At 55.5% G+C, this 57,671-nt stretch carries 52 protein-coding genes and 1 tRNA gene (1 of these 53 running past the window's edge); 25 read left to right on the top strand and 28 right to left on the bottom strand.

What is annotated here, in order from left to right:
* Positions 1-285, bottom strand: the 5' end (the start) of a protein-coding gene (locus tag A15D_RS07205) for a DMT family transporter (protein WP_102791375.1). 642 nt of this gene lie to the left of the window's left edge; only the first 285 of its 927 coding nucleotides appear in the window; the start codon lies at positions 283-285; the stop codon falls past the left edge of the window.
* Positions 286-599: 314 nt separating this feature from the next.
* On the opposite strand from A15D_RS07205, the gene A15D_RS07200 reads away from it, so the two are divergent.
* The 4 genes from A15D_RS07200 (at position 600) to A15D_RS07185 (ending at position 3,979) form a co-directional block, all read left to right on the top strand.
* On the top strand, positions 600-1,835 hold the full coding sequence (locus A15D_RS07200; protein ID WP_102791374.1) for a multifunctional CCA addition/repair protein: 1,236 nt from the start codon (positions 600-602) through the stop codon (positions 1,833-1,835).
* Positions 1,814-2,551 (top strand): pteridine reductase, encoded by a 738-nt coding sequence (locus A15D_RS07195; RefSeq protein ID WP_199175813.1) that lies wholly within the window; start codon positions 1,814-1,816, stop codon positions 2,549-2,551. The genes A15D_RS07200 and A15D_RS07195 overlap by 22 nt, the downstream gene beginning before the upstream one ends.
* A 70-nt stretch (positions 2,552-2,621) precedes the next feature.
* Positions 2,622-3,059 carry a DUF4124 domain-containing protein gene (locus tag A15D_RS07190; protein WP_035481879.1) on the top strand — a complete coding sequence of 146 codons (438 nt, stop codon included), beginning with the start codon at positions 2,622-2,624 and terminating at the stop codon, positions 3,057-3,059.
* Positions 3,050-3,979, top strand: coding sequence for a DUF4124 domain-containing protein (locus A15D_RS07185; protein WP_102791373.1), 930 nt, complete (start codon positions 3,050-3,052; stop codon positions 3,977-3,979). Before A15D_RS07190 ends, A15D_RS07185 begins: the two co-directional genes overlap by 10 nt.
* Before the next feature lie 251 nt (positions 3,980-4,230).
* Here the strand turns inward: A15D_RS07185 and folK are convergent, their stop codons facing one another.
* Both folK and folB read right to left on the bottom strand, forming a co-directional pair.
* On the bottom strand, positions 4,231-4,737 hold the full coding sequence (gene folK, locus A15D_RS07180) for a 2-amino-4-hydroxy-6-hydroxymethyldihydropteridine diphosphokinase (protein ID WP_022984587.1): 507 nt from the start codon (positions 4,735-4,737) through the stop codon (positions 4,231-4,233).
* A complete protein-coding gene (folB, locus tag A15D_RS07175; protein WP_022984586.1) occupies positions 4,730-5,092 on the bottom strand; it encodes a dihydroneopterin aldolase in 363 nt (120 codons plus the stop codon). The genes folK and folB overlap by 8 nt, the downstream gene beginning before the upstream one ends.
* A 174-nt stretch (positions 5,093-5,266) precedes the next feature.
* Here folB and plsY point away from each other — a divergent pair, with 174 nt between their 5' ends.
* Positions 5,267-5,857, top strand: coding sequence for a glycerol-3-phosphate 1-O-acyltransferase PlsY (plsY, locus tag A15D_RS07170; protein WP_233192138.1), 591 nt, complete (start codon positions 5,267-5,269; stop codon positions 5,855-5,857).
* A 58-nt stretch (positions 5,858-5,915) separates the two neighbouring features.
* Here plsY and tsaD read toward each other — a convergent pair whose 3' ends face one another.
* Positions 5,916-6,941: a tRNA (adenosine(37)-N6)-threonylcarbamoyltransferase complex transferase subunit TsaD gene (tsaD, locus tag A15D_RS07165; protein ID WP_022984584.1), complete on the bottom strand. Its 1,026-nt coding sequence runs from the start codon at positions 6,939-6,941 to the stop codon at positions 5,916-5,918.
* 155 nt (positions 6,942-7,096) lie between these two features.
* Between tsaD and rpsU the strand changes: the two genes are divergently transcribed.
* Together rpsU and A15D_RS07155 are read left to right on the top strand one after the other, a co-directional pair.
* Entirely contained in the window at positions 7,097-7,312 is a 216-nt protein-coding gene (gene rpsU, locus A15D_RS07160) for a 30S ribosomal protein S21 (RefSeq protein WP_007148705.1), read from the top strand.
* 23 nt (positions 7,313-7,335) lie between these two features.
* Positions 7,336-7,785 (top strand): GatB/YqeY domain-containing protein, encoded by a 450-nt coding sequence (locus A15D_RS07155; protein WP_102791372.1) that lies wholly within the window; start codon positions 7,336-7,338, stop codon positions 7,783-7,785.
* Between the two features lie 245 nt (positions 7,786-8,030).
* On the opposite strand, the gene A15D_RS07150 is transcribed toward A15D_RS07155, so the two are convergent.
* Together A15D_RS07150 and A15D_RS17450 are read right to left on the bottom strand one after the other, a co-directional pair.
* Positions 8,031-8,672 (bottom strand): hypothetical protein, encoded by a 642-nt coding sequence (locus A15D_RS07150; protein WP_102791371.1) that lies wholly within the window; start codon positions 8,670-8,672, stop codon positions 8,031-8,033.
* Positions 8,673-8,913: 241 nt separating this feature from the next.
* Positions 8,914-9,036: a hypothetical protein gene (locus tag A15D_RS17450; RefSeq protein ID WP_255407668.1), complete on the bottom strand. Its 123-nt coding sequence runs from the start codon at positions 9,034-9,036 to the stop codon at positions 8,914-8,916.
* Positions 9,037-9,235: 199 nt separating this feature from the next.
* On the opposite strand from A15D_RS17450, the gene dnaG reads away from it, so the two are divergent.
* The 3 genes from dnaG (at position 9,236) to A15D_RS07130 (ending at position 13,490) form a co-directional block, all read left to right on the top strand.
* Positions 9,236-11,152, top strand: a complete 1,917-nt coding sequence (gene dnaG, locus A15D_RS07140; protein ID WP_102791369.1) for a DNA primase — start codon at positions 9,236-9,238, stop codon at positions 11,150-11,152.
* Positions 11,153-11,449: 297 nt separating this feature from the next.
* Positions 11,450-13,345 (top strand): RNA polymerase sigma factor RpoD, encoded by a 1,896-nt coding sequence (gene rpoD / locus A15D_RS07135; RefSeq protein ID WP_102791368.1) that lies wholly within the window; start codon positions 11,450-11,452, stop codon positions 13,343-13,345.
* A 68-nt stretch (positions 13,346-13,413) separates the two neighbouring features.
* Positions 13,414-13,490: transfer RNA gene (locus A15D_RS07130), tRNA-Ile, on the top strand.
* A 102-nt stretch (positions 13,491-13,592) separates the two neighbouring features.
* On the opposite strand, the gene A15D_RS07125 is transcribed toward A15D_RS07130, so the two are convergent.
* Genes A15D_RS07125 through A15D_RS17240 form a run of 4 tightly spaced genes read right to left on the bottom strand, consistent with a single transcriptional unit; the run spans position 13,593 to position 17,719 of the window.
* On the bottom strand, positions 13,593-14,105 hold the full coding sequence (locus A15D_RS07125; RefSeq protein ID WP_102791367.1) for a Mov34/MPN/PAD-1 family protein: 513 nt from the start codon (positions 14,103-14,105) through the stop codon (positions 13,593-13,595).
* Positions 14,087-15,844 carry a ThiF family adenylyltransferase gene (locus tag A15D_RS07120; RefSeq protein WP_102791366.1) on the bottom strand — a complete coding sequence of 586 codons (1,758 nt, stop codon included), beginning with the start codon at positions 15,842-15,844 and terminating at the stop codon, positions 14,087-14,089. Before A15D_RS07120 ends, A15D_RS07125 begins: the two co-directional genes overlap by 19 nt.
* Positions 15,837-17,036, bottom strand: a complete 1,200-nt coding sequence (locus A15D_RS07115) for a metallohydrolase (protein ID WP_102791365.1) — start codon at positions 17,034-17,036, stop codon at positions 15,837-15,839. The genes A15D_RS07120 and A15D_RS07115 overlap by 8 nt, the downstream gene beginning before the upstream one ends.
* Positions 17,033-17,719, bottom strand: a complete 687-nt coding sequence (locus A15D_RS17240; RefSeq protein WP_158245790.1) for a hypothetical protein — start codon at positions 17,717-17,719, stop codon at positions 17,033-17,035. Before A15D_RS17240 ends, A15D_RS07115 begins: the two co-directional genes overlap by 4 nt.
* 119 nt (positions 17,720-17,838) lie before the next feature.
* Here A15D_RS17240 and A15D_RS07105 point away from each other — a divergent pair, with 119 nt between their 5' ends.
* Genes A15D_RS07105 through A15D_RS07085 form a run of 5 tightly spaced genes read left to right on the top strand, consistent with a single transcriptional unit; the run spans position 17,839 to position 25,238 of the window.
* A complete protein-coding gene (locus tag A15D_RS07105) occupies positions 17,839-18,435 on the top strand; it encodes a restriction endonuclease subunit S (RefSeq protein ID WP_158245789.1) in 597 nt (198 codons plus the stop codon).
* A gap of 2 nt (positions 18,436-18,437) precedes the next feature.
* Entirely contained in the window at positions 18,438-19,955 is a 1,518-nt protein-coding gene (locus tag A15D_RS07100; RefSeq protein WP_102791362.1) for a type I restriction-modification system subunit M, read from the top strand.
* Positions 19,945-21,150, top strand: a complete 1,206-nt coding sequence (locus A15D_RS07095; RefSeq protein WP_102791361.1) for a restriction endonuclease subunit S — start codon at positions 19,945-19,947, stop codon at positions 21,148-21,150. The genes A15D_RS07100 and A15D_RS07095 overlap by 11 nt, the downstream gene beginning before the upstream one ends.
* Positions 21,151-21,196: 46 nt before the next feature.
* Positions 21,197-24,487: a type I restriction endonuclease subunit R gene (locus tag A15D_RS07090; RefSeq protein WP_233192137.1), complete on the top strand. Its 3,291-nt coding sequence runs from the start codon at positions 21,197-21,199 to the stop codon at positions 24,485-24,487.
* On the top strand, positions 24,480-25,238 hold the full coding sequence (locus tag A15D_RS07085; protein WP_102791359.1) for a M48 family metallopeptidase: 759 nt from the start codon (positions 24,480-24,482) through the stop codon (positions 25,236-25,238). Before A15D_RS07090 ends, A15D_RS07085 begins: the two co-directional genes overlap by 8 nt.
* A gap of 373 nt (positions 25,239-25,611) precedes the next feature.
* Here A15D_RS07085 and A15D_RS07080 read toward each other — a convergent pair whose 3' ends face one another.
* The 3 genes from A15D_RS07080 to A15D_RS07070 are packed head-to-tail and all read right to left on the bottom strand — an operon-like array spanning position 25,612 to position 30,366.
* Positions 25,612-26,916, bottom strand: coding sequence for a TniQ family protein (locus A15D_RS07080; RefSeq protein ID WP_158245788.1), 1,305 nt, complete (start codon positions 26,914-26,916; stop codon positions 25,612-25,614).
* Positions 26,909-27,982: an AAA family ATPase gene (locus A15D_RS07075; RefSeq protein WP_102791357.1), complete on the bottom strand. Its 1,074-nt coding sequence runs from the start codon at positions 27,980-27,982 to the stop codon at positions 26,909-26,911. Before A15D_RS07075 ends, A15D_RS07080 begins: the two co-directional genes overlap by 8 nt.
* Complete coding sequence (locus A15D_RS07070) at positions 27,964-30,366, bottom strand: TnsA endonuclease N-terminal domain-containing protein (RefSeq protein ID WP_102791356.1); 2,403 nt, start codon at positions 30,364-30,366, stop codon at positions 27,964-27,966. The genes A15D_RS07075 and A15D_RS07070 overlap by 19 nt, the downstream gene beginning before the upstream one ends.
* Positions 30,367-31,065: 699 nt before the next feature.
* On the opposite strand from A15D_RS07070, the gene A15D_RS07060 reads away from it, so the two are divergent.
* Positions 31,066-31,776: a hypothetical protein gene (locus A15D_RS07060; RefSeq protein WP_146026858.1), complete on the top strand. Its 711-nt coding sequence runs from the start codon at positions 31,066-31,068 to the stop codon at positions 31,774-31,776.
* Between the two features lie 38 nt (positions 31,777-31,814).
* On the opposite strand, the gene A15D_RS07055 is transcribed toward A15D_RS07060, so the two are convergent.
* Positions 31,815-32,249, bottom strand: coding sequence for an antitoxin Xre-like helix-turn-helix domain-containing protein (locus tag A15D_RS07055; RefSeq protein ID WP_102791353.1), 435 nt, complete (start codon positions 32,247-32,249; stop codon positions 31,815-31,817).
* Positions 32,250-32,663: 414 nt separating this feature from the next.
* On the opposite strand from A15D_RS07055, the gene A15D_RS07045 reads away from it, so the two are divergent.
* A complete protein-coding gene (locus tag A15D_RS07045; protein ID WP_102791351.1) occupies positions 32,664-34,082 on the top strand; it encodes a reverse transcriptase domain-containing protein in 1,419 nt (472 codons plus the stop codon).
* A 323-nt stretch (positions 34,083-34,405) separates the two neighbouring features.
* On the opposite strand, the gene A15D_RS07040 is transcribed toward A15D_RS07045, so the two are convergent.
* The 10 genes from A15D_RS07040 to A15D_RS06995 all read right to left on the bottom strand — a co-directional run bounded on the left by A15D_RS07040 (position 34,406) and on the right by A15D_RS06995 (position 45,673).
* Entirely contained in the window at positions 34,406-34,756 is a 351-nt protein-coding gene (locus A15D_RS07040) for a DUF3147 family protein (RefSeq protein ID WP_102791350.1), read from the bottom strand.
* 30 nt (positions 34,757-34,786) lie between these two features.
* Entirely contained in the window at positions 34,787-35,134 is a 348-nt protein-coding gene (locus tag A15D_RS07035) for a DUF6488 family protein (protein ID WP_102791349.1), read from the bottom strand.
* A 19-nt stretch (positions 35,135-35,153) separates the two neighbouring features.
* On the bottom strand, positions 35,154-36,059 hold the full coding sequence (locus A15D_RS07030) for a HupE/UreJ family protein (RefSeq protein WP_233192136.1): 906 nt from the start codon (positions 36,057-36,059) through the stop codon (positions 35,154-35,156).
* 13 nt (positions 36,060-36,072) lie between these two features.
* Entirely contained in the window at positions 36,073-39,195 is a 3,123-nt protein-coding gene (locus A15D_RS07025) for an efflux RND transporter permease subunit (RefSeq protein WP_102791348.1), read from the bottom strand.
* Between the two features lie 12 nt (positions 39,196-39,207).
* A complete protein-coding gene (locus A15D_RS07020) occupies positions 39,208-40,440 on the bottom strand; it encodes an efflux RND transporter periplasmic adaptor subunit (RefSeq protein WP_102791347.1) in 1,233 nt (410 codons plus the stop codon).
* On the bottom strand, positions 40,440-41,756 hold the full coding sequence (locus A15D_RS07015; protein ID WP_158245786.1) for a TolC family protein: 1,317 nt from the start codon (positions 41,754-41,756) through the stop codon (positions 40,440-40,442). Before A15D_RS07015 ends, A15D_RS07020 begins: the two co-directional genes overlap by 1 nt.
* A 10-nt stretch (positions 41,757-41,766) precedes the next feature.
* Positions 41,767-42,729 (bottom strand): M56 family metallopeptidase, encoded by a 963-nt coding sequence (locus A15D_RS07010; RefSeq protein ID WP_102791345.1) that lies wholly within the window; start codon positions 42,727-42,729, stop codon positions 41,767-41,769.
* A complete protein-coding gene (locus tag A15D_RS07005) occupies positions 42,726-43,115 on the bottom strand; it encodes a BlaI/MecI/CopY family transcriptional regulator (RefSeq protein WP_102791344.1) in 390 nt (129 codons plus the stop codon). Before A15D_RS07005 ends, A15D_RS07010 begins: the two co-directional genes overlap by 4 nt.
* A 342-nt stretch (positions 43,116-43,457) precedes the next feature.
* The gene (locus A15D_RS07000) at positions 43,458-44,750 is read right to left on the bottom strand and encodes a hypothetical protein (RefSeq protein WP_102791343.1); all 1,293 of its coding nucleotides are present in this window, start codon (positions 44,748-44,750) and stop codon (positions 43,458-43,460) included.
* 296 nt (positions 44,751-45,046) lie between these two features.
* Positions 45,047-45,673, bottom strand: a complete 627-nt coding sequence (locus A15D_RS06995) for a TetR/AcrR family transcriptional regulator (protein WP_233192134.1) — start codon at positions 45,671-45,673, stop codon at positions 45,047-45,049.
* Positions 45,674-45,781: 108 nt separating this feature from the next.
* Here A15D_RS06995 and A15D_RS06990 point away from each other — a divergent pair, with 108 nt between their 5' ends.
* Positions 45,782-48,058 (top strand): molybdopterin-dependent oxidoreductase, encoded by a 2,277-nt coding sequence (locus A15D_RS06990; protein ID WP_102791342.1) that lies wholly within the window; start codon positions 45,782-45,784, stop codon positions 48,056-48,058.
* A gap of 81 nt (positions 48,059-48,139) precedes the next feature.
* On the opposite strand, the gene A15D_RS06985 is transcribed toward A15D_RS06990, so the two are convergent.
* Positions 48,140-48,958, bottom strand: coding sequence for an SDR family oxidoreductase (locus A15D_RS06985; RefSeq protein WP_102791341.1), 819 nt, complete (start codon positions 48,956-48,958; stop codon positions 48,140-48,142).
* Between the two features lie 3 nt (positions 48,959-48,961).
* A complete protein-coding gene (locus A15D_RS06980; RefSeq protein WP_022984578.1) occupies positions 48,962-49,618 on the bottom strand; it encodes a hypothetical protein in 657 nt (218 codons plus the stop codon).
* Positions 49,619-49,770: 152 nt separating this feature from the next.
* Here A15D_RS06980 and A15D_RS06975 point away from each other — a divergent pair, with 152 nt between their 5' ends.
* Positions 49,771-50,448, top strand: coding sequence for a TetR/AcrR family transcriptional regulator (locus A15D_RS06975; RefSeq protein WP_022984577.1), 678 nt, complete (start codon positions 49,771-49,773; stop codon positions 50,446-50,448).
* A 94-nt stretch (positions 50,449-50,542) separates the two neighbouring features.
* On the opposite strand, the gene A15D_RS06970 is transcribed toward A15D_RS06975, so the two are convergent.
* The gene (locus tag A15D_RS06970; RefSeq protein ID WP_022984576.1) at positions 50,543-51,157 is read right to left on the bottom strand and encodes a TetR/AcrR family transcriptional regulator; all 615 of its coding nucleotides are present in this window, start codon (positions 51,155-51,157) and stop codon (positions 50,543-50,545) included.
* A gap of 83 nt (positions 51,158-51,240) precedes the next feature.
* On the opposite strand from A15D_RS06970, the gene A15D_RS06965 reads away from it, so the two are divergent.
* Together A15D_RS06965 and A15D_RS06960 are read left to right on the top strand one after the other, a co-directional pair.
* Positions 51,241-52,527 carry an oxygenase MpaB family protein gene (locus A15D_RS06965; protein WP_022984575.1) on the top strand — a complete coding sequence of 429 codons (1,287 nt, stop codon included), beginning with the start codon at positions 51,241-51,243 and terminating at the stop codon, positions 52,525-52,527.
* A 231-nt stretch (positions 52,528-52,758) separates the two neighbouring features.
* Positions 52,759-52,941 carry a hypothetical protein gene (locus A15D_RS06960; protein ID WP_022984574.1) on the top strand — a complete coding sequence of 61 codons (183 nt, stop codon included), beginning with the start codon at positions 52,759-52,761 and terminating at the stop codon, positions 52,939-52,941.
* Positions 52,942-53,190: 249 nt separating this feature from the next.
* Here A15D_RS06960 and A15D_RS06955 read toward each other — a convergent pair whose 3' ends face one another.
* Positions 53,191-54,201 (bottom strand): AraC family transcriptional regulator, encoded by a 1,011-nt coding sequence (locus tag A15D_RS06955; protein ID WP_022984573.1) that lies wholly within the window; start codon positions 54,199-54,201, stop codon positions 53,191-53,193.
* 107 nt (positions 54,202-54,308) lie between these two features.
* Between A15D_RS06955 and A15D_RS06950 the strand changes: the two genes are divergently transcribed.
* Genes A15D_RS06950 through A15D_RS06935 form a run of 4 tightly spaced genes read left to right on the top strand, consistent with a single transcriptional unit; the run spans position 54,309 to position 57,647 of the window.
* The gene (locus A15D_RS06950; protein ID WP_022984572.1) at positions 54,309-54,761 is read left to right on the top strand and encodes a hypothetical protein; all 453 of its coding nucleotides are present in this window, start codon (positions 54,309-54,311) and stop codon (positions 54,759-54,761) included.
* Between the two features lie 7 nt (positions 54,762-54,768).
* Positions 54,769-55,155: a hypothetical protein gene (locus tag A15D_RS06945; protein WP_022984571.1), complete on the top strand. Its 387-nt coding sequence runs from the start codon at positions 54,769-54,771 to the stop codon at positions 55,153-55,155.
* 16 nt (positions 55,156-55,171) lie between these two features.
* Entirely contained in the window at positions 55,172-56,158 is a 987-nt protein-coding gene (locus tag A15D_RS06940; RefSeq protein WP_022984570.1) for an enoyl-CoA hydratase/isomerase family protein, read from the top strand.
* 22 nt (positions 56,159-56,180) lie between these two features.
* Entirely contained in the window at positions 56,181-57,647 is a 1,467-nt protein-coding gene (locus tag A15D_RS06935; RefSeq protein ID WP_022984569.1) for a coniferyl aldehyde dehydrogenase, read from the top strand.
* Positions 57,648-57,671: the final 24 nt, after the last annotated feature.

Here is a 57,671-nt window from a genome sequence, read left to right as displayed (position 1 = left end):
TATCACCGAGACCAGCCCCGAGGGCAGATAGGTTGCCCCCATATAACTGCAACCCATGGCCCCGAAGATTCCCGGTAACGCAGCGAGATAGCTTGCCCTGGCACGGGGAGTCAGAGGCAACGGCTGACGCTTCCACCACAACCACACCAGCCCCAGCAGCGCAGCAATCCCCATACGCACACCGGCCGCCGCCAGTGGCGCCATGGCGTCACCACTCCATTTAATCCCCAGCGGCGTGGTTGCCCACACCGCTACCACGATCAAATACGCTGCCAGGGTTGGCATTTCGTTCTCCTGGGTTTGAGAGACGCGAGTTTCGAGGAGCGAGTGACGAAAATCTGAAACCTCGAGGGTTTAAAGGTTTTCGCAACTCGAAACTCGTTACCCGCGACTAAAACCGACCTGCAAACCCCCAAAACGAAAGAAGGCCGCAGGTCGGGGACGCTGCGGCCTTCTTGAAGAACTGAAACGAATCAGTCAGACAGCCGCCGTCCCTGCGCACGCCATTTGCGTGCACAGCGGTCGACGACCAGCATGTTGAGTTTCAGTACGATAGAAAGCATGCGAACATTCTGCTCAAGAATGCAAAGGCGCACAAGATGAAAATGTATCTGGTTGGCGGTGCGGTCCGGGATCAATTGCTCGGCCTGCCCGTCACCGAAAAGGACTGGGTGGTGGTCGGCGCTACCCCCGACGAGATGCAGGCACAGGGCTATCAGCCCGTGGGTCAGGATTTCCCTGTCTTTCTGCATCCGAAAACCAAAGAGGAATACGCCCTCGCCCGCACCGAGCGGAAGTCCGGCCATGGCTATGGCGGCTTTACCTTTTATGCCGCCAGCGATGTAACCCTGGAAGAGGATCTGGTACGACGGGATCTCACCATCAATGCCATGGCACGCGCCTCGGGAGGTGAGGTCATCGACCCGTTCAATGGCAAGGCAGACCTGAAAGCCCGCCTGCTGCGCCATGTCTCCCCGGCCTTCGCAGAAGACCCGTTACGGGTACTGCGCGTGGCCCGCTTTGCTGCACGTTACCACTGGCTGGGTTTCCGTGTGGCGGAGGACACCCTGACGCTGATGAAACAGCTGGTCGCCTCCGGCGAGCTGGATTATCTGGTGGCAGAACGGGTCTGGAAAGAAACCAGCCGCGCGCTGATGGAACGCGATCCGCAGGTGTTCTTTCAGGTACTCCATGCCTGCGGCGCGCTTGCCGTACTGTTCCCGGAACTGGCAGCACTGGATGGCGTACCGCAACCGGAACAACATCATCCTGAAATCGACACACTGGTACACCAGTATTTGTGCCTTCAACAGGGCGCCCGGCTGGGGCTCAGCCTTCACGCCCGCTACGCACTGCTGTGTCATGATCTCGGCAAGGGGAAAACCCCCGAGGAAGAATGGCCACGGCACATTGCCCATGAAATTCGCAGTGCCCGGTTGAGTAACAAGGTCTCCAAGCGCTTGAAAGTGCCGCGGGAAACCGCTCAATTGGCCGCGCTGGTGGCGGAGTTCCACACCCATTGTCACCGGGCACTGGAACTCAAACCCACCACCGTATGGAAACTGTTCAAGGCACTGGATGTCTTGCGACGTCCAGAACGGCTGGACGACTTTCTGGGAGCTTGTGAGGCAGACGCCCGGGGCCGAACGGGGTTTGAAGACAGAGATTACCCACAAGCGGATTATCTGCGTGGCGCAGCAAACGCCGCCCGCGATATCCACATTGACTCACTGCGCCAGCAGGGACTGCAAGGCCCGGCCCTGGGGGAGGCCATCACCCAGGCGCGCATCCACGCCATCATGGAGTACAAGCAATCATGGACCCCGTCGCCCTGATTACCGGCAGCGCACGACGTATCGGCGCTGAAATCACCCGAACCCTTCACCAGCAAGGAATGCGGGTGATCATTCATTACCGTAACAGTGATACCCAAGCCAACACGCTGGCCAACCAGCTTAATAGTATTCGCCCTGACAGCGCCCGAGTTCTGCAGGCGGACCTGGATAAACCTGACGAGGTTCGTCGGTTAGGTGGTGATGCCCTGGCTGCGTTTGGGCAAGTGAACTTGCTGGTCAACAATGCCTCCAGCTTTTATCCCACCCCCCTTGAGGAGGCCACCGATGCAGACTGGGATGCGTTGATGCACAGCAACCTGCGTGCCCCCTACTTGCTGTGCCAGGCCTTGTCGCCCTCACTGCGTAAACACCGGGGTGCCATCATTAATATTGTCGACGTGTATGCAGAAAAACCGCTCGAAAAGCATACCCTGTATTGCATGGCCAAGGCGGGACTGGCAATGATGACTCGCTCTCTGGCAAGAGAACTGGGCCCGGATATTCGGGTTAACGGGGTGTCACCGGGTCCGATTCTGTGGCCGGAAGCCGGACAAATGAATCAAGAGGCGATCACCGCCTCTACCGCCCTTAAACGCTGCGGAGAACCGGCTGATATCGCAGGCGCCGTGGCATGGCTTGCCCGTGATGCCGGGTTTGTCACTGGCCAAATCCTGGCCGTGGACGGCGGGCGATCACTGGCATTCCAGGGTGGATAACAAAAGCGCCTGCAGATAGCGCATTGCGTACTTCAAGGCCATAAAAACGTTTTATTTTATTGGGGCAACCATGACACGAATTATCCTGCTAATGGGAATCGTACTGCTTTGGCCACCGATGGTCAGTGCAGAGATTTACCGCTGGAAAGACGAGAATGGCAACTGGCAGTTTGGCGACCGGGCTCCGCAGGCCGGAGAAAATCATGAAGAGGTTCAGATTACTCCTCCTGCGCTACTGGGCCAGGGCGACAGCGTTAATGAAATTCATCAACGCACCCTTCGCCTTCGCGACGTAGAACAAACCGAACGCAACGCCCAAAAGGAAGCGGAAGACAAGGAGCGGGCAGCCATGGCGGGAGCGTGCAAGGAAGCCAATGATCGCCTCAAACGTTTGAATAGCCGCTTTGTATATGTAAATGATGACGGCACGGAAAGAAGCGCATCGGCACAGGAAGTCAGCGAAGACATCGACAACACGAAAAAGTGGATTAAAGAACATTGCGGATAATACCGGTCCTGCTCGCTCTGGCATCGTTATTGCCGATCCTGCCCGCACAGGCAGAAATTTATCAGTGGCGCGACGCAGACGGGAAACTTCACTTCGGAGACAGGCCACCCGAGCAACAACCGGTCGACGTGATCACCCCGCGCGTCACCCGCGCCAGGACACCACTGCAAATTCACGTTCACCACCAGGATTTCACCCTCCCGGAGGGCCTTCACGACCAGACTTTGCGTGCCATTGAGACGATTTATCAACGCTACCGTCAAGACTTCGGTCTGGATCTGAACGGGACTGCCGAGGTAAACCTGTATTTATTCACTGCGCAGGCAGACTTCCGGAAATGGATGGAGGCCCGCATCGGCCAGAGTAACCCGCACTATGCTGGCGTCTTTCTGCCCCGCACCAATGAAGTTGCGGTGTGGCGCTGGGATGCCGATGACGACAAGGTTGCCCAGACCATCCTCCATGAATCCAGCCACGTGCTGCTGTATCAATTATCTCCGGCATCCCCGGTGTGGATGCATGAAGGTCTGGCACAGTATTTTCAGATGCTGAAAGTGCAAGACAACGGGCAAGCCGTCGTCACCGCCCTGCCCTCTGCCCAGGCACGGATTCGACAATGGCTGGACGACGGCAACCTGATCACCATGCGCCAGTATCTATCCATGGATGACCAGCAATGGCGACGTCTAGCTCACCAGCTCAATGCCATTCCCTACACTGTCGCGTGGGGAACCACCGCTTTCCTGATGTCGAAACCGGTAGGCCGCAGCACCCTGCGGCGCCTGCTTCAGGATCTGGAGAAGAGTGATCAGCGCCCCGACCTGCAGCGTATTGCCCACCTGTATCCCGGGGGCTTGTCACGACTGGAATATGATTTTTATCGTTGGGCCCAGCAAGGCATGAAACCCGAGGTATTTTGATCGAACGCGGCATCTATCAGGTCTGATATTCAGGCTGGGGTTGCAGAGGCCGCGGATTCTGCCAGGTGCCATGCAAGCCGCGTCCTGTATAGGCCCTGGAGCCTATACCTCGCATGGGTTCGGTTCGCCATCCAGGCATGGCCCGTACTCGATCTGAGATCGCCAAGCTTGGCGAGGCTGAAGGCTTTTCCGTTTTTCTGAAAACCCGGGAACTGGCTGGATTTTTCTATCCAATCGAGCGTAGCCCGTAGCTAATATCGCTCGAATGGCACCACCCACAGCTTCTGAGCAGCAAAGTGGCTCCCCTCAAGAATATCCCGGTAGGCCTGCCCGGTTTCCGGGTGCCGTCCGTCAGGCACCAGATCGACCAACGGCTTCAATACGAAGGCATGCTTGAGAATTTCATCGCGGGGCAGCTGTACGCCATCTACCGAACCGATCACATCACCGTAAGTGAGGATATCGATGTCCAGAGTCCGGCTGGAAAATTTTTTCTCGCCGCGCACCCGGCCATGGTCCTTTTCGATAGCCTTCAACCGCGTTTCCAACGCCCCCACCGGCAAGGCCGTGGTCATTCCCACCACCAGGTTGTAGAACGCATCACCATCAAACCCGACCGCTTCACTTTCATAGACAGGGCTGATGGTCAGCTCACCAAAGGCGGCTTCCAGCGTATCCAGACCGGAGCGGATATGATGCTCACGATCAATATTGGACCCCAGGCTCAGGTACACCCGGGTGTCAGCGGAATTACCCATGGGGACGTTCACCCCGCTCAATGATGACACCGACATCCCGCGATCCCCGCAAAGCGCCGGGCTTGCTAAGCCGCAATTTCAGCCAAGGCACCTGAAATTCACTCAGCACCAGTTGCGCCACCTTTTCCGCCAGTGTTTCCACCAACTGGAATTCACTGCCCTCGATAAAGGCAATCACCCGCTTGCCGATTGCCTTGTAATCCAGGGCATCGTCAATGTGATCGCTGGCGGCACCTTTGCGGATGTCCGCTGCCATTTCCAGATCCAGGCTAACTGTCTGACGGATGCGGCGCTCCCAATCGAAAATGCCGATAACCGTATCCACTTTCAAATCATTGATATAAACGATGTCCATACTCGCCCTCTCGGCGCTGACAACAGCATGACGTCCGAATTGGCATCATCCCATTGCTGGTAATCAGATGTTACGCTTGCAACGCAGGCGACCGGGTTGCCATGTGTACAATATGGCCGCATGCCGCGATACGAATGGAGATTATAGCCGGTGGAAGCAGGGACATTACAGGACGTGTGGTTTTGGCTGCTGGCATTATGTGTGGCTGGCTACCTGATGGGCTCCATTTCCAGCGCCATTCTGGTCTGCCGCCTGTTCGGCTATCCGGACCCACGGACTGAGGGCTCCAACAACCCCGGCGCCACCAATGTGCTGCGTATCGGTGGCAAGCCGGCCGCGGCCCTGACACTGCTGGGCGATGTATTCAAAGGGGTCATTCCCGTACTGATCGCCCGCTGGCTGGAACTTGGTCCTCTGGTCGCCGCACTGGCCGGCACCAGCGCCTTTATCGGCCATCTCTACCCGATCTTCTTCCGTTTTGAAGGCGGCAAGGGCGTCGCCACTGCCTTCGGCCTGCTGTTTGCCCTGCACTGGCCCAGCGGTCTGGTGGCCGGCGCCACCTGGCTCGCTGTGTTCGCCCTGAACCGGATTTCCTCCATCGCCTCTCTCAGCGCTTTCGTGGTCGCCCCTGCCTGCATCTTCGCCTGGCTATACCCGGCGTTCTGGCCGATTCTGCTGATGTCCGTTGTGATGATCGTTCGCCACCGCAGTAACCTGGAAAAAATCCTGCGCGGGGAAGAGTTGGGATTCAAGAAGAAGGATTAGCCCTCAATAGCAGGAGCGTCGCTGGCGGCGCTCCGGCGGCAGGGCCAAGGGTGGTCGGTCAGAGCGCCGCCAGCTCCGTCAGCGGCCACCGGGCGCGCACCTTGATGGGAAGCTCCGCAGACTCTCCTGCCTGCAATCGAAGCGCCCCGGCAAAGGCGATCATGGCGCCGTTATCCGTGCAGTATTGCGGGGCCGGGTAGAACAGCTCTACCCCCCGCTTTTTCATCTGCTCACCCAGCTTTGCCCGCAGGGAACGGTTGGCACTGACACCGCCCGCCATAACCAACTGGGTGTAGCCGGTTTGCTCCATGGCCCGGCGGCACTTGATGATCAGGGTATCGACAGAGGCCTCTTCAAACGCCAGCGCAACGTCCGCACGATCCTGCTCGCTCAGGGCATCCTTCCCGCCCAGGTCGTGAATGGTATTAAGGGTAAAGGTCTTCAGCCCGGAGAAACTCATGTCCAGCCCCGGGCGATCGGTCATCGGGCGAGGGAAACGGAAGCGCCCCGGAGTGCCCTTTTCCGCCAACGCGGCAATGCGCGGCCCACCGGGATAGCCCAGCCCCATCATTTTCGCCGCCTTGTCGAACGCCTCCCCGGCGGCATCATCCACCGATTCCCCAAGAATCGCGTAATCGCCCAGTCCTTTGGCATCCAGCAACAGGGTGTGACCACCGCTGACCAGCAAGGCGACAAACGGGAACTGTGGCGCCCGCGCTTCCAGCAGGGGCGCCAGGAGATGGCCTTCCATATGGTGCACTTCCACCGCGGGAATCCCCCAGCCAAACGCCAGGGAACGGGCCACACCGGCGCCCACCAACAGCGCCCCGGCCAAGCCGGGGCCAGCGGTATAGGCCACGCCATCAAGCTGATCGGCACGGGTATCGGCCTCGGCCAGCACCTGCTTGACCAGCGGCAGCACCCGCTGCACGTGGTCACGACTGGCCAGTTCGGGCACCACGCCGCCGTAGCGCGCATGCATGTCCACCTGGCTGAACAGCGCCTGGCCCAGCAACCCCTCACGGGTGTCGTAAACCGCCACCCCGGTCTCGTCACAGCTTGATTCGATACCCAATACGCGCATGATGCCTGTCCGTTGAAATCCGCCGCCATGATAGCGCCACCACACCAGATTTGCATTTCCCGCCCACTCAGGTAAAATCGCGCCCTCGCTGCATATGGGACCACCTGAGCCCGCAGCAAATCCATAAACTCTAATTTCTAGGAAGGTGATTCTTCATGCCTCAGGTGAAGGTGAAAGAAGGCGAACCGTTTGACGTGGCCCTGCGCCGTTTCAAGCGTGGCTGTGAAAAAGCGGGCATCCTGTCTGAAGTGCGTCGTCGCGAGCAGTACGAGAAGCCCACTCAAGAGCGTAAGCGTAAGCGTGCCGCAGCCGTCAAGCGTCACCTGAAAAAACTGCAGCGTGAGCAGCTCGCACGCAAGCGCCTTTACTAAGCACCGCTGAGTAGAGACGTCTGATGAGTGCGCTCAAAGAGCAGCTCACTGCAGCCATGAAAGACGCCATGCGTGCCAAAGATAAGGCACGTCTTGGCGTTTTTCGTATGGCGCTGGCAGCCATCAAGCAGATCGAAGTGGACGAGCGCATCGAGCCCGATGACGAGCGTGTGCTGGCCCTGCTCGATAAGCTGATCAAACAGCGCAAGGACTCTGCCACCCAATACCGTGACGCCAACCGTGCCGACCTGGCCGAAGTGGAAGAAGCGGAAATCGCCGTGCTCCAGGAATTCCTCCCCGAACCGCTGACCGATGCGGAAATCGAAACCCTGATCGATGAAACCATTGCCAGCACCGGTGCCACCGGCATGCAGGACATGGGCAAAGTCATGGGCATTCTCAAGCCGCAACTGCAAGGCCGTGCCGACATGGGCGCCGCTAGTGGCAAAGTACGCACCAAGCTGAACAGCTAAATCGCCGCCCCTGCAGCCAACCACATTCCACATAGATACCTGATCTTCCGCGTCATTAAGGACGCAGGTGTTGCCTTCGAACACCCCCGCATCTTCAAAGCGTGCGTTGATCGTGGCTTGTGTGTTCTTATCGAAAGTAAAGGTCTGGGTAGCTTCATTACCGGCAATGTCGGTACCGGTAAGCGTCAGGGTCAACTCCCCATCCGCCAGCGTCGACAGATCTACCCCATCGAGGGCCCAGTCGTTCACCCCGTCCAGACTCTGATCACCACTACGGTGACCTCCTGACCCTCCTCCACCTCCGATACCGTTCCAGTGAAGCCCGCGTTCAGGCCTTCATTGGCATTAAGGTAGTTGGCAACCCCGCCTGGCAATTCTGCATCCACAAATTCCGCGGTGATGGCCGCAAGAGTGTCCATCTCTACGGTATCGGTAATCGCGGCCGGGTTGCCGGCCTGATCCACCGTCTCGGCCGTCAGAGTGAAGGTCAAATCCGGATGGCTTCCGCCACTGAACGTGACTGCAACCTGCGCCCCTTCCTGCACGTTGATAAAGGTGCCGGAAAGCGTGCTCTCTACCGCCTCAATGGCATTGATCACCGCATCCGGGGTATCGGCGTCAGTGTCAGCTTGCACTGTAATGCCTTCGGCAAGGGTATCGATAATGCTGTTATCGGCACCACTGACGCGGTTGCCGTAGGGGTCGGCATAGGTGGCAATGGCGACAATGGGCCCTTCCGCCAGGGAAGACAGATCCGCACTCGGGATCTCAAAACGGTCATCCATCACCGTGGCCTGGAACGTCAGGCTATTCCCCTGAGAATCGACCACCACGACATCGACAACGATCTCGTCCATGATGTTGAACGTGGTGCCAACCAGATCCACCTCTGTGTGCTCAAAGCGGTTGATGTAGCCATCTCCGCCATCAAGGATATCGATACTGATCTAAGCGTTGTTGGGCAACAGATCCGCTGGCGGCCCTTGTTTGACAGTGCGGTCGCTACCGGCGTCATTGGCAATGCCGCGGGTATCATGCCCCGAATCCGGTGTTATCTCGGGGGCATCGCGCAGCACATTGGTGAAAAAACTGGCAAGTGAGGATTGGCTGCCAGAGGAAGCCAGATCGTTAAGCGAACCATCGCTTGGGAGGGTTCAGTACCGGCACATCGGGGTCCAGGATTTCATCCGGGCCCAACGGCACCAGCGTACCGTCGTCCAGCAGTTTCCAGACCACCCCATTCAGCTGCAAATAGCCTGTACAGCCTGAGAACTTCCCTCTGCCATGGAGTCCTGCCTTGAATCACTGATTTTACGGTATTATTCACGTCTGAATCCGGTTTCTCTACCCCCTTTGGGGAAAGCAGGGAGACGGTCTCGCCTCCCTGTCAGACTACCCCCCTGTAACACTTTCTGGTTGAATACACAGTCTTTTGGCGCAAACTCTTCCCATGGCCCGCATCCCGGAAAATTTCGTTCAGGATCTTCTCGCTCGCACCGATCTGGTAGAACTGATCGATGCCCGTGTGCCATTGAAAAAAACCGGACGCAATTACAGCGCCTGCTGCCCGTTCCATCAGGAAAAAACCCCCTCGTTCACCGTCGCCCCGGACAAGCAGTTCTACTACTGTTTTGGCTGCGGAGCGTCCGGCAATGCGGTGGGCTTTCTGATGGAATACGAGCACATGAACTTCCCGGAGGCCGTCAAGCAGCTGGCCAGCCGGGCCGGTATGGAAGTGCCGGAAAGCCGGCCAGAAACCGCGGCCGACAAACAACGCAAGGACCGCCTACAGTCCCTTTACGACCTGCTGAGCCGCGCCGAGCGTTTTTACAGCCAGCAGCTCCGCCAGGCCCCGGAAAAACAAAAGGCCGTCAGCTATCTGAAAAATCGTGGCCTGAGTGGCGAAATCGCAAAGAAATTCGCGATCGGCTTCGCCCCACCCGGCTACGACAACCTGATCAATGGCCTGTCGCTCACCGAGTCCGCGCTGGAGCAGGCCCTGACCGCCGGGCTACTGGTGCGCCGTGAAGACACCGGCCGGGTGTACGACAAATTTCGCGACCGCATCATTTTCCCTATCCGTGACAGCCGTGGCCGCACCATCGGCTTCGGTGGTCGGGTGCTGGGCGATGGCAAGCCCAAATATTTGAATAGCCCGGAAACCCCGGTCTTTCACAAGGGCCAGGAGCTTTACGGCCTGTGGGAATGGCGCCAGAGCCGCGACCGCAGCGATCGCCTCTATGTGGTGGAAGGCTACATGGATGTGATCGCCCTGACCCAGCACGGCGTGCCCAATGTGGTGGCCACCCTGGGCACCGCCACCACCGAAGATCATGCCCGCAAACTGTTCCGACAGGTCAACGAGGTCATCCTCTGTTTCGACGGCGACAAGGCCGGGGTACGCGCCGCCTGGCGGGCGCTGGAATCCCTGCTCCCGGCCCTGGACGACGGCAAGCAGGTCCGCTTCCTGTTCCTGCCCGACGGCGAAGATCCTGACACCCTGGTCAGAACCCAGGGCCCCGAAGCCTTGCGCGCACTCACCGACCAGGCCGATACACTGTCCACCTACCTGTTCCGCCACCTCTCCGAAGGGCTGGACCTGAATACCGTGGATGGCCGGGCACGACTGGCGCGGCTCGCCCTGCCCTATCTCGACAAGCCGGCCGGCCCGGTTTATCGCGCCCTGCTGACAGAAGAACTGGCCCGCCTCACCCGGCTGGACAAGGAATCGCTCAGTCAGCTCAAACCGGCCAAGCCGGAACCGACCCCGGCAGCCCCCACGCCACGCCCGCAAGCCACCCAGCAGAGCTGGGGCGAGGAACCCCCTCCCGCCGAGTGGGGCGATGCCATGCCGCCACCAGAGCAAGACGCGTTCTACCCTGCAGATGACCTGCCTCCCATGGAGGATCTGGGGCACTCACCTCGTCACACCAGCAGCCGCCGCAAGGGACCGCTGACCATGGTGGAACGCCTGGTGCTGGTACTGCTGGACTACCCGCAACTCATCGAAGCACAGCCGCTGCCCGACGGGGTTGAGCAACTCCCCATCCCGCACATTGATTTGCTGATCCAGGTCGCGGGTCTGTGCCGCCAGAACCATCGCCCTGCGGCCTTGCTGGGCGCACTCATGGCCCTGGAACAGGGCGAAACCATGGCAAGGCTGCTCAAGGCCAGCCTCAAACCGCCCATGGAAGAAGCCATGGCGACCCGATTGTGGCAGGACGCCCTCTCTCAGCTGGAAGTGGCCCGACTCGAAGCAGCGCTGGCAGAGGTCGAACAAGCCGGCATCCCCGACGCCTCACACTGGCAGGAACTGCACGAAGCCCTGGCCGAAGCCCGCCAGCACGCCCGCAAGCCCTTCCACTAGCGGCCCTGAAAAGGGTGAATCACAAATTTGGAGGAAAGGAGCATGGCCGGCCCTCAGGATCACCGCCTTCCAACCTCTCCCCGGCACCGCGGAGCCCCCTCCCGCAGTACAAGCCTTTGATTTTCAATCAACTGTTAACTATTCACTGTTAACGGTTCACTGTCTCCAGCCCTTGCAATTACTGGCCGTAACCCCCATCTCCCGGTATAATACGCCGTTTTCCCACGCCACCATCACGCTGGGGGCACCCCGCAGGGAGCGGCGGGCCATTCAGCACGACGAGACGGGCTTAATTGCATGACAAGTCAGAAGCAGCAGCAACAATCCCAGCTGAAGCAGTTGATTGCCCTCGGCAAGGAACAGGGTTACCTGACCTACGCCGAAGTGAATGACCATCTGCCGGAGTCCATTACCGACACCGACCAGGTGGAAGACATCATTCAGATGATCAACGACATGGGCATCACCGTGGTCGAAAAGGCCTCCGACGCCGACCAGTTGATGATCGATGAAAGTGCCGACAGCACCGATGAGGTTGCCGCTGAAGAAGCTGCCGCGGTACTCGCTTCCGTAGAAAGCGAACCCGGCCGCACCACCGACCCCGTGCGCATGTACATGCGTGAAATGGGCACCGTGGAGCTGCTGACCCGCGAAGGCGAAATTGAAATCGCCAAGCGCATCGAAGAAGGCACCCGCGAAGTAATGCATGCCCTGGCCTTCTGGCCCGGTGCCGTCGATATGCTGATCGACGAATACGCCCGCGTGGAAAACGAAGAACGCAAACTGACCGACATCATTGCCGGTTACCTGGATCCCAATGACGATGGGGCAGCTGCCACCAACGCCAACAAGGAACCTACCTTCGCGGAAAAAGCCAAGAAGGAACAGGAAAAGAACAAGGAAGAAGACGACGACGATGCTGACGACAACGACAGCAACGACGACGATGATTCCGATGAAGATGAAGGCGGCCTCGATCCGGTACTGGCTGCCGAGCGTTTCGAGCTGCTGAAAAAGCTGCACGAAAAAGCCGAGCGCTCCCTGAAGCGCAACGGCCGCGACCACGCCAGCTCCGCCAAGGCTCTCGAAGCCCTGGCTGAACACTTCACCCTGTTCAAGCTGGTGCCACGCATCTATGACGAAATGCTGGTCGGCGCACGTAACAACCTGGATCTGGTGCGCAAGTTCGAGCGTCAGATCATGAGCAGCGCCATCCGCCGCGGCGGCATGGACCGCAAGGATTTCATCAAGCAGTTCCCGGGCAATGAAACCGACATGGGCTGGGTAGACACCCAGCTCAAGACCAAAAAAGGCAAGGCCATTGCCGACAAGCTGAGCGTCGTCAAAGAAGACATTCAGCGTGCCCAGCGCAAGATCATCACCATTGAAGAAGTAATCGGTCTGCCGGTTGGCGACATCAAGGAAATCAACCGTCGCATCTCCATTGGTGAAGCGAAAGCCCGCCGCGCCAAGAAAGAAATGGTGGAAGCCAACCTGCGTCTGGTAATTTCCATCGCCAAGAAATACACCAACCGCGGCCTGCAGTTCCTCGACCTGATTCAGGAAGGCAACATCGGCTTGATGAAAGCGGTGGACAAGTTCGAATACCGTCGTGGCTACAAGTTCTCTACCTACGCCACCTGGTGGATCCGTCAGGCTATCACCCGCTCCATCGCGGATCAGGCGCGCACCATCCGTATTCCGGTACACATGATCGAGACCATCAACAAGATCAACCGGGTACAGCGTCAGATGCTGCAGGAAATGGGCCGCGAGCCGACCCCGGAAGAACTGGGCGTGCGCCTGGAAATGCCGGAAGACAAAGTCCGCAAGGTACTGAAGATCGCCAAAGAGCCGATCTCCATGGAAACCCCCATCGGTGACGATGAAGATTCCAGCCTCGGCGACTTTATCGAAGACGGCAACATGGAATCCCCGGTGGACTCCGCCACTTCGCTGGGCCTGGAAGAAGCCACCCGCGAAGTGCTGGCCAACCTCACCGCCCGTGAAGCCAAGGTCCTGCGCATGCGCTTCGGTATCGACATGAACACCGACCACACCCTTGAGGAAGTGGGCAAGCAGTTCGACGTGACCCGTGAGCGTATCCGTCAGATCGAAGCCAAGGCCCTGCGCAAGCTTCGCCACCCGAGCCGCAGCGAACACCTGCGCAGCTTCCTGGACGGCGACCTGTAAGCCTTGCAAAAAAATGCCGGCCCCCGAATAATCGGCGGCCGGCATTTTATTGCCCCTCTGTTTTCTCCGGGCCTATAGCTCAGTTGGTTAGAGCAGTCGACTCATAATCGATTGGTCCCAGGTTCAAGTCCTGGTGGGCCCACCAATTTCTTCTCATCGATTTCATCATTGTTCTTGTAACCATAGTTTGGCCGTTTTGGACGAACTATGGTGATAATGTTGGCATAGTTTGTCAGCAGCAAATCCTCTACGCCTTACTTCCGGCAGCCCCCACAAGAGTAATCGGCACAACGCGGTCATTGCACCACGAAAGACTCAAACCCTCCTCGAGCGGCCTCGTTCCCACAATTGCCAAAAGAAAACCTGAGCCAGGGTTTTTAGATGAACGGTAAATCTCCTGAATGGCGACAACATCCGAGGAGGAAGGACTTGCAACCGGTTCCGGGTGAGTGTGCCAATCCCCCAATAAATACAGGCCCTCTCCGTAGAAATGATCAATTTCCAGCTGCTCCTGCTTGTGATCTGCCTTATACCCTGTCCGAGACCGTTTATCTGTCGGCCGTGGCCCCGTTATCGCACCAACCAGAATGTGCCCCTCATCAGCATACCTCCAAAACAACTGCCCACCAGCCTCTTTGTCCTTCTTGGCCGTTTGCTGATAGCGCTCAAAATGCTCCTGAATTACAGGAGGAAACTCAATCAGACCTAGCTCAGGAGCCTCACACCAAATGGAAGACCTCATCACTTTCCATCTTTGCATTTGTAGCACTCCCCGCAGGAAGTGACAGCCAACTCATACTGAAGAGGTCCTTCATAACCCTCTGGCCTCTGCAGCCTATGCGCACGAGTCCACTCCCCACCAAGCTCACTTAGCTCTTCGGTAGAACAGGTGCGGATTCGATGAGCAGATGCACCCACCTTGCCTGACAGAAAATCGATAGCCAGACGAGACACGAGAACCTCGACCTCGCCGGCAGCCAGAGGGCCATAAGGCTGAAATTCGGTTCCACAACCAGGCTCAGCTTGGAGCTGATCTCCGCCGGAAAATTCGGTATCTGGCCTTTTTACATAACCACCCGGATCAATAAAGCAGGACAACCCCGGTCCAGAAGGGGCAATTAGCAAGGCATGACCAGTCGCTCCCTGAGTGCCCAGCCACCCGTACAAACTAGGGATTTGTAGTCTTCCAGATTGGTGATGGGCACTCCATGCAAGATCCTGGGCCGTTTCACCCATGCAACAAACAACTAGATCAGCCCCCTCAAATAGTTCGGAGCTATCTCGAAGCACCGCCTGCCAAGTTGCAGGGACCCCACTGTAGTCACCATGGGGGTATTTCTCGGATAAGACTCGCGCCAGCTCTTCTGCTTTATTTTTACCTAGTGACCCCATACCCAGTTCGTGGCGGCCGACATTACATGCCGCCAGCACCTGAGGATCCACAATGCTGATACGCCCAACACCTGCCTGGGCCAAGCGAGAGGCAACTTGAGACCCGAGAGAACCCGCACCAAGCACAACCAAATGTCTTTGCGACAATTGCGAGTAGTGCACATCCCTATCTCTGCCATGCACCCAGGAGCCATCTACTCTCCAAATAGAAACAGGCTGGTAAGGGCAACCCCTTCTCCAAACACTCTTATCAATTTTTGCGCTAAAGGAAGGCCTAAAGCCATCCGATGACGCAGCTCGCAAGCAACACCCCCAGAGGCCAACTCCACCCTGCACACTTGAAGCCAAGATAATCAGGGTATTCTGAAATGGCGATAGCTTAGCTAGACATCTATTTATTTCAGGAGAAGCCTCAATGAACCGATCAAAAAACTCGCGAGAATTTTGGGGAAATGGGAGGAACGGAGCATCCTCAACAAAAGCAAACACCGCCTGAACCGCAACACCACCTTGAAACTCTTCATTCTTTTCGCACCAGGCATCCAACTGTTCACTAGACTCGCCCACGACAATGCCGCCGCCCGTCTTTAGAGCACAAACAACCCGCGCAGCTCGATTTCCAGCAACATCAATCAGGCTACGAACAGCCGTCCCACTATGTCGGGCCCAGTAGGAAACAAACTCCTTTTGCGACTCTGTCCTGACAAAATCTTCCGACTGACAGTTAGAAATCAGTTGTTCAGCCCGCTGCAGGCTATCCTGTGCGCTTACCCCAAGTTTTTCGCAAGGGAGCCACCCGGGAGCGGGCAGGCACAAGAACCCATCCTCCTCCACATGAGGCCACTGGAGATATCTATCTCCCTCCGACACACAGGCAATCTGTACCTTTGAGAACGGAAAGGCACCGTCAATCAAGACCCAAAAACGCCGCCCGGAATCGGCAGACTGCACCTCCCAGCCAGCCACAACGCCCTTCGAATCCCTGTAAAGCTCCACCTCACGATCCCCCAGAGATCGCACGCCCTCCATATGCGCATGAAGCCATGCACCGAGACGGCGCCTACTCTGGTCAAATTCATGAGATCTCACCAAGCCGGAATCAGGCATAGGGATTCTCAGTGGTGCCCTTCTCAACTTTAGGCGGAATGGCTCCCGCGATGGACTTGTTTTCGGTAGTGCTGGGCCCGTTATCGGTAATGGTAATTTTCAGAGGCTTATCCGGCGAATCGACCATTGTGCAGAGCTTTTTACCCTCATTATCAGCAGCAATCTCTTCATACTTGCGCCATGCGAGATCTTTACCTGTATTGGCTTCAGGCTTTTCGCAGCTTGAAACAATAAAAGCACCGCTTTCCGCCTGAGACAACGCAGAATAAGCCTCATCGTCGATCTCGCACTCCTCTCCCTTTCCTGGCTTGCCGTCCCTGTCACTATACTGGTCATGAGATAGCACCCCTAGAGAGCAGTGATGAGGTGTCTGCAGAACATGGTATGAAAGGTTCTCGGGCTCACTCTCGTTTCGCCCCCAGACTCGTTTCCAGATATCGACTTCAGCATCGCCCCCCGTCAGAAACCTGGCAGCAACATGCTCATCAACCGCCTTCTCGCCCGCAGCCAGGCTGAATTGCATGACGATACTGGAGTTATTCTTTCCAGCCAGCTCTTCCGCCTCTTCTTCACTCACGATTTTGGGCGATAGCAGAAGGGCAGTGAAGGAAGAGTCCGGCTCCCCACAAATCTCGCTGAGAGTATCGCCAACGTTAACCACGACATCTTCGATCCCCTCAGTCTTATCATGCACATCTTCACCCAAAACACGGATCAGATTTCCATAATCCGAAGCCTTTTCCTCACCACCCTTTTTTAGCTTGACCCTTCTCTTCGCCTCATCCCTCCAGGCCTCGGCATCATCAGTCAAACCACCATCAACTTTGTCTTTACGCCGAAACGTCAACGGCGCAGACCACATTTCCCTAATGAGGATCTTTTCAGGCTTACCGTCTTCCGGTGAGCTCCACTGTGAGGGAGCGCCCAAATGGAAGTGCTCGCGCAGCCCCCCGCAATGGTCTTGGTCAGGATGAGAGAGCATAAAGACATCGACATATGGCAGATTCCCATTATCAGGATCACGCTCAAGTCGATCTTTAAGCATTGACCCGACATCCGGATAATCAGACTCATTGTCGTTGTCCGCCTTTTTACGGATATTGATATCAACAAGAATCGTCTTTCCGCTCGCCAGGCGAATAAGAGTCATATCACCATTACCAACGGGAAAAAATTCAATACTGGCAGTCATTCGACACCTCCACTGTGTTCGTAGTTAAGAAAATTAGCGATCGAGCCTGTCACCATCCTTTTCCCTGCCTCATTAGCGGTTACAGCAAGAAGCAGCAAATAGAGCACAAGCGACAAGTACCCAATCCCGGTCATGATTCGGACATCCCAAACAAGCATTGCGATCACGTCAGCGAAGAGCACAGCAACCGTTGTCGTGAAAACCCCAGCAGCAGCGTCTCGATGCAAAAGGTATTTCCTGTGAGTATTCCTTACGGCAGGAACCTCTCTGACAGGAAGGTAAACATTGGAATACCAGCGGGAGTTACGCTCCCTGGGGCCGAGCCCATCTTCCCGGAGCGCAGACACCTCAGGGGGCAACGTTGTCATATCGATTCTATGATCACAGGCGAGCAAAAGGTCACTGCGGCAACCCGGCAACGGGTCACGCCAGCGAAAATGGACGAGCCGCTCCTTCCAAGATGTCCTGACAAACCCGGACATCAGCGAAAGTAGCGCCGTAACGCACAGCAACGGGGTAACCCCTACTGCCGCGAGCTGCCCCCAAGCCTCAAGCGTCCACCCTGATGCCGTCGCAGCAAGCCACTCCCAATGCAGGAAGGCCACAGACAAATAGATGGGTGCCACTGCCACCAGCAGCAACCCCATTAGCGGCTTTCCATTTTCCTTTTTCAGATCACCCATTAAGCACCTCCCTGCACATGTACCTTTTTTGCATCTCCCTGTATGATGCATTTAATCATAGCTTAATGCAAGGATATTTGCATCATGCCGGATACCGCACAAATAAAAGGCGTATCGAGATGCTAAAACTGGAAGAAATGGCCGAGATCCGGCCGGGGTATCCCTTTCGCGGCAAAGTTCCAATTACAGATGATGGCGAAGCCTATGCTGTTCAGTTTCGGCACATGGTTAGAGATGTGATTAGTGATAAGTCAGGAGCTACGCTTGATCGGGTTAACTTAACAGGTAAGAAAAAGGCCAACTTTCTCCTGCCGGGAGATGTAATCTTCATGGCAAAAGGAACACGCAACTTGGCAGCGGTAATTCAGGAAGTGCCCGAGAACACGGTCTGCACCCCGAATTTCTACCATATACGCCTCAAGCAAGGCACAAACCCTCTGGAGCCGCACTTTTTGGCCTGGCAACTGAATCACAGTGAAGCACAACGCTATTTCGCCAGCTGCTCACAAGGGTCAGCCTCTACAAGCATCACAAAAGCGCAGCTGGGCAGCCTTTCCCTTTCAGTCCCAAGCCTGGAGAAGCAGAACCAGATTGTTAGCCTTATCCAGGCTGCTGAACAAGAGAAAGAGATTCTTTTGCAATTAATTGAAAACCGTCAGCGCATGATTGACAGCATAGGCCAGCAACTCCTGCACCCCAAACAAGGAAAAGCATAAGCATGAGCGACACCAATGTAAGCCAGGACAAGATCAACAGGGCCGTATGGAGAGCCTGTGACACCTTTAGAGGCACAGTGGATCCCAGTATCTACAAGGACTATGTGCTCACAATGCTGTTTGTGAAATACCTGTCGGACGTTTGGCAGGACCATTGGGAGGAATATCAACGCGAGCATGGCGATCACCCGGAGCTGATTAGGGAATTAATGCAGAACGAGCGCTTTGTTCTGCCACCAGAAGCCAACTTCTACTCTCTGTACGAGCGTCGGCACGAGCCAGGGAACGGGGAGCGCATCGACAAGGCATTGCATGCCATCGAAGAAACCAACATTCAAAAGCTCAGCGACGTCTTCCAGGACATCAGCTTTAACTCTAACAAGCTAGGCGATGAGAAGCAGAAGAATGAGATCCTGAAAGACCTCCTGGAGGATTTCCACAAACCCGAGCTAAACCTGCGGCCCAGTCGCATCGGGCGGCTGGACATCATCGGGAACGCCTATGAATTCTTGATTGCTGAGTTCGCATCGACCTCCGGAAAGAAAGCCGGGGAGTTTTATACCCCCGCGGAAGTCTCCGAACTGATCGCCGAACTGCTGGCCCCCAAAGAGGGGGACGAAATCTGTGATCCGGCCTGTGGATCAGGCTCTCTGCTGTTGAAATGTGCCAATCAGATAAGAAATGCCCATAACGGCTCCAAACGCTTTGCACTCTATGGCCAGGAGGCTATCGGCAGCACCTGGGCGCTGGCGAAGATGAACATGTTTCTGCATGGTGTAGACAATCACAAGATTGAGTGGGGCGACACCCTCCGCAACCCCAAGCTGCTCGACGACAAAGGTCGCCTGAAGCTGTTCGACGTAGTGGCTGCAAATCCGCCTTTTTCCCTGGACAAGTGGGGGCATGACGGAGCAGGTGACGACCCCTATGGCCGGTTCCGCCGGGGCGTTCCCCCCAAAACCAAAGGTGACTACGCCTTCATTTCGCACATGGTGGAAACTCTCAAACCCAAGACCGGCCGCATGGCGGTGGTGGTGCCCCATGGCGTGCTATTCCGGGCCTCCAGCGAAGGCAAAATCCGCGAACAGCTAATTGGGGAAAACCTGCTCGATGCAGTGATAGGGCTACCGGAGAAGCTGTTCTTCGGCACCGGTATTCCGGCGGCGATTCTATTGTTCCGCCAAGACAAGGGCGACGATAACGTACTGTTTATCGATGCTAGCCGAGAATTCCAGCCGGGCAAAAACCAGAACGCCCTCTCCGGCGAGAATATCAGCAAGATTGTCGAGACCTACAACGCCCGTGCCGATGTGGACAAATACGCCCACTTGGCCACGCAAGAGGAAATCGCAGAAAACGATTTCAACCTGAATATCCCCCGCTATGTCGATACTTTCGAGGAAGAAGAAGAAATCGATTTGATGGCGGTGAGAGCTGAGCGCAAACAGCTGAAGGAGAAGCTGGCGGGACTGGAGCAAGAGATGGAAGCCTATCTCAAGGAGCTAGGCTATGGACAATAAAAATACAGTTCATGAACTAGAGTTAATGCAAGCTCGCATTGACTTTGTCCCAGAGGGATGGTCATTTTCAAAAATCGCTGACGTGTTTCGTGTAAGAAACAACCTCAGAAAACCAATTAGTGAAGAAGAGCGATCTAAAAATCCTGGGCCATACCCTTACTATGGCCCTACAAAAATTCAAGATTATATTGGTTCGTATTGTCAAGATGGAGCTTACGCTCTAATTGGTGAGGATGGCGATCACTTCCTCAAGTTTCGTCATCAGAAAATGACCCAACTAGTCGATGGAAAGTGTACAGTTAACAACCATGCTCACATTATTGAGGGCACAGGAATCGCATGTCGAGAATGGTTCTATTATTATTTTATGAATCGCGACATCTTCAGTTTCCTAACGCGCCAAGGTGCCGGCCGATTCAAACTTAACAAGGCGGCCCTTGAGAAGATCCCCCTTCTTATCCCGCCAATCGACGAACAACGAAAAATCGCAACAATACTCTCCACCTGGGACGAAGCCATCACCTCCACAGAGCTGCTTCTGGCTAAAAGTAAACAGCAGAAAAAAGCCCTGATGCAGCAATTGCTGACGGGGAAGAAGAGGTTGCCTGGGTTTGATCAGGAATGGAGGGAACTGACGCTTGGTCAGCTTTTCAGTGAGCGAAGGGAGGTAGGCTCTACAGGCCTTCCACTCCTTTCCGTCACCTCAGAACATGGAATTATCAATCGTAACGATGTAGGGAGAAAAGACACATCCAGTGCAGACAAGTCAAAATATCTCAAAGTCTGTCCAGGAGACATTGCCTATAACACCATGAGAATGTGGCAAGGTGTGTCATCCCTATCCAGCCTGGAAGGTATAGTTAGCCCAGCTTACACCGTACTGAAACCGGAATACGGAATGGAATCTAGGTATGCTTCCTACCTTTTCAAGCTTCCAAAAATAATCCACCTATTTTATAGGCATTCTCAAGGCCTTGTGTCTGACACCTGGAACCTAAAATTCAAACATTTTTCGAGAATCAAGGTTTTTGTTCCCGATCCAAATGAGCAGAAGGCTATAGCAGCTATTCTAGCTAAACAAGACGAAGCTATTCACTCTCTTAAAAGGCAGATTGAACAACTAAGACAAGAAAAGAGAGCCTTAATGCAGCAACTTTTGACCGGAAAACGTCGCGTCCTAGTTGTTGACGCTTAATGCGAGACAGCTAGAAGCTCTTCACAACAATGAATTGGAGACTATCTTGCCGGATAAGATGACCCCCAACACCAGCGAGCTGTACGCCTCGCACATCCCAGCCTTGGCGATGCTGATGCGCTTGGGGTGGGATTATCGTTCAGCAGAATCTGTGATGGCATTGCGGGACGGGTCTACGCGTGAGGTATTACTCCGCCCAATTCTGATTGATTATCTGCGTCAGTATCGCTTTGAGTACAAGGGTGCCACCCACCCACTCTCCAGTGAAGGCATACAGCAGGTACTAACCACCCTTGCCGCGCCAGGTCTGGCTGAGGGACTAATGACTGCCAACGAAGCAGTCCATGACATGCTCACACTGGGCATTACCGTCAACGAGTTCATGCCTGATGGAAAACGACACGCTACCACTGTTCCACTCGTAAACTGGGACCATCCAGACCAGAACAGCTTTATCATTACCGAGGAGATGGAAGTTCAGAACGCAGCAGCCACAGGTAATCGACGCCCTGATCTGGTTGGTTTCCTGAACGGCATACCGGTTACTGTTATAGAGGCAAAACGCGCCGCTTCCGGCAATCCCAATAAATCAATGATTGATGAAAGTGTCAGTCAGATGATCCGTAATCAGGGTGTTCAGGAAATCCCCTATCTCTTTGCCTTCGCCCAAGTCTTAGTGGCAGTGAGTCAAACGGAGGGGCGCTACGGAACAACCCGAACACCCCGCAAATTCTGGTCAAAATGGGAAGAAGAAGAGTTTAGTGAAGCTGATCGTGAAGCCATTAAGAATCAGCCCCTTTCCCCGGACCAGGTGCAAGCCCTCTTTTCGGATAAGCCCGCAAAGGTTCGCCGTCATTTCGAGAAACTCTGGGATAATCCTGTATTGCCCACAGAACAGGATGAACTATTAATCGGGATTCTCAGCCCAAAACGACTACTTTCCTTGCTGCGTTACTACATCCTCTATTATAAGCACGACAAGATCATCGCCCGTTACCAGCAGTTCTTTGGTATAGAATCCCTGCTGCGCCGCATCACTGGGGTGGATGACGCAGGCTCCCGTCATGGCGGGGTGATCTGGCATACCACTGGCTCCGGAAAATCATTCACAATGGTATTCCTGAGCAAGCTACTAATCCTCCATGAAGCGCTCCGACAATGTCGCGTTATTGTCGTGACAGACCGTGTTGATCTGGAGAAACAGCTTTCTCGCACCTTTGCTGCCTCCGGCGCCTTGGGACTGACCTCAACCAGCTCTGGCGACCCTGGTAAGGCCCGCATGTCCACTGGTAAAGAGCTTGCATACCAGATTGGCAAAGGTGATCAACGTGTAGTTTTCACCTTAGTGCAAAAATTCCTTTCCGCTATCAAACTGAAAGAATGCCATAACCCCAGTGAAAACCTGCTGGTACTCGTCGATGAAGGTCACCGCAGTCACGGCGGAGAGAACCATCAGCGCATGCGCAAGGCTTTACCCAACGCAGCCTATATTGCCTTTACCGGCACACCGCTGATGAAGAAGGATCGCCGGGAAACGGAGGACACTTTCGGCCCTATTGTTCATGCTTATACCATGCGCCGGGCTGTCGAAGACGGCACTGTTACTCCACTGTTGTATGAAGAGCGCCGCCCGGCCCTGGACATCAATCAGAAAGCCATCGACAAATGGTTCGAGACCATCACTCATGGCCTCAGCGATGAGCAAAAGGCTGACCTCAAACGAAAATATGCTAAGCGGGGAGCGGTGTATGGCTCAGAGGGGCGGATCCGTCTGATTGCCTGGGATATCGCCCTTCACTTCAGTGAAAACGTCAAGAAGCTAGACAAGCCGTTAAAAGGTCAGCTGGCCTGTGACAGTAAACTCTCCGCTATCCGCTACAAACGCTTTCTGGATGAAACCGGACTGGTGACCTCTCGTATCGTGATTTCACCACCAGACACCAGAGAAGGCCACAGTGAGGTAGATGAAGCGGAACAACCCGAAGTTCAGCAGTGGTGGAAGGACAATATGTCCGGCGACGCGTATGAGTACGAGCGTGAAACCATTGAGCACTTCGGCATGGACGGTGATCCGGACCTTCTGATTGTGGTGGACAAGCTGCTGACTGGTTTTGATGAACCACGCAATGCGGTTTTGTACATCGACAAGCCGCTCAAAGGCCACAACTTGATCCAGGCGATTGCCCGTGTAAACCGGCTGCACAAGGAGAAGCAATATGGCCTGCTCATCGACTACCGAGGCATCCTAAAAGAACTGGATACCGCCATTGAGACCTACAAAAACCTCGAAGAGCACACTCAGGGTGGCTTCGATATCGATGATATCGAAGGCCTGTACGCCAATGTTGATACAGAGTACAAGCGGTTGCCACAGCTTCATAAGGAAGTATGGTCTTTCTTTTCAGGAGTGAAGAACACCAGCGACGCAGAAGCGTTCCGCCGGGTACTGATTCCGAAGTACGCCACGGATGAAGATGGCTTGGAATACGACATCCGTCAGGAAGTACGTGAGAATTTCTACTCCGCTCTGACCGAATTTGGCATGTGTCTGCAGGTGGCGAGGTCAACGCGCAATTTCTTTGAGGACAAGTCCTTCACAGAGGCAATGATCAACACCTATAAGCGAGACCTGAAGTGGTTCATGGAATTACGCAAAATTGCTCGCCAGGACGCTCAAGAGACGGTGGATTACAGCGCTTACGAGAAACAGATCCGCAAGCTGGTCGACCGAGATGTGGTCGGAGTAGAAGTCCGCGAGGGAAACGGGGCTTACGTCGTGTCCAAGTTGGGCGAAAAGCCGGAAGACTGGGACGACGAAAAGACCCGAAATGAAGCCGACACCATTCGCACCCGGACCCGAAAGACCATCGAACAGGATCTGCAGGATGATCCCTATGCCCAAAAAGTATTCTCCGAGCTACTAAGAAAGGCTATTGAAGAAGCTGAGGCCCTGTTTGATCACCCAACCAAGCAATATGCACTATTTCAGGAATTTGAGGAGAAGGTTACAGCCAGAAAGACACCAGGCATTCCCGATTCACTGGATGACAACCTTCATGCCAAGGCTTACTTTGGCCTGTTCCGGCTTGTAGCCGGGGATGACACTGTGGACACAAGCCTCGACTCAGAGCCTGGATCGCTTGAGCGGTTGGCTCGCCAAATTGATGAAGTGACACATTCCGTGGTGGCCCAAAACACACTAAACCCCACTGGGGTAGAGAAAGGGATTCGCCGGGAGTTGCTTCCGGTCTTGTTCAAGCGATTCGGCTTGGACACAGCCAACGAGCTGCTCGACAAGGTGGTTCATGTCGTCCGCCTAGGCCTTCAGAATGACTGACATAGAAACGGCAAAGCCTAATCATAGCGTTCAGTATGGTGAGCGCCGGCTGGCATTTCTTTGGCGACAGAGAGACAGAAATACCGCCTCAGGCCAAAGAAAAGCCCGGATTCATGTCCACCCGAACGGCTTGATTGAAGTTGAGACCCCAACGGATACCTCTCTTCCTGAAGCAAAGAAAGCCTTGTTGAAGCGTGCACAATGGGTAAGCAAACACCTAATTGAGATAGAAGCCCGCCGCGCAGAAGTGCTGGAACGTGAGTATGTCAGCGGTGAATCAGTTTTCTATTTGGGGCGACGCTACACACTCAAAGTGGTCGCAAGCGATCAGATAGAAAAAACCAAGCTCCTGAACGGCAGGCTTCGCGTAGCCTTGCCATCGCCGCACCCGCATGAGGTTAAGCAGGCAATGGATCACTGGTATCGTTTCAGAGCTGAAGATGTCTTTTCCCGGCGCCTTGCCGAGATAAGCGACCGATTACCCTGGGTTAAAACGCCCCCCCAGTGGGCAATTCGCGAAATGAAAAGCCAATGGGGAAGCTGCTCCCCCTCAGGACGAGTATTGCTCAATCCAAACCTGGTCAAGACCCCAACTCGGTGTATTGACTATGTGATACTTCATGAGCTTTGTCACTTAAAGGAACACAACCATAGCCCTCGCTTCTACAGCTTGCTCAGCCGCGCAATGCCCGACTGGGAATCAATTAAAGAGCGACTAGACAGCATGTCGGAGCTTTACCTTAATCACTGACACTACACTCATAGGCGCAGACATGAGTCTCGCCAGATGAATTGCGCCGATTTTCCACCCTGATGTCGACAGGGCTGCAGCCTGCAGCCCCATTTGGTGACTGTCATATTATTGGGACATCCACTTACGAACAGGAGAAGTCCCATGAACGTCATCGCGTTTGGACACAATCTGGATAGCGCCCCTTATCTCGACATCAAGTTTCTCGACTTTCAATGCTCCCGATGCCTCTACCAATTGAAGAAACTGGACAGATTCCCCAATTCCCTGCATCTCCATTGCCCCAGCTGCAGTGAGAGCGGGATTATCGAACGCTCCACCACCATCGCTGCAGAGTGTCTTCGCAATGGAATTCAGCAAGATGAGAGCCCAATCAGGACGAATAGAGTACCAAATAGACCTCCCCAATCGCCCCTTTAAGCAGGAACTTCGGCAGCCCCGTCTCCTCCCTGAGGTATAGGTAGGCCTGTTTCCGGGATTTTGGATACCCTGAGTAGGATGAATCCGTGAAATACTGCAAGGCGGAATTTAGAGCCTTTTCACGAGTCCTTTGTCGCTGGGCCGCAATCATGGATTGGTGGCGTTTGACCAATGCACTGACTGCAGTGGGGTATCGGTACTCAAGGTACCCAACCGAGACGTTAAGCTCAGCCGCCACTTCCTTCATCGGCTTAGGGCTGACACAGGGATCCAGGTATCGACGGAGTTTGGACTGAATCGCATCGTGGTTTCGCTTCTGCCTGGACTTTCGTTCGCAGAACCCCGCCGGTAGCTCACACAGCCATTTCTGACTCAACACCTGCGTTGAGTGGATGGCATTGCCTGATATCAGGGTATAGAGATCAATCCCCAGCCCATAGCAAAGCCGCCTTGCCGTACTGAAGCTGACGGGCTTCTGTTTATGGTACAGACTGATCCATTCATCTCTTGGAAATGCCTGATACAGCTCCAGCTCCTTACCGTTTCCCCAATAGTGGTCAAACAAGTCCCGTAGTGAACGCCAAATCCCGCCTTCCAATTCAGCAGTAAAAGGCTGCTGCGCCATATCAACGAAGAACTGATGAACATCTGCACCTTTCATTTCCCAGCTACGAGCAATTTCAGGCGCGGGTTTGTCCGGGTTTCGGGTGCCCAGGTGTCTGCCGCATTGCTGACAGAATCCAATCGCCCTTTTCCTTATGTAACCCGTCTGCCTACAACTGCAGAATGCACACGTAGATATCAGCTCTGTTCGATGACTCGGGCAGTGTGTAATAGCTGACAGATGCCAGATCAACTTGAAGAAGGGCTGCTGCCCCAGGGCCTGCCACTCACTCATGCACTCAGGGCACCACCGGAAGCCTGGAGCAACCTCATTGGGGGACCTACCAATATCGCTGGTCATGAATAAGAGCCGTGATTGGGATAATTCCAGCCCAGTCAGCTTCTCCAGAGCGCCCTGAATTGCTGCGCTGGAGCGATTATTTCTCACCATCTCAGCGGGTTTCAGAAATGCGGGAACAGGCTGGGTTTCACTATCAAGATGCGTAAGCGCTGACGTTTGTTTGTTGATGTGTCGCAGCAGTTCGCCAACGAATATCCCATGCTCATACGCAACCCGGTACACATAGGAAGCCAGAGATTCAACATCACAGGTTCCAGCACCCTCCAGATCGATTGGAAATAACATATCAGCCATCTCCCCCTGTCCGATTGCCCGGTGCATATCGCTTGGGCTTACGCTGAAATGGCTTGCCCTTGCTCTTTGGTGGCATCACTTTCATTGCTCGGTCACGGGATGATTGTGAGTGTGCATCTGCTGGCTCGAACAGTTTTTCCCCCTGATAGATCTCCTCAGAGATAGCCGCCAAATCAGCTTTGGAGAACATGACTTCCTTAAGCAAGGCTGGTGACAATTGCTTTCCCGTTGCATGAGAGCGAGCAACTGCACGGCCAAGCCAGTTGCGGAGGAGACCGATGCAGCCAAGAGAACCGTGATATAGCATCTCCGCGGACTGAGTCAGCACCTGTTCTATGGCAATGTCCGCAATAATCTGGTCGTAGGTGGCCAGGATTTTCCCAAACTCCGCCAGATCATGATCCGTTGCATAGTATCGAGGCAGGTGGATCTGGGATTTCCTGCCGATCATGTGCGGTGAATGACCGATTACTTGCAGAATCGGGTAAGCGCCCACCACAACCAGCACCAGCCCGCAGGTTTTCGCCATGCACTTCCAGGAGTCCATCACCGCGTAGCCGCCCTGAGAATCCTTGCTTACATAACGGACATGTTGGGCCTCATCCACAAACAGGAATCTGGTCTTTCTCAGGCGAAAGGCATTCTCCAGTGCAAAACGGAGTGTGGGCTCATTGGTCCTGTCAGCCTTGGTATTCGCAGGCCCATCACTGAATTCCTGCCCTATTACTCCATAAATGGGGTGCCTGACCGCCTGATGCAGCTTTAATGTGAATGCTTTGGTAGAAAACCGCCCATGAGGACCGGTGTTTTCCGCATCGACGATAACAGCGGGAAGAATCCCGTCCCGCTCAAAGTCGATCTCGCCACACAGTAAACCAACCAGTTCAGTAATGAGCTTCGTTTTCCCTGCTCTGGAAGGCCCAGTAATGCAGACCACATCACCGGGAGAAGCGAGGGAGAGCGCCGCGAACGCCTCTCCAAGTGCCAGCTGCCAGTTACGATGCACGATTTTTGTGCTGTTTAGCTTTGAGATAACCTGGGGAGCCTTCATCGCGATACCTCCCATGATTCTGTTCTCAATGGCTCGACAGATGCTGCTCGAATTCTTGTGAAAATATCGCCAGGGACTTCATCCCCTTCGGACTCTGTTTGAATGTTGATTACCGGGGTAGACTGATCATCAATCACATGATCCATGTCCCTGATGATCCGAACCAGATCCTCATCTGCTCTTTCTCGAATCACCCGTTTATCTCTAAGCGCTTCGGTTACCTCCAAGGATTGGACATGCTGCTCAATAGGATCAAGAGTCACATACTCAGCTGCTCGTGATGTGAAGCAGGATATCCAACGATTGTTCGCACCGGCATAGACAAGGTGCGGATTCTCAACATCCGGCCTTACTTCCAGGTCTTTTTTTCTCCCAGTTATCGCACTGAGATCTGGGCTCCAGTAATACATGTCACCAATATGCAAGCCTCTCTGCCGGTCGACACTGTAAGAGGTTGTCTCAACACTGGAAGCGATCAAAAATTTGTGATCCAACGAGACCTTTCTTGCTATATATGGAAATTCTTCTTGACTGGTCTTGAGAAGACAACCTGGTGATTTGCCCCCCGGGCTTACAGGTTTACTATTCCTCCAATCGATAAACGCAAGAAGCTCCCTATAAAAATCATAGGGTCTAAGGATGGCATGTTTATCAGGAGAAAAGCTTCGATCGACGGATCGTACTTCCTTGTAATCAGCGGTGTTGCCTGGGCGGCTTGATAGCCACATTCTTTTGAAGTCTCCAAAGAGTCCTTCAATCTCAGAGCCAAAACGGGGGTGAGCACTTGGCCGTAGAGAAAGGTTGACCTCCTGATCAGCAAGAAGAGACGCAAAATAAACTGATTTGAATTCAGCACCGCGATCTACAATAAGCTCTGAGGGCAAACGCCCATGCTTCCTCACGCAATCACGCATGACCTTGGCCACAGATCTGCGGGACGGGGGAAGAAGAGACATCGACATTGAAATCACGGCACCGGAATAAACATCGATCATCCCGGTGATCGTTGGTCTGGCGGTGTAGACATAGTCACCGCCGCTAAAAATTATCACGTAAATATCAGCTATATAGTGATCAACCGAGGCTGTTTTCCATGCATATGACGGCTTAAGCCCTCGGTACAGAACAGGAGAGGCAGAGGCTCTTGAATTAGCAAGTCGTTTACCGCCTCTCTGTTCACCAAGCGACTCACCAGAAGCTTTCTTTAAATGATCCCAAAAAGTTGCCCAAGAGACTGGGTCGGATCCTAGGTGCTGTTCCTTTGAATGAACCCTATAAGCTATATAGCTTCTATAATCTGATATACCGCTCTTCTGACCATGCTCGTTTTTTAGATACTCATCAAGAACTCTTATCACTTGAACTGGTGCTTTCCTCTTTCGGTTTCCTGAAAGGTGATAATCAGGCAACAATGACTGAAAAGGGGTCAAACCTCGCCCCGCACCTTCTTTTACCTTCGCTAACCAGCGACGTGTACTTCTAGATTTCTCTCCTGCAGCTATTCGATTCAGTCTTTCCAAGGCTTTTTCGGCCCTGACTGATGATGGAGCAAAATCCATACCTACCGTAATCTCTTCGAATTGCGAAAATGGCCTCGATCGATTGATAAATTTTAATCCTTGATCCAAAAAATCTTGTCGCAGGGAAACGAGAAACCCTTTTGGAGAAGAAATGAGGGCACTATCCAGATCACCAAGCATAAGACCATCATCGATCATCTGAACTAGCGGCGAGTAGTCGGAACACCCCAGGCTTTCTTTAAGTTCATAAAGGGACATCCAGACATGATCTGAAAGTGACTTTTGAATACAACCCCACTGACATTGTGTATACTTCGCGCCTTTTCTCGAGAGGAGAAGGCTCTCAAGATTAGCTATTTTGTATCTCAGTTCGGACCGATAGCAGAAAACGGAATGAACTAAGCCCAGTTCAGCGAAGCGCTTTTTAGCTGGCACATACTCAATCCTTCCGGACTCACCTTCCTTCCAGTTATGAGGCGAACCTTCCAGAAGCTCTTCTACTGTTTTCTGGTCTTTAACCTCAACAATAACGATTCCTTCCTGTCCGATCACCAGAAAATCAGGTGTATACCAAATGTTCCTGGGCCGTCCATTTTTGTCTTTAATTGTGACTTTAATCTGCTCTGGCTGGTCCCAAAACTCAAGCACCCGGCTGTCATGCTCGCATAGTGTCACGAAGGCCCTCTCAGGCATCCTGCTTTCTGTCGAAATCGTCATCCCCATCTTCTCGGATGACACAAATGAGACAACATTACTCTTGGCCGTGGTGCCCACCATCCTGGATGGCTCGGAATTACGCACCCTCTCAACGTACTCCCTTGCCAGCCCTTGCAGGCCGACTTGGCGGCAATAATCCTCAAACTCGCGTTCACTAAGCATAAGTGCACCCCTCCCGAGTATTGAGAGCCGCTACCAAACAGGCATAGGGGCTCCTCAAGACCGGGATCTTGATATCAAATGTTGACGTCTCGAAATGGGGAAGGGATACTGGAGGCTACCAGACCGAAGGTATTCCTTCCCTAAAAGCCGAGACCTGTAACGGGTTTCGGTTTTTTTGTGCCTATGCCATTGTCAGCCTCCTAAATATTTAGACTCAGTGGGACTCGCTTAGACATCAATCATGTCATCGACACTCTTGGCAACATCTTCAGCCTTAGCATAGAAACCTGTTTTACGTGGAAAGCGGTGTAACTTCACCGGAAGGGTACCCCGTTGATGGGCTTTTCTGACTGCATGCACAGAGGGGTACCTATAAAAATCCGCTAGCTGCTCTAAATCCAGCAATTCACCATACCTCGCCCGGATCGAAGCAAGCCTCCCAAGTGGAATCTCAGAATCAATCGCATTACTGCTCTCAGCTGACATCACCGGTCTCACGCAGTCGAAAAACACCCTTGAATCTACATGAGTTACGTGCAAACTTCCCGGTAAAGTTAGCACCAAAAAAATGAAGATATTTTACAGACGACGATGGCACTCTCACCCTTCGATCAAATTTCCTCATTCCTAAACATTAGGACCAGGAAGCCCCGCACATCCGTTAGCAAGCTTCAGACTAGAGTCTGGATTGATTGCATTTTGCGCGAACACCAACTAGACAAGACTCAGCTTGAATCCAGGCTATCTAATGGTTCTGATCCAAAAGGACAGGTTTACAAATGGCTAAGAGGCGCCAACTGCGTTACTGAATCAAAAGTACGTCAAATAGACAGGGTGCTTCCAGGATCAAAGGAGGTATTCAATCTTCCTTTGTTTGACTTACTGCAAAACAGACCCATCAAAAAATCAGAGCTAATACGTTTGGTTTCACCTTATAGCGACAACAACGATGATTTGATCTTTTGGCGACTACCAGAAATATACAAAGGCGAAGACGATGGAATCTCTATTCCAATCATTCTCCCTGACAACCTGGATATGCTTTACCAACGAGGAGGGATATTCAGTTTCATTGCGATACTTTACATAGTCAGGCGATCGGAGTCTGAAGGGGACGCCTATCTGCACCTGGAAGCAGTAAAGCATGCCTACAAAAGTTTCCCTTCATTAGCTCGTCACCAGGATTTTATTGGTCACTGGCAAGACATACTGAAAGCATTTCAACTGATTCATCTTCGGGTACCGACCTCGGCGCTATTGGTGCAACCTGACATTGATATCATCAAGAAACAAATCGAGTCAGAACATTTCATCACGCTCAGAGAGCTCAGACCAAGGCACCCACTAACACACCGCTTTGAAGATAACGAAACGCCTTATAAAGAAGCCACAATCCCATTTAATGATTAAATGCATCTGATCAAGCCAATACACACAATCAGATCACGTTAACTGAATACCCCGTTTCGAATTCGACCAATTAAATCCTCTACATCTCTCACGCCTACCTCCGTCGCTGAACGCAACAGTGGAGCCTCGCCATTCAAAACATCCCTTGCCGTCCGCATCCATGTGGCTGCCGACTGTTGATCGCCATCCATCATAGATGTGGCCAGGTCGAGCACCCTGGCCAGCCTGACGACTCTGTCTGACTCATCCGGACGCAAATAGCCACCGGTCTTTCTACGGCTCATGGTGGAGGGAGCGATCAGAAGGGCCTGGCCAAGCTCACTGCGGGAGACCTGAAACGCTGCCTGGAGGTCGAGAAGAGCCCGATAAGGCAGCCCAGCCTTAACCGCATCAATTAGCCTTGATTGCTCAGCTAGCGGCACGCCTGCTATTCGCTCAACGACGGTCTTATCTGAACCAGGCTTCTTTTTCATTACTTACCCTCTAACAGGCCACCTTAAGGCCTTGCACACTATTGACTATGCAACATCAAATTTATAGGCTTGGCGTACTCTGGCAAGTTAAAGCGCTGGAGGCTGATTGGTAACACCGCCGTCAAGCAGAAACTGGACGATCCAAGCTATTACTGCGTTTCGCAGAACCAGCTTGAAGCCTGGCTCGATGCTGACATGGTGTACAGAGTGCTTCATAGCATTCCTCCGATTACATTATACATTAGAGTATTTTTGCGGCGTTGCCTGATCCAACAGATCACGGCATCGAAGGTCGACTTGGGTGATTCTGACATCTCCCTGCTTGGCCAAGCGGTATCGTAAGGTTCCGCTCGACGGTGGCACCATGCAAGCGGCCGCAGCAAGCTTGCCGCCACCGGTTCCAGAAGGCAAAGAATGCAGAACGCTAAGCACGACTGGTATAAAAGACGTACCTACGCTCACTTTGACCGTCCATTATCCAGAGATAAAGCCGAAAGGCTGGTCACTTTCCCGGCCAACGTAGCAAGCCATGCCTTTTGGCCTGTGATCCTAAACCCGCAAGAAACCACCTCGAAGAAGGAGGTTTCTGGCCGAAGAGTCCACAAGACAAAGCGCCGACCAATTGCCTATGCCGCGCACAGTGACTCACATATTTACTCTTATTATGCTCATGACCTAAGCAACCGTCTGGAAGAGCTATACCAGAAAGAGGGCGGAGATCATGTTCTGGCTTACAGGCGCTTCGACGTCCCTAAATGCAACATCCACTTTGCGCACGAAGCCTTCAGCTATATTTCCTCTCACAACCCATGTGATGTAATTGCAATTGATGTTGAGGGGTTCTTTGATGCTCTAGATCACCAAGAGCTCAAAAAGCAGTGGAAAATGATCCTCAACGAGCAAAGTCTTCCTAAAGATCATTATGCCGTTTACAACGCCTGCACAAACGGCTCAGCTGTAACGCTCCCGGAGTTACGAGACCTATTCGGAGGAGAGGTTCGGCGTCGCGCAGGAGCTTCGGGTGCGGCAATTTGCACCACCAAAGCCTTCAGAAAGGAAGTAAAGCCATTATTGCGCCACCGGCATGACATAGTCTGGGATATCAAACGGAAATCCAAGCCAACTCAAATCTCAGGCATCCCACAAGGGTTACCGATTAGTGCCGTCTTAGCCAACCTTTACATGTACAGTGCAGATAAACGCCTGAACAAGCTCATTACTGAGCTGGGAGGCATTTATTGGCGATACAGCGACGACATCCTTCTGGTCGTACCTTCTGGAAAGGGTCAAGAGGCCGAAAATAACGTAATAACTGAGTTAAACGCAGTAAAGCTGACCATCAATAACGACAAGACTGTCAGACGCAGGGTCAGGCCTAGAAATGGCACCATAAGAAGCTACTCTCTAAACGACAGATACTCAGAGGGAGAAGCAGCCCCAGTCACGTACCTGGGCTTCAACTTCGATGGTGAAGAAACAAGGGTCAGAGACTCCACCATCTCTCGATTCATGATTAAAGCCCACAGGGCCATTGAAAGGGCAAAGATTGCAGCATCAAGCCGGAAAAGCCCTCATCTCAAGAAGCGTCAACTATATGCAAAGCTAACGTCCATGGGGTACGGATCGGCTTATGGCAATCACGTCTACACCCGTGAAGCCGGCTTTCTACCAAAAGGGGCACCACGACTAGGATTCTTTAGCTATTTAAAGCTAGCCCAGAATGTGGTCGGAGGAGAGGCTCTTAACAGGCAGCATAGGCAGATTGAATCAAAGATACACAGGGCCATTCATAACGCTGAAGAAAAACTAAAGGCCGAGCTTATCGAAACTTAGATAGGGTCTGAGGCTAAGGAAATTGAAAGCTGACCAGGCCACCAGTTGCAAGCACTCACATACCCGCAATAACTTCCCCCTTAAAGGCCGGACAAACTATGCCATCAAAATCCGGCCAACTTATGGTTACACGAACAATCATTGTTCTTGTAACCATAGTTTGGCCGTTTTGGACAAACTATGGTGATAGTACCGGGATAGTTTAGGACTCCCGTGAGCACCCAAGCACAGCGACAGAATCAAATTACTGAATTTCATCAAGGACAGCCAAGTCCATCGCACCGATGGCCTCTCAGGTTACTCGCACAGATGCGGCAACCGCCCTACCAAAGATCAATTCCCCATCGCTTTACAACAAATGCCAGCAGCACAAAACTGGCAAGAGTGATAGCGGCAGACAGCAACATCGCAACAGCAAAACCCCATCGCTCCAGCATCATCGGGAACAAGGCAAACATGGGCAGGGTCGGCAGGGCATACCAGAAGGTATACCAGGCGTGATTTGCCAGCTTGTAGGAAGGCTGGCCATCCAGATAGAGCCAGAACAGCACCATCAAGGTCACGACGGGCAGGGACGCGATCAACGCGCCCAGCCTATCACTGTGTTTGGCGACCTCAGAGACAGCAACGATCACTGCTGCCGAGACGAGATACTTGATTATTAACATCGGCATCACCGCTTCCTCCTGGCCGCCCTTGCGCTGTTATTCGATGCCCTTGAACTGGCCGGTGAAGTTGGCATCGTAAACGCTACCGGTTTCGGACATCAGGATATACAGGGTTCGGCCCTCCTCCTCATGCTCCATAGCAACGATGTAATAGCCCGGCCCGGATTTACTGATGCCCACCTTCTCTTCAGGAAGGTCTTTCCAGCTCTCATCCAACACACCAAAGCCCATGCCCCGGTCTTCCTCGGTGAGCTTCACCGCTACGTATTTTGCGATGCCCACAGCCTGCTGCTCCGAAATGGGATCATGATCGCCACCGTGGGAGAATGCCCGGCCAGAGACAGCCAGTACGGCCACTATCATCAACGCCTTGATCAATTTCATTTTATTGTCCTGTTATCGGTTAATGTACGTGAGCCTCACCACTGCCATGGCGGTGAGGTTGGGCATCGGCTTGTTCTTCAGCTTCTTCGATTATGGGCTGGTTGCTGCCTTGTGAATCCTGTTTTTCCATCTCCATATCACCCATATCCATATCGAAGCGCCTCTGATAATCCTTGAGTGGAGAACGCGCGGCATCCATATCTTCATGGGTATGGCTGTGGTCATCCTTGTTGAGCGGGAATTCATCGGGATGAGCAGAATGCAGATAGCCATGCAGCTGCATCAACAGCAGCAGCACACCCAGCATCATCAGCAGCCAGTTGGTGGCACGGCTGAAGTGTTTGAACGACTCGGTGCGACGCCAGCTGGACAACAGGAACAGCATCACCGCCAGGGCGGCAATCTGCCCAGCCTCTACACCAAGGTTAAAGGCCAGGATGCGCAACACCAGACCGTCTTCTGCCAGAGGCAACTGCTGCAAACGAGTAGAAAGACCAAAGCCGTGAATCAATCCGAAGGCAAATACCATCCACATCAGATTGGGCGACTTCATCTGCAAATAGCGTTTAAACCCACCCAGGTTGTCGAACGCCTTGTAGCAGACTGTCAGGGCAATGACCGCATCCACCAAATAGTAATTAGCACGGATGCCATACAAGGTGGCAAACACCAAAGTAATGGAATGCCCGACGGTAAACGCCGTAATGAACCGCACGATGTCATTAAAGCGGGTCAGGAAGAACATCACGCCAAACAGGAACAGCAGATGATCGTAACCTGTCACCATGTGCACAGCGCCAAGCTCGATGTATTCCATAAAGCCAGCGTTCAAGGCCCTTGCCTGGTCTTCGGCAGACATGCCATGGGCCATGACCACGCCAGTCGCCAGCAAGGCGAGCAGTCCAATCCAGAATCTTGTTTTCACCCGTTTTTCCCCATTATGGTTGGTTTACGATATGAGCGCTCTTGCCATTCACCAAACGGTACAAGGCAGGGAGCACGAATAATGTGAGCACGGTGGAAGAAAGGATGCCCCCAATGACCACCGTGGCCAGTGGACGCTGAACTTCCGAACCGATACCCGTGTTAAGCGCCATCGGCACAAATCCCAACGAGGCCACCAGCGCGGTGGTAATGATGGGACGAAGCCTTGTTACCGCACCTTCAATAATGGCCTCATCCAGTGCCACACCATCCCGCATCAACTCGCGGATAAAGGACACCATGACCAAGCCATTCAGAATGGCAATCCCGGAAAGAGCGATAAAACCCACGGCTGCAGAAATTGAGAACGGAATATCCCGCAGCACCAGCAATAACACCCCGCCGGTCAGTGCCAGAGGCACACCGGTGAAAATCACCAGCGCATCCTTGAACGAACCGAGCGCGAAATAGAGCAGCGCCACGATCATCACCAGCGTTAATGGCACCACCAACGTCAGACGCTGGCTCGCAGACTGCAACTTCTCGTAGGTGCCCCCGTATTCCACCCAGTAGCCTGAGGGCACGGCGACGTCATCATTGATAGCTGTACGTACGTCGTCCACAAACGAGCCCAGATCACGGCCTCGCACGTTGGCTGTAACCACCACCCGGCGCTTGCCGTTTTCCCGGTTGACCTGATTAAAACCATCCACCAGTTCAATGCTCGCCAGTTCCCTTAACGGCACAGCCCCTGCGCCAGGCACCTGTACCGGCAGATAACCCAATGCCTCCATGTCGGTACGCTGTTTTTCGGCCAGGCGCACCACGATGTCGGCACGACGATCCCCTTCGTAGAAACGACCTGCCACCTCACCGCCCAAGGCGATGGCCAACTGAGACTGCAGTTCGGCCTTGTCCAGCCCGTATCCGGCCAGAACGGAATCGCGGGGAGTAATGGTCAATACCGGCAGGCCGGTAACCTGCTCCATCTGGATATCCGCTGCCCCTTCGACCCCGGACACCACGCCCTCAATCTGCTTGCCCAGTGCTTCCAGCTGTGCGAAATCATCACCAAATACCTTGATGGCGAGCTCCGCCCTTACCCCGGCCAGAAGCTCATTGAAGCGCATCTGGATAGGCTGCAGAAATTCGTAGCGACTGCCCGGCACGGTATCAACGATAGCCGATAGTTCTTCCACCACCTGCGCCTTGGGCTTGCCAGGGTCCGGCCACTGGTCACGGGGCTTGAGGATAATAAAGTTGTCCGCCACGCTGGGAGGGACCGCATCGGTGGCCACGTCCGCCGTACCGATCTTGGCAAACACCCGTTCCACTTCCGGCAGCTGACGAATTTTTTCTTCCAAGGTTTCCTGCATGGCGATGGCCTGTCCAAGCGAGGTTCCCGGAATCCGCAGGGCATGCATGGCAATATCGCCTTCGTCCAGGTTGGGCACGAACTCGCTGCCCAAGCGGGTGGCCAGCACTACCGAGCCCAGCACGGACAACGCGGCCACGGCCACCACCAGAGTGCGCATTGCCACGGCCTTGCGCACCAGACGCTGATAACCATTACGCAGCGCGCTCATGGCGCGATGCTCTTTCTCCTCCACCGCATCCCGGAACAACAGGGCGACACAGGCCGGAACAAAGGTCACCGACAGCAACATGGCGCTAGCCAGTGCAATCACCACGGTCATGGCCATGGGGTGGAACATCTTCCCTTCAACACCGGTCAACGAGAAGATGGGCAGGTATACCGCCGTAATGATGAACACGCCAAACAAGGCCGGACGGATCACTTCCCGTGTCGCGGTAAAGACAATATCCAGCCGCGCACGCTGCCCCAGAGTCTTGCCCGGCACCTTCGCCTGGCTGAGACGCCGCAAACAGTTCTCCACGATGATAATGGCGCCATCCACCAGCAAACCGAAGTCCAGCGCCCCGAGACTCATCAGGTTGGCACTGACCCGGGTTTGCACCATGCCAGTGATCGTCATCAGCATGGCGATAGGAATGACTGCAGCCGTCAACAGGGCTGCCCTGACATTGCCCAGCAACAGGAACAGGATCACGATCACCAGCAGCGCGCCTTCCAGCAGATTCTTCTGAACCGTCTGCAGGGTCTTGTCGACCAACCCGGTGCGGTCATACACCGCCGTTGCGGTTATCCCTTCCGGCAGGCCCGCCTTGATTTCCTCCAGCTTCTCGCCCACCGCGCTGGCGACGGTACGGCTGTTCTCACCCACCAGCATGAACACCGTGCTCATCACCACTTCACGACCATTCTGGGTAGCCGCCCCAGTGCGCAACTCCAGCCCTTCTTCCACACTGGCCACATCTTTCAGCCGCAAGCGTGCGCCGCTGTCGGTGCGCAACGGGGTGTTCGCCAGCGCCTTCAGCGAGGTCACCTGGCCGGGCACGCGCATCAGCCACTGCGCCCCGTTCTGCTCAACGAAGCCGACACCCCGGTTCTGGTTATTGGCCTCGACCGCAGCAACCACCTGTTGCTGTGTCACTCCCGCCGCCAGCAGGCGAGCCGGGTCAATGGCGATCAGGATCTCGCGCTGGTAGCCGCCAATGGGATTGACCTCCACCACACCGGGCACACGCAACAGCTGTGGGCGAATGATCCAGTCATGTACTGAACGCAGGTCTATGGGGGTGATCGGTTTGCCATCCGCATCCACCGCGCCCGGCTCGGCATCCACAGTGAACATGAAGATTTCGCCCAGACCGGTGGCAATCGGCCCCATCTCGGGCTGGAGACCAGCAGGCAGGTCCGAACGCGCAGCCGACAGACGTTCACTCACCAGTTGTCGGGCGAAATAGATGTCGGTGTCATCGCCGAAAATGGCGGTGACCTGGGACAGCCCATAGCGTGAAACCGAGCGGGTGTACTCCAGCCCTGGCAGCCCCGCCAGTGTGGTTTCCACCGGGTAGGTCACCCGCTGCTCCACTTCAAGCGGTGTATAGCCCGGCGCTTCGGTATTGATCATCACCTGTACGTTGGTGATATCCGGCACGGCATCAATCGGCAACCGGTTGAAATTCCATAGCCCCAGCAGTGACAGCAAGGCCACGACCACCAGTACTAGGCGGCGGCGCTCAATGGCGTGTTTAATAATGGCTTCAAGCATAGTCTCAGGCCTTTAGTGATCGTGGGAAGCGCCGGACTTTTCAACGTCCGCCTTGAGCAGGTAGCTGTTACCACTGACGTACTCAGTGCCTGGTTTCAGGCCACCCAGCACCTCGACCCACTCTTCATCTTCACGGCCCAATTCCAGCATGCGCACTTCGTACTGCTCGCCCACCTTGGCGAACACCACCGTAAAATCACGGAACCCCTGCAGCCCGGTTTTCTTCACGGCCAGCTCGACAGGATGTTGCGCCACTTCAATCTGGCCAGTGACAAACTGGCCCGGTAGCCAGCTCTCCGGCAGCGACGCCAGCGAGACGCGCACCGTCTGTGCCTGACCGGCAGCCACCTGCGGCGCCAGGAACGTCACCTTCCCCGTGACCGTGCCGGAGCCATCGGCCAGCACCAGCTGCACATCAGCACCCGGCTTGACCCGTGCCCGATCCATGGCAAACACCGACAGTTCAGCCTCGGTTTTTGACACATCAATAATGCGGGCCAGCGTTCTGTCCCCGGTGGGCTCGCCAGCACCACCGTCAAGCGAGGCGATCACGCCAGACATGGGCGACCGCAACGCATAGGTGCGCAAGCTTTCGTTGCTCTCAATGGTGAACAACACATCGCCACGGGCAACCTTGTCGCCCAGCCCCTTGTGCACGCGGACAATTTCGCCGTCAAAGCGGGCGCGAACGGCGCGCTGTCCGGCAGGCGGCAGGACCAGAGAGCCGTAGGCCGTCACGGTTTCATGCAGGGTCGCAGGGCCTGCCACTTCAGTCACCACTCCCATGGCATCGGCCACCGCCTGCTCAATGGCGGTACGCCCTTCGAAACTGTCGTACTGCCATTGGTACTGCTGCCCCTGGTGCTCGGCTGATACCGAAACCACAAAGGAGTGAGGCTCATAGATTTCCATGTCGCCGCGCAGAAAGTCCGCTTGCGGGGCAAAACCGATCTCGTCGCGCACATTGCCAAGCCGCGTCAGCACCACCTGCAAATTCACTTCCTCTGGATCGACGGGCTCACCGTCATTGCTGATCCAGGCGCGATACTCCGGCGGCACCCCCGTTTCAAAAATGGCCAGTTCCACAGCAAAATCACCGTCACGCAGCATCAGTCCGCGATGCGGCCCCTTCTCCGGCTCCGCTTCCTGCTCCTCTGCGGCGCCCGCAGCCAGTGTCACCAGCGGAAAAACCAACAACATCCATACCGTCACCAGCAAGCCGATGGGTTTACGAAAAACATTCATTACTTCTGCTCCTTACTGTCTGCAGAGAAGGTCTGTGCAGAGATTGCCAGGCCGGTGAGGCGCTCAATTTCGGTAAGATTGACGTGAGAGGCCAGCTGCGTGTTGATCAGTGCCAGCCGGGCATCAAGCAGCTCCTGCTTGACGGAGATCCACTCCAGATAGCTGAAGCGACCTAGCGAATATGCCTCATTGGCTGCGCCAACGGCTTGCTGCAAACGCGGGATCATTTCTTCACGCAGTGCGTCAGCCTGGTGGCGGCTATGCTGCAGGGCCTGGTAGAGCTCGAACAAACGGGCCTGCAGGCGACTTTCCTCGGAAATCGCCATGGCTTCATTCAACGCTTGCTCAGCCTCCAACTCACTGACCCGCGCCTGATTACGGCGCTGATTACCCAGAGGGATCGCGACACCAGCTACCACGCCAAAATCATCGGTGGCTTCATAGCGGCGCACGCCCGCAGAAAAGCGCCAGCGAGACAGGGCATCTGCTTTGGCCATGGCCATCTCTGACTCATTCACCCGTGCCTGGGTGAGGAATCGAGTCACCCGTGGGCTCTCTTGCAGTTGCTTCTCAAGGTCTTGCAAAGACACCAGCTGCTGACTGGTTTGTAACTCTCCCAACAGAGCAAAGTCGGCGTCATTGGCTTCCCCCCACTGGGCAGCCAGATGCTGCCGAGCCACAAGCAGCTCGTGATCCAGATCTTCCACATCCAGCTTGCGACGCTCCAGCTCCACCTCAGCGCGCAACACATCCACCCGCGAAGCACGCCCAGCGCGACTGCGGCGGCTAAGCTCATCCAATGATGATGAAGCGTTATCGCTGGCCAGTTTTGCCAGTGCCAGACGCTCCTGATAGGCCAGCGCAGTTAGAAAAGCCTGGGCCGTGCGGGCCGCCACGTCGTAACGCAGCAAATCCTGCTCAATGGCTGCGACAGACTGCTTTCCTTCTGCCACATCGACCCGGCTTTCGACCTGCTTCCCCTCCAGGGCCCAGCTCAGGCTGAGCGTGGCTTGGGCACTATCGGCACCTTCATAGATGCCACTCCCCAACACGTCCTCAACCTCCAGCTGAATCTCTGTTCCGCGACGAACCTCTGCCTGGCGAACTTGTGCCTGCGCGGACTGCGTCCGGTAAGCCTGTGCCTTGATCTGGGGATGCTGCGTCAGACTTCGCTCTATTGCCTGAGAGAGCGTCAGCTCAGCTTCCGCAGCCACCAGTGGCGGCGCGAAAGACAGCACTCCCAATACCATCAAAGGCACCAATAACCGATTGGCAATCGGTTTTTCGGTCGTAAAAACAACAGGAATTCGACTCATCAGAACACTCTTAATGAAGAAACAAGGTTTCCAGAAAATGGTGCACAAGATCCACACTGGCGGCACTGCATAGTGCCGCAACCACCACCACAACGCCGACCAGCACCACAGACAAACTGCGGTGATCGGCCGGGCCCAGCAAATGCATGATCCGTCGCTGAACCGCATGGGCAGCGAAATGACAGCTCGCCCGATACGGTTGCTGCTGCCGAAAGCGGGCCGCCAGTTTTTCCACATTCAATAACGACTGGGCAATCGCAGAGGGATTTGGATAGCGGCGCAACACCCATTGGTCCGCTCGTTGCTCTTGCACCAGCTCAAGCTCCGCCTGCAGAAAGCGGCGCACAGGAGAAGGGTAAGCCCCAACCAGCAAGGTAAACAGGCTCTTCCATAGCGGGTCATGGCGAGCAATATGGGCCTGCTCGTGGAGGCTGATGATGAGCCGTTCCTGCTCCGAAATAGATGAAGAGAGCCCTCGGGTAATAAAGGCCTTCGGTGACAGCAACCCCGCGACAAAGGCCATGGGCACATCAGCATCCAGCTCGGCAAATCCACCTTCGCGGCTCTCACTCAGTGAAGTGAGAAGCGAGTATTTGCAACTCTGAACCCAGACCCTCCAGGCCCCAACAGCCAATACGGCGAAGATCGAAAGCAGGGACAACGCCAGGAACACCCCATGCCAGGATGTTGGTGAAAACAGGTAAGCATGGTGCCAATGGATGATCCCGGCAAGCCAGGAATCAGAGGCGGGAAACCATTCCGGCATAAATGACAGGACGACCGCTGTCCCGCCTGCAATCAGCGGAAAAAGCGCAAACAACCACAGCAAGTTGTGACGAGTGGCGAGTGAGTAACCGGGAAAACGAGACATCAGCAAACGCACCACGATGGCGGTGATCACCATACCGCCCAGCATCCCGAGCATCAGGATGGTAAACAGATGCAGCCACAATGCTGGATACCCGAAGATCATTTGTCAGCCTGCTCCGCATCTGCCTCACGGCGGGCTTCGATCAGCTTTTCCAGCGCCTCGATCTGCTCGTCAGACAGCTTTTCCGAGAAGGTACTGAAAGCGGCGATCAACGTGCTACCGGGGTCCGCGCTGTAGTCCTCACCAATGCCCTCGATCAATTTGCCAATAAAGGCCTGACGATCCATCGCAGCCTGGTAATGGAATGCATGCCCCTGCTTTTCACGGCGCAACAGACCCTTCTTATAGAGGCGATCCAGGGTGCTCTGGATGGTATTCAGGGTACCACCACGCTGCTTTTCGAAATGCGTGTGCACGGACTTGGCATCCGCTGTCCGCCCTTTCCAGAAATACTGCAGTACCTGCTTTTCAAGCTCACCCAGCTGCATAGCCGTCCGCCAATTGATCAGATGGGCAAAACCATGACACGACAAAAACCGACCGTCAATCGGTATTTGGCAAATTCAAGAACCACGACTACAGCAAGCCAAGAGGAAACCGGACCCGGATCGGCATGGATTATAAAAGTGACGATTTATGGTTAACATCAAAGACAACTTATGCTTCACCCCACATCATCATGCGGCATAAAGCATAAGTTGCCTGCAACTGGCGACTTGCACCTCATCTTCCTAAGTGACCTGCGCCCCGTTATTGATGGCAGGTTATGCCCCCATAGAATAACCTGTAGCAAGAAAAGCGGCCCCACCGGGACCGCTTACATACTCTGATCATCTCATCGGCTGGAAGCCCATCAGTTCATCAATACTGGGCGGCGTCCGAGACTCGGGGAAAAGAGGAACAGGTGAAAACAGTTCGTCCCAGTTTTCTTCGCTAGGCGCAAACTCCATCACTATCCGCGTCTGCAACTCATAACCCTCATTCTCGTCACCTTTGCGCCTCTGCACAGTGATCTTTGCTGGCGCGCCCTGTCTGTAAGAGACCAGCGTTCGCTCCCAGGGGACGTCGGAGTCACTAGCAACTTCGTCAACCTGCTTCAATTTTCCATCGTCGTAGTAACTGTACCTGCGTATTACCGAGCCGAAGTAGCCAACTTCTAAGAGCCTGCCGTTGTGGTCATAATGATAACTTTCGAGCGTTTCATGCCGATCGTCTTCTGTGCCCCACATCTCGTCTTCACCGTATAAGCTTCGCACTTTGGCCGTCACTTGTTCTGACGCATTGAAGAGATAGGAATCGTAATACCTGCCTGATTCAGAACCGGCATTGGCAGTACCGCGATAAACGATCACACGGTCACTCAGGCGAGTGGCTGCGTAGTTGTATAAGTCTGCGATCGTTGAGCCGTTGTAGCGTTGAACATCCTGTTCCACGCTATCGCCCAGGTAGCGATAGGTCCGTGTTTGTCGGGCGGAAGAGCATCCCCTCAGCAGCTTGAGCGAGACAGCAATGGGATCAGCCTCCATGCAATACGCATCCAACAAGTCCGCCCAAGCGCTATCGGCAGCGAGGTCAATGCTCAAGGGCCGCTGCTCGGCATCGAAGCTGACGGTATTGGTCTGCGTGTGATCAACGATGGCTGGCAGATCCGGCTCATCCACCGTCGAGAGGTCGATATCGGAGGTGAATTCTGACAACGCCAATATCTCGGCAACCGTTGTGTTCAGACCCACAAATTCGTAGTCGATCACCTCCGTTGCGGTCCCGCCAAAATGCTCAAGATCGGCATGGATGGAGTAACTGTAACTAAAGTTCGAGCCAGGCGTGAACAGACCGGCAAAATATCCGGACTCTTGCTGTAGCCGTCGGCCTTGACGCACCGGGCACTTCATCGGGCCATTATTCGACAGACCTAGTATCGCCAGTGCTGTAGCACCTGTAGCCGAGCCTGACATACCGAGAAAATACAGATCCGGATAGCGCAACAACGGGGTCGGCGCCGACATGTACTGACACTGAAGGTAGGAATGAGAAGCGTCGTCTTCAGTCCCCCAAACCTTGTCCAACCCGACGAATTCCAACTGCACGTTGATCGTTAACTCGTCAGGGTATTGAAACTGCATGCGCGACACCTGCGCGCCGTCAGCGTCATAAAACCTGGCCTGGGTTGGCGCACTACTTGCCGGTTCTGTAACGGCGCTGCCACTGGATGATGAGGATCCACCGCCACAGCCGGCCGCCAGCAGGGCGACCAGGCATACGAGGCTCCGGCGCAGTGTTATTGTCATAATCATATTGTCCGCAGAAGCGATATCACGTTAATGGCCGCATTGTCTTATCACTGCGGCGTATGCATATCAGTTTATATTTTTCCCCACCACATAGTAATCCAGTGACTCGAAACTATCATGCTTCCCCTCTAAGCCTCGCTCGCTACCGCGCGCCAGGCCGCCTGCGCAAACACCTCCGCCTGCTCCGCCGGAGCACCTTTTACCCTGCCGGATAACCAGGCCCGGCAATAATTCTCTGACTGGCCGATCAGCAAGGACGCATAGGTTTCCTTCGGCAACGGACGAATGACACCATTTTCCATGGCCTCAGCAAGGCGCTTTATCAGTGCGCCGTAGCGCTGCTTGTTGCGCGTTTCCAGCTCGCTTTTGTGCTCACCCGAGGCCACCAGGCTACGGGCCTGGAACATGAAGCGCGCCAGTGTGGGCTGCTCTGTCACCCAGGCAAGGTAGCTGCGGACCATGGCTTCAATGGCCCCGCGCAAGTCGGGGGCGGCCTCCATGGCCGGGCCGATATGTGCCTGCAAATCATCCAGAGCAGCCAGAAAGATCGCCGCGACCAGGCCTTCCTTGTTGCCAAAGTGGTGATAGATGGTACCGATGCTGCTCTGGGATCGCTGGCGGATCACGTCGATAGTGGTGGCCTCCAGGCCCAGCTCATCAAAACAGGCCAGCGCACAATCGAGAATATGGCGCTTGTTGGCTTTTCTGAGCCCGGGGATAGCCCGCTCGAATACCGATTCCCTTATCTGCTCCACATTGCCCTCATTAGAATTTAACTCTAGAATAATATTCTATTACTTCATCATGGCCCGTTCCAGCCCGGATTCCGCCTGTCAGCCACCGCACCACCGACGAGGTTCCCCATGGCGACCACCGACACCACTGCCTGTATTCTCTGCTCCCGCAACTGCGGCCTGAGTGTGGAGATCGACGACCATCGGTTTACCAAAATCAAGGGCGACAAGGCGCATCCGTTCAGTCAGGGGTACATCTGCCAGAAGGCGGCGCGACTGGAACATTACCAGAATCATGACGATCGACTGACGTCCCCCATGCAGCGTCAGCCGGACGGTTCGTTCAAGGCGGTCAGCTGGGATGACGCGCTGGACGATATCGCCCAGCGGCTGACCCGTATTCGTGACCAGCATGGCGGCGACGCCTTTGCCTTTGCCGGCGGTGGCGGCCAGGGCAACCACCTGGGCGGCGCCTACAGCCAGCAAATTCGCAGCTTCATGAAAAGCCGCTATGGCTATAACTCACTGGGCCAGGAAAAGACCGGTGACTTCTGGCTGAACGGCCGCCTGTTCGGCAACCAGCAATGCCATACCACCGAAGACGTGGAGCACGCCGATTATGTGTTGTTCATCGGCACCAATCCGTTCCAGGCCCACGGCATTCCCAATGCCCGCGACACCCTGAAGCACATCAAGAAAGATCCGGAGCGGACCATGGTGGTGGTGGATCCCCGCCTGACCGAGACGGCGAAAATGGCGGACATCCATCTGCAGCTTCGCCCCGGTGGCGACGCCTGGCTGATGAGCGCCATGCTGGCGATCATCGTGCGCGACAATCTGCATGACCGGGAATTTCTGGCACAGCATTGCGAAGGCTTCGAACAAGTGGAGGCCGTGCTGCGCAGTATCCCGATTGCCGAGTACGCCGCCCAGGCCGACGTGCCGCTGGCCACACTGGAGCAGGTAGCCCATGGTTACGCCACCGCCAGGCGCGCCTGTTTGCGAATTGATCTGGGCATTCAGCAAACCCTGAACACTACGCTCAATGGCTATCTGGAAAAGCTGCTGTACCTGATCACAGGCAACTTCGGCGTACCGGGTGGCAACAACCTGCACACCTTCTTTCTGCCGGTGATTGGCGACAGCGACGAGCGTAATCCCAAGTACAAGCGCACCGCTCATCACGGCATGTTCCCCATTGCCGGTATTTACCCGCCCAACATTCTGCCGGATGAAATTCTCCACCCGGGCGAAGATCGCATCCGCGCGGTATTTGTAGATAGCGCCAACCCGGTGATGACCTGGACCAACACCGCCGCCTACGAGAAAGCGTTTTCGTCACTGGAACTGCTGGTGGTGGTTGACGTGGCCATGACCGAAACCGCCCGCCTGGCACACTATGTCTTGCCCGCCGCCAGCCAGTTTGAAAAGTGGGAAGCCACCGGTTTCAACCTGGAATTCCCGGCCAACGGCTTCCACTTGCGTCACCCGCTGTTCCCACCCAGGGAAGGCACCTTGCCGGAGCCGGAAATCTATACGCGCCTGCTGGAAAAACTCGGCGCCATTCCCACCCGCTTCCCGACGCTGGAACGGCTGGCCAAACTGGAGCCCTCTGGCACCGCGTACCTGGGCTTTCTGAGTGCCTTCGCCGCCACCCTGGCCAGCCACAAGCAATGGATGCCGTACGCAGCGTCCATTCTCTACCGCACGCTGGGCAAGGCCCTGCCGGATAACGCCGCCGCCACCATTCCGCTGCTGCCACTGGCCATTATTTACGCCCAGAAGCACTACAAGGCGGTCAAACGTGCCGGCCACAAGGGCAATCGCCTGACACTGGGCGCCAATCTGTTCAAGGCGATTCTGGCAGGACGTTCCGGCATTACCCTCAGCCAGCACCGCTTTGAGGATTTGTGGGGCTTTATTGCTCACAAGGACGGCCGCATTCACCTGGCCATCCCGGAAATGATTGAAGAACTGCGTAACCTCACACCGCCCAACACCACCGAGCACTACCCGTTCATTCTCATGGCCGGGGAGCGCCGCAGCTACAACGCCAACCAGATCTATCGCGACCCGGCCTGGCGCAAAGTCGACCCGCACGGCGCCATGCGCATGCACCCCGACGATGCCAACGCCCTGTCGCTCAGTCATGGCGAGCGAGCACGGTGCCGATCCGAGCACGGAGAAATTGAGGTGGTGATCGAGGTGGATGATAGCGTGCGCACCGGCATGGTGACCCTGCCCCACGGCTATGGAAACCGTTTCAAGGGCAGTGCACCGGTGGGGCCGGAACTGAACCGGCTAACCGGCAGCGCCCATTGCGATCCGCTGTCCCGGACGCCCTATCACAAGCATGTGCCAGTGATGATTGAGGCGCTGACCGACACCGCTGCGGCTAGCGCATAACGGGTCGATCTACGCACGGGCCCCGGGAGTAAAATCCAGGGGTCGGAGCCAGCTCTCGACGCCATTGCCCGGCCCGGTGAATCAATGCTTCGAAACCCGATCCTGGTAAGCGCGTGAAGCGGCAGAATCCTGCAGCAATCGGTTCTGCGCCCCGGCCAGTTTTTTGAAGAAGCGGCCAACGCTTTCTGGCAGCACTTCTTCGATGGCAGAGACCGGAGACAACCAGCGTGGCACGGTAATTTCCGATTTGCCGTGGGCACAGGAGGCCACAATTTCTTCCGCCACCGCCTCGGGCTTGGCTGCGGGCACACCGCGAATATTCAGCCCCGCTGTTAATTCTGTCTGCACCGCAGAGGGCATCACCGTTGTGATGCTGACCAGGGAATCCGCAACCTCGGCGCGAACAGCACGGGACAGGCTGGCCACACCAAACTTGCTGGCGGTGTAGACCGCCACACCTGGCAGCGTCATTTTGGCAGACATGGACGCCACATTGACGATGTGACCGTAATCCGACGCCAGCATGTCCGGCAGCACCAGCCGCATGCCGTTAATCACGCCACCCAGATTGATGGCGATTTCCCTGTGCTGGCTCTCCAGGGTCTGATCAATAAAGCGTCCTGTGCGTTGGATGCCGGCGTTATTCACCAATAAGGCAATGGGCCCCAAGTCTTTCGCCGCAGCCAGAAAGGTGGAAAAAGACGCGGGGTCTGCCACATCCAGTTTTACCCCAAGCGCACCGCCACCGATCGCCTTGGCCGCTTTTTTTACTTCCACCTCATCAATGTCGCCCAGCACCACCCGGGCGCCACGCTTGGCGAGTGCGCTGGCCGTTGCTTTGCCGATCCCCCGCGCCGCACCGGTGACACACACCACCGCACCGTCCAGTTTAATCGCCATGACTCAACCTCCCACGGGGTAGCGCAGACCAAAGTAGCCGGACAGATTCCAGCCAAAGTCATCGCGGATCAGCACGCGCCCCAAAAACACATCCGGAACAATCTCGACGATTTCATCACGGGTTTTGGGCAGGATCAGCGGGTTGTTGTGCTCGGGCGATGCGTAGTTGAGAGATCGCACCGGAATGTTGGGCGCCACAGGAGAATTATCAATGCAGTGGTAAAAATCGAACCCGATAAGTTCACCATTGATCTTGCGCAACTTGTAGTGCGGCATCACCGCCATGGCGGCTATTTTTGTGCTGCCCGTTAGGCGGTTATAACCCGTGCCGTCGGTATTGAAGGTTTTTCCCGCCCAACCCATACCGCCCAGCATCCGGCCGAGTCGAATCAAATAATCCAGCCCTCTGAGCACCGGGTTGCCGTACAGGTTCATGTTGATTCCTTCACAATCCCCGTCCGGAGACTCCGGCGCCGAGCCTTCTGCAAACACGCCGGCCAGACGGTATTGCTGGGCCGGTTTCTGCAATTCCTGAAACAGTTCCCAGGCCAGCGCCTTTGCCTTGGACGGTTGTGTTACATGCATCTTCCTCAGGCTGTCCACATATGCCTGATCCGATATCGGCACTTTCGATGCCCGGGTTGTGACTGCCACGCTCATACTTTTCTCCATCACGATGACGATGTTGCGCAAAATTTTTTTTGGTACAGACCTGTACCAATATTAGATTCAGGCGCTTCAGCGAGTCAACACCGCCTTGAGGGCCAGACGTTCGCTTTATAAGATGAGCACATCGGAGCCAGGCCACCCCCATGTCACATCCCAAACGCCCTTTTCTTGGCGAATCCGCCGCCACCCGAGTTCAGAATCGCCGTCAGACCCTGCTGGATACCGCCTTCGTAAAAGCCTCGGAGAGCGGCTGGAAGGGGCTGTCCATCCACCAGCTCTGCCAGGATGCGGGCCTGAACAAGCGCTATTTCTACGAGAGCTTCAAGGATCTCGATGCGCTCGCCGCGGCCTTGATCAACGACCTGACCGGCCAGCTGGTTCAGGTGGGGCAGAGCGCGGTGTTTTCAGGTTTGCAGGAAGGCAAGGAGACATTGCCACTGGCCACCCAGGCGTTACGCGCCAGTATCGGATGGCTCGTGGACGATCCTCGGCGGGCACGCATTCTGTTCAGTCTGGCCAACGATAATCCCGGTGCGTTGAAGCACCGGCAGGACGTCATCAAGACACTGGCGCAGACCTTGTCGGCCTTCAGTATCGAGTATCACCAGGCCGACGAGCCCCACGTTATTGCCAAGGTGGGTTCCGCCATGCTGATCGGCGGCACCATCGAGATCGTGGTGAGCTGGCTGGACGGAAACCTTGAGGTGTCGCTGGATGAACTGGTGGAAGACGTGGCGCATTTCTGGGTCGCCGTGGGCGATAGCGCCATCAATCTGACTCAGCGACGACTGGATGAAAGATCGCAGGGTGGTAAGGGATGAGGGCGTTTCTGCGTTGGGGAGCAGGGGCGGGGCTGGACTGGTCTGACGTCCGACCAGTGACTTCTGACTTCCGACCATTCTCGCCACACCTGCCTCAGCCCTCCCCCTCTGGCGTTAGCGTCTTCACAATCATGTCCGTCATCACCGCCACGATCTGGGCATCCTTGACCATCACCATGGACGGCGGTGTGGCCAGGTAGCGCGCCAGCGTGGCCATGGACGAATTGATCAGCACGAACAGCCGCACGTGGAGATCCTCCAACGGGTAGTCGCGATAATTGGCCCGGAACCAGGTCATGGCGATGTCCAGCAACTGCTGCTCCAGCAGAGACATGGCGTACTGGGGGGACAACTGGTTCCAGTGCTTGGCCAGTTCCCGTACCACCGGATCGGCGCGCAGGGTCTGCAGGGTGAACATCAACGCCGTCTGCACCAGCACCGGTAACGGCAACCGCGCCAGATCCAGCTCGACTTGCTGCCGGGTGAATCCTTCCATCAGTTTACGCGCCTGCCACTCCAGAACCGCTGCAACGATCTCTTCCTTGTTGGTGAAGTAGTGGTACAGCGAGGCAATGTTGACCCCCGCCTGATCGGCGATGTGATTGGTGGTGGTGTATTCCAGGCCCCGCTCTACCAGGGTGGCAGCCGCCGCCTCGAGAATACGGTCCACCATCTCCCGGGAACGGCGCTGTTTCGGCTGTCGGCGCATGCCATCCTCAAACGCAAGTTGAATTCAAGTAATTGCTTGAATTAGCTTACTCCCATACCGAAATTCAGGCGAGGACTTCCTGCATGGCCAAGGCCCCAACCGTGATGAACACATCCAACAACCACACCGGCGCCAGACCTGCACCAACCCGGGTGCGCCCCTTTGAGATCACCCAGAAACTGCCACGCTTGCAGAAGATGGTGTTTGGCAAACAACTGGCGCCCACCCGGGAACGTTACGACCAGCTGGTGGATGCCCTGTGGCAAGGCGACGAGCCCATGGATACCCTGCTGGACTGGATCATGGAAGGCAATGCCCGCGAGCGCCGCGGCATGTATGACAAGGCCGTCAAGGAAGGCATCGACGCCGTGGACAATGCCCCACAGCCCCTCAAGGATTTCTTTGCTCTGGTGGACCGCGATCCTGACTGGCTGGACCGCGAGTTACTGGAAGAAGGTGTTGGCGTCGTGCAGAGTCTGGGCGAGTTTGGTCTCTACATCATGCGCGACCAGGCGCTGATGGTGGGCTACCTGCTCAGCGGTTTCAATCATGCCCTGGTGGCTACCGGTGCACTCAACAAGGGGGCGTCCCAGCGTACCGGTGAAACCCTCAAGTGGTGGATGGACTGCACCGAACATGGCGGCATGGAACGCTTCGGCGAAGGCTTTATCAATACCCTGCATGTGCGCTGGGTGCATTCCATGGTGCGCCGCCATCTGCAAACCCGAAAGGAATGGGACAACAATGAGTGGGGCATCCCGGCCAACCAGACTGACATGGTTGCCACCTATCTGGCGTTCGGTTCCGTGCTGCTACTCGGCGTGCGGCTGGGTGGTGTCATCATCACGCCACACGAGTCCCGTGCCGTGATGCACCTGTGGAAATACGCCGGCTGGCTGATGGGTGTGGAAGAAAAGTGGCTGGTGGATTCCGAGATGGAAGGCTTCCGCCTGCTGCGTCACACCCAGGCCACCCAGTCCCGCCCCGACTGGACCAGCAAGGAACTGGGCGAGGCGTTGTCCAAAGAACCCTTTGACCGCATCTACCCCTGGAAAAATACATTCCCGCGCTTACACAAGCTGTACCTGAAATACGAATACCACTCGCACCTGAGCCTGACACGTCTGTTCCTGTCCCGCGAACAGATGAGCGCATTGGGCCTGCCCGCATGGGTGTTGCCCTGGTATCCGGCCATGACCACACCGCTACGGATTGCCCGCGGCGTGTATCAACGGGCAAGCCGGGCAGACAAACGCACGCTGGAGAAGAAGGGCCGGGAGCAGCAGATCTATCGCATGAAGGCGGTCTTCGGCGAACGCGAACACGGCATTATCCAGCCGGATAAAAACCATCCCGCACACATCGGATAATTCGTGCTCGATTCATCCCGCACGGTAACCATGCTACCGCTTACGTTGAGGCCGCACGCATTGACAGGCAAAGCAGATACCGACACCGGGAATCAGGGTGCACAGGCATCAGGGAAAGTTTAACCTTTGATCACGATGTGCCCTGGTGCCCTCTCCCAGGCATTTTGTTCCGGTCGGCACGTCACTGCTGCGTAAATAAAACAATACACCACAAGCGGAAACACGCTCACCATGGACGCAAGAAAAACCCTCGCCCCAGCTTGGCAAGATCTGCTTGCGAATCTGCGCAGGGAGGGCAAACAGGACGCCGCCAATTCCATTGAAGACGCCCTGAAAAAAGGGAAGAAAGTGCAGGCCGTACAACTGGCCCGCTCGCTTGGCGTGTTACCGGAGGACGAGGGAGCCTCTGAATAACTCCTTGCATGCTCAGTCTTTCAGGCTGGCTCGCAATCTAGGCGCACTTTTGATGGCATGCTGGTTGCCTGTCGAGAAAGTGCAACAACGAGTGCGAGCCAGCCTGGAAGACCCGGAGGGCGCGGCCTGGAGCGCCCATCTGCTGCGTCTTGCCTCTCGGAAAGGGAGCCACCCTGACCATCGAGACAAGACACAACAGCTGGGCGCTCCAGGCCACGCTGAGTACGCAAGGAGTTATTCAGAGGCTCCCTAGCGCCGGCGAAACTTGCCTGGCGACATACCCGTCCAGCGGGTAAAGGCATGAATAAAGCTGGCGGTTTCTGCATAGCCCAGACGCTCTGCCACCGACTCCACACTCAACCCCGCGGTCTCCAGCAACTCAATGGCCACCCCTTCACGAATCTCTTCCATTAACGCCCGGTAACCACTGCCTTGTTCTTCCAGGCGCCGGCGAAAGGTACGCGGGCTCATATTGAAAAGTGACGCGGCTTCGTTTAACGAGGGCATGTCCGCGACTCGCCCAATCAGCATGCTGCGCACTTCACTGGGAAACCCTGTCTGACGCCGCTGTCGGTCCAGCAAGGCCTCACACTGACGAACACAAAACTCTGCCGTGGCGGGGTTGGCCTTGGGAATGGCACGGGACAGCTGGCTCGGGTCCAGCACAATGCGATTGTCCTCGCTGCCCAATACCAATCGACAGTTTGTCAGCGCCGCCGGCATTACCTTGAACGGCAGGTGATCCAGGGTGAGGTGAATCTCTTTTGGTGCCATCAATTCGTCGCCCATCATTTCCCGGCTGAGAAGCAGAAAAATCACCAGGTGGCGCTCCAGCACGAACTGACGCAGCCGGGGAGGAATGTGTGAGACATCCATGAGAATTTCTGCCCGACCGGGCGTTTCACGAAACGCGAACCGCACCAGCACAAACGACAGCTGGGTGAAACGCAGCCCGACCTCGATCGCCGCTCGAACGGTCGGGCTGCTGATAATCGCAAAGGCCCAAATCCCGAAAGTGGTGAGCTGATAACGCATCCCTGCCTCGATCCCCAGCCCCGACGCTTCCGGTAATAACGTCACCAGGTTGTCGATCACCTGCAGTTCCTGAGCCCCGGTCACCCGGCACTCCGGGTCCTCCAACTGATGGGCAGAGATACCGGTGCCTTGCAGGCACTGCGCCACAGAGAGGCCTTTCTCACGGCCCAGGCGAACCATGAGATCAATGCTGGAAATGGAGCGGGTAGTGGCCAGTGTATCCATCCGGCCATTTATGACCATTTGGCCATAAATATCAATAACTGGCCTGCACTCACATCAACAGACCCTCCGTGATCCCCTAAATTAAGGGCTCATCTGGAGGACATCCCATGCGCAAGACGCTCATCCTGATACAGGAAAACCAGTTCAGCGACACCCAGGTGGCGCTGTTGGAAAAGATCATCCGCAACCATTACCGCCACCATGTCAGCCGCGAACGCCTGTTACTGATCTGGAACCGGATTCCCGCCGGTCAGGCCTTTACCAATTACCAGGATTCGCGCTCTTCACTGGTGACCATGGAATGCCCACCCGGCTTTCCCCAAAACCAGCGCATCGCAGTACTGAAAGCCATCGAGAAAGACTGGCTAAAAATCAGTGGTCAACACCCGGACGAGCTGATGCTGGCCCTGGTAGAAGAAGACCTGTTTGCCGACGTCTTTCAGGGCACCCAGAAACGGCTTTCCCTGCGCGGACGGATTGCCTTTGTAGCAAAGGTCATCCGTACAGTGATTCACGCTCAATTCAAGCGCATCCCCATCATTGTTAACCCGAATCTGTGAGGTCCCCATGCCGGTCTATAACATCGCCAGCCGCCAGCCCCTCAGCTATGACGCGCGCCGCCGCACCGCGGACGCCATTGCCGACATCCATTGCGGCCTGACAGGCGCTCCACCGGAATTTGTCAACGTGATCTTCATGCACGGCCATCCGCTCAAGGGAGGGCATGACCTGAATGTCATTTGTAATGTCCGCAGCGGCGGCAACCGAAACGCCGAACTCACCGAAACCCTTCGTCAGAAGATTCGCGAAGGCGTCGCAGTGAGTGCCGGAATAGTTTTGGACAAGGTAGAAGCCACCCTGGTGGGCTTCCCTGCCAGCTGGGCCATGGAAGGCGGGGAAATCCTTCCCGAACCTGGTGAAGAGGACAGCTGGCTGGCCCGCAGCCAGGGCTGATAAGGGAGCGATCGCCATGAATGCCTCGCCGCACATATCACTGCACTTCCATGAGCAGGTTGCCACCATCAGGCTCTGCCTTGATGACGGCGGCTACATGACCGCGCCCGTGGTGAACGCGCTGTACGACACCCTGCGTTCACTACAACGTCAGCCCGGGGTACGCGCTGTCATCCTTACCGGGGAGCATCCCGGCTCCTTTATTACGCACTATTCACTGGCCGAGATTCATCGCGTTGCCGCCCCGACACTGGCCCTGAAGCCCTGGCTGCGGGGAGCCTTTCCACTGGCTATTCGTACCACCATGGCCTTGGCACGACAGTGGATACGCCGGGATCGCCAGCGCCCCCATGAAGGACGCATTGATCGCTGGATGCGTGGCACCCCCGTCGAAGGCGCCTTGCTCTATGCCCGTGCCAACCGTCTGATCCGCACCCTGCGTCATTATCCCCTGCCGGTCATTGCGGCCATCCACGGAGATGCCCAAGGCTATGGCATGGAGCTGGCACTGGCCTGCGATTTCCGATTGATGGCCAGAGGACGTTACCGGTTAGGGCAGATCGAAACCCTGGTCGGGCTGATCCCGGGCTCTGGCGGCATTCACCACCTGGTCAAACTCACAGGTAGCGCCAAGGCGGCAGAATTATGTTTGCTCGGAATGCGGCTGGATGCAGACCAGGCCTGTCAGGCAGGTCTGGTATACCGGGCCACCGACCCCGACGCTCTTGAGCAAACCGCTCACCAGCTGGCGCAACAACTGGTGCAAAAAAGCCCAACGACGCTGTCGGCCATCAAAGCCTGCCTGCGCGACAGTGAATCCTCGTCGCTGGCGCTTTCACTGGCCCGCAGTGAGCCACGTTTTATGGAGGCCGCCTGCACGCCGCAATCTCTGGCCTGTTATACGCAGCAACAGCAACAGCTGGCTGAAGGGAAAACCTCAGCACAGTACCTGGAACACCAATCGACACTGAATTTGAACGACGCGGCCGGACCAGCCCGCTGATATTGCACACAGGAGTCACACCATGACCGCTTCCTGCCTTGACACACTGGCCAGCGCGAGCACCAATGCCAGCGAATTACCGCTCCTTCTTGCCCGACAAAAACAGGCCTTTATGGATTCCCCCGCCCCCACACGCGAGAAGCGGATCCAGAACCTGAATCGGTTACATAATGCCTTGCTGGAACATCGTCAGGCTCTGTCCAGTGCCGTCAGCCAGGATTTCAGCGGCCGCTCCACAGCCGAAACGGAACTGGCGGAAATCCTGCCGTTACTGGAAGGCATCGCTTACTACCGCAAGCGACTCAAACGGCTAATGAAGCCACAACGCCGCCACGCCCCGCTCACCGTGATGCCGGCAAAGGTAGAGGTCCATGTTCAGCCGCTGGGCGTGGTCGGCATCGTGGTACCCTGGAATTTCCCCATCTTCCTTGCCCTGTCACCGCTGATTGGCGCACTGGCGGCAGGCAACCGGGTGATGCTCAAGTCCTCAGAGTTCGCCCCCGCAACAGGGCAGCTGCTGCAAGCGATTCTCGCCGAAAACTTCGACGCGGATGAGGTGTGCATGGTGGGTGGCGATGTGGATATCGCCACGGCATTTACTAGGTTGCCCTTTGATCATCTGGTTTTCACCGGCTCCACTCAGGTGGGAAGACACGTCATGCGCGCTGCAGCAGACAACCTGACGCCCGTGACATTGGAACTGGGAGGAAAATCCCCGGCCATCATCCACCCGGACTTTCCGGTTGACGAAGCCGCCCGCCGACTGGCTTTCGGCAAGAGCATGAACGCCGGGCAAATTTGTGTATCACCGGACTATGTGTTCTGTCATGAGGATAAAATCAGCGAGTTTGTCCGTACCTTTACCGGCGCCGTCGAACAAGCCTACCCGACGCTGGTCGACAATCCGGACTACACGGCCATCATCTCGGAACGACAAAAGCAGCGGCTGGAAAGTTATCTGGAGGATGCCCGCACCAAGGGAGCGACCCTCATTCCCATCAACCCCTCGGGGGAGGATATGAGTGGCACGCGAAAAATGCCGCTGACCCTGGTGCTGAATGCCACGACCGACATGAAAGTGCTACAGGAGGAAATTTTCGGACCGATTCTGCCGGTGGTGGGTTACCGTGATTTAGACGCCGCCTTGCAGGAAGTGCGCGCACGGCCACGGCCTCTGGCACTGTATTACTTTGACTGGGACAAGCAGCGGGGCAACCAGATTCTGCAAACCACCCACTCCGGGGGCGTTTGCATCAACGACACCCTCAGCCATGTCACCGCAGACGACATTCCCTTTGGGGGGATTGGTGACTCGGGGATGGGGCATTATCACGGCAAGGAAGGCTTCCTCACCTTTTCCAAGACCAAGGGGGTGGTGCGAAAGGGCCGCATCAACCTGGCAGCCATGGTCGCTCCGCCCTGGGGCAACACCCTGTTCAAACTGATGATGTCACTCCAGGCCCTGCGCTTTCGCCGCATCAAACCTTAAGGAGCCTCTGAATAACTCCTTGCA

The sequence above is a fragment of the Alcanivorax sp. MD8A genome (assembly GCF_002888555.1).
Taxonomy (GTDB): domain Bacteria; phylum Pseudomonadota; class Gammaproteobacteria; order Pseudomonadales; family Alcanivoracaceae; genus Alcanivorax.
The sequence above is the reverse complement of the archived record's forward strand: the minus strand, read 5'-3'. Positions and strand labels throughout refer to the sequence as shown.

What these genes read in the sequence shown, in the direction of transcription:
- A15D_RS07200 (WP_102791374.1), top strand. Translation starts at nt 600, where the DNA reads ATGAAAATGTATCTGGTTGGCGGTGCGGTCCGGGATCAATTGCTCGGC.
- A15D_RS07190 (WP_035481879.1), top strand. Translation starts at nt 2,622, where the DNA reads ATGACACGAATTATCCTGCTAATGGGAATCGTACTGCTTTGGCCACCG.
- folK (WP_022984587.1), bottom strand. Translation starts at nt 4,737, where the DNA reads ATGGGTAATTCCGCTGACACCCGGGTGTACCTGAGCCTGGGGTCCAAT.
- folB (WP_022984586.1), bottom strand. Translation starts at nt 5,092, where the DNA reads ATGGACATCGTTTATATCAATGATTTGAAAGTGGATACGGTTATCGGC.
- tsaD (WP_022984584.1), bottom strand. Translation starts at nt 6,941, where the DNA reads ATGCGCGTATTGGGTATCGAATCAAGCTGTGACGAGACCGGGGTGGCG.
- rpsU (WP_007148705.1), top strand. Translation starts at nt 7,097, where the DNA reads ATGCCTCAGGTGAAGGTGAAAGAAGGCGAACCGTTTGACGTGGCCCTG.
- A15D_RS07155 (WP_102791372.1), top strand. Translation starts at nt 7,336, where the DNA reads ATGAGTGCGCTCAAAGAGCAGCTCACTGCAGCCATGAAAGACGCCATG.
- dnaG (WP_102791369.1), top strand. Translation starts at nt 9,236, where the DNA reads ATGGCCCGCATCCCGGAAAATTTCGTTCAGGATCTTCTCGCTCGCACC.
- rpoD (WP_102791368.1), top strand. Translation starts at nt 11,450, where the DNA reads ATGACAAGTCAGAAGCAGCAGCAACAATCCCAGCTGAAGCAGTTGATT.
- A15D_RS07125 (WP_102791367.1), bottom strand. Translation starts at nt 14,105, where the DNA reads ATGCAAAGATGGAAAGTGATGAGGTCTTCCATTTGGTGTGAGGCTCCT.
- A15D_RS07120 (WP_102791366.1), bottom strand. Translation starts at nt 15,844, where the DNA reads ATGCCTGATTCCGGCTTGGTGAGATCTCATGAATTTGACCAGAGTAGG.
- A15D_RS07115 (WP_102791365.1), bottom strand. Translation starts at nt 17,036, where the DNA reads ATGACTGCCAGTATTGAATTTTTTCCCGTTGGTAATGGTGATATGACT.
- A15D_RS17240 (WP_158245790.1), bottom strand. Translation starts at nt 17,719, where the DNA reads ATGGGTGATCTGAAAAAGGAAAATGGAAAGCCGCTAATGGGGTTGCTG.
- A15D_RS07105 (WP_158245789.1), top strand. Translation starts at nt 17,839, where the DNA reads ATGCTAAAACTGGAAGAAATGGCCGAGATCCGGCCGGGGTATCCCTTT.
- A15D_RS07100 (WP_102791362.1), top strand. Translation starts at nt 18,438, where the DNA reads ATGAGCGACACCAATGTAAGCCAGGACAAGATCAACAGGGCCGTATGG.
- A15D_RS07095 (WP_102791361.1), top strand. Translation starts at nt 19,945, where the DNA reads ATGGACAATAAAAATACAGTTCATGAACTAGAGTTAATGCAAGCTCGC.
- A15D_RS07085 (WP_102791359.1), top strand. Translation starts at nt 24,480, where the DNA reads ATGACTGACATAGAAACGGCAAAGCCTAATCATAGCGTTCAGTATGGT.
- A15D_RS07080 (WP_158245788.1), bottom strand. Translation starts at nt 26,916, where the DNA reads ATGGCTGATATGTTATTTCCAATCGATCTGGAGGGTGCTGGAACCTGT.
- A15D_RS07075 (WP_102791357.1), bottom strand. Translation starts at nt 27,982, where the DNA reads ATGGGAGGTATCGCGATGAAGGCTCCCCAGGTTATCTCAAAGCTAAAC.
- A15D_RS07070 (WP_102791356.1), bottom strand. Translation starts at nt 30,366, where the DNA reads ATGCTTAGTGAACGCGAGTTTGAGGATTATTGCCGCCAAGTCGGCCTG.
- A15D_RS07055 (WP_102791353.1), bottom strand. Translation starts at nt 32,249, where the DNA reads ATGAAAAAGAAGCCTGGTTCAGATAAGACCGTCGTTGAGCGAATAGCA.
- A15D_RS07045 (WP_102791351.1), top strand. Translation starts at nt 32,664, where the DNA reads ATGCAGAACGCTAAGCACGACTGGTATAAAAGACGTACCTACGCTCAC.
- A15D_RS07040 (WP_102791350.1), bottom strand. Translation starts at nt 34,756, where the DNA reads ATGCCGATGTTAATAATCAAGTATCTCGTCTCGGCAGCAGTGATCGTT.
- A15D_RS07035 (WP_102791349.1), bottom strand. Translation starts at nt 35,134, where the DNA reads ATGAAATTGATCAAGGCGTTGATGATAGTGGCCGTACTGGCTGTCTCT.
- A15D_RS07025 (WP_102791348.1), bottom strand. Translation starts at nt 39,195, where the DNA reads ATGCTTGAAGCCATTATTAAACACGCCATTGAGCGCCGCCGCCTAGTA.
- A15D_RS07020 (WP_102791347.1), bottom strand. Translation starts at nt 40,440, where the DNA reads ATGAATGTTTTTCGTAAACCCATCGGCTTGCTGGTGACGGTATGGATG.
- A15D_RS07015 (WP_158245786.1), bottom strand. Translation starts at nt 41,756, where the DNA reads ATGAGTCGAATTCCTGTTGTTTTTACGACCGAAAAACCGATTGCCAAT.
- A15D_RS07010 (WP_102791345.1), bottom strand. Translation starts at nt 42,729, where the DNA reads ATGATCTTCGGGTATCCAGCATTGTGGCTGCATCTGTTTACCATCCTG.
- A15D_RS07005 (WP_102791344.1), bottom strand. Translation starts at nt 43,115, where the DNA reads ATGCAGCTGGGTGAGCTTGAAAAGCAGGTACTGCAGTATTTCTGGAAA.
- A15D_RS07000 (WP_102791343.1), bottom strand. Translation starts at nt 44,750, where the DNA reads ATGCAGTTTCAATACCCTGACGAGTTAACGATCAACGTGCAGTTGGAA.
- A15D_RS06990 (WP_102791342.1), top strand. Translation starts at nt 45,782, where the DNA reads ATGGCGACCACCGACACCACTGCCTGTATTCTCTGCTCCCGCAACTGC.
- A15D_RS06985 (WP_102791341.1), bottom strand. Translation starts at nt 48,958, where the DNA reads ATGGCGATTAAACTGGACGGTGCGGTGGTGTGTGTCACCGGTGCGGCG.
- A15D_RS06980 (WP_022984578.1), bottom strand. Translation starts at nt 49,618, where the DNA reads ATGAGCGTGGCAGTCACAACCCGGGCATCGAAAGTGCCGATATCGGAT.
- A15D_RS06975 (WP_022984577.1), top strand. Translation starts at nt 49,771, where the DNA reads ATGTCACATCCCAAACGCCCTTTTCTTGGCGAATCCGCCGCCACCCGA.
- A15D_RS06970 (WP_022984576.1), bottom strand. Translation starts at nt 51,157, where the DNA reads ATGCGCCGACAGCCGAAACAGCGCCGTTCCCGGGAGATGGTGGACCGT.
- A15D_RS06965 (WP_022984575.1), top strand. Translation starts at nt 51,241, where the DNA reads ATGGCCAAGGCCCCAACCGTGATGAACACATCCAACAACCACACCGGC.
- A15D_RS06960 (WP_022984574.1), top strand. Translation starts at nt 52,759, where the DNA reads ATGGACGCAAGAAAAACCCTCGCCCCAGCTTGGCAAGATCTGCTTGCG.
- A15D_RS06955 (WP_022984573.1), bottom strand. Translation starts at nt 54,201, where the DNA reads ATGGATACACTGGCCACTACCCGCTCCATTTCCAGCATTGATCTCATG.
- A15D_RS06950 (WP_022984572.1), top strand. Translation starts at nt 54,309, where the DNA reads ATGCGCAAGACGCTCATCCTGATACAGGAAAACCAGTTCAGCGACACC.
- A15D_RS06945 (WP_022984571.1), top strand. Translation starts at nt 54,769, where the DNA reads ATGCCGGTCTATAACATCGCCAGCCGCCAGCCCCTCAGCTATGACGCG.
- A15D_RS06940 (WP_022984570.1), top strand. Translation starts at nt 55,172, where the DNA reads ATGAATGCCTCGCCGCACATATCACTGCACTTCCATGAGCAGGTTGCC.
- A15D_RS06935 (WP_022984569.1), top strand. Translation starts at nt 56,181, where the DNA reads ATGACCGCTTCCTGCCTTGACACACTGGCCAGCGCGAGCACCAATGCC.